Consider the following 54,350-nt stretch of genomic DNA (forward strand, 5'->3'; position numbering starts at 1 on the left):
CAAGGCAGAGACCATCGCCTTGCGCCGCCAGCCATCCGGAGCGTCTTGCCGGTCAAACCGGCGGACTAGCAGCACGTCCTTGCCCGAAGCCCGCTCAAGCCGGACAGGCGCGACCTCCAGGCCAGCCAACGCGGCCAGGCGCATGGCGATGTACTCGCCCTTGACTACGCTGAAGGTGTCGACGCTGCTCGAGAACTTGGCGATGTAGCGCGCGTGTTCGTCAGCGATCAACGCCTTGGGGCGAGCGCCGCCGATCGAGCTACCGTGATGCAGCGCCTGATCCAGCTCCGGGGTCAGGGGAATGTTCCGCTCGACGCGTTCGGCCGACGCCAGAAGCTCCTCCAGCGACGCCTGTCCGCCGCCGCGGGGAGCGTAGATCTTGGCTGACGCCTGGAAGTCGAGCGCCCCGATGCGGTCCGACCCGGATTCCAGAAGATAGGTAAGCTCGTCCAGTTCTTGGCCGCTGATCGCATCGCCCTTCAACCCGAGCGTACGGTTCAAGATGACCCGTCGCCCCCAAGCATCGGGCGCGCCGTCTCGGATCGCGCTCGCCATCTGAAGGCCGAACGGCGGGGCGATCACCCCGCTCCCAAGCGGCAGTTCAGGCAAATAAAGCGCGATGGCGTCCGCCCGCTCGCGATAACTTTTGCCGTACACGAAGTCGATCCGACCGCCACGGTCGACCAGCTGCCCGGCCACAACGGGTTGGGTGTGCTCCGGCAGCCAGGTCCAAACATAGGCCGAGCGCGGCGCAGCTGGCTTACGATCGGGGGAGGCCTTAGAAGTCATCGTCGATCACGCTGGACTTGGCCCGGGCATATTTCGGCATGAGGACGAGACGCTTACCGGCCTCGTCCAGGCGCGCTGTCAGGGCAGGCAGGCCTTCCTCGAACAAGGGCAGGCCCAGCAGCGCGAAAGCCTCAAAGGCGATACCCAGCTCCACCTTCGGATCACCCGCCTCTAGGCGCTGCACCGTCCCGCGAGAAACCCCTAGGCGATCGGCCAACTCCTGCGCGGTCATCCGCCGCTCCTTGCGAGCAAGCTGGATCGTGCGCCCCATAAAGGTGGCGGCGGCAAGGGTATATCGGGCGTAGCTTTGCTTTTTTGAGGCAGGCATGATCGATACATAGCACATATTGTGCCGATATGATCGCTCCATCGATCAGACTTCAGTTTTTCACCGCAACTTTCGCGCCCGCTATGTGGTATATACGTAGAGGACCGGCGCCTGCGCGTCGCCATCGACACCGGCGAGATGGAAGCGAACTGGAACGCAGCCCAAGCCGCACCACCGATCGGCCCCTTCCCCGCCGAGAGCAAACGTAACGATTTCGTGGATTAGGCGCTCGCCTTGTGGTCGGACGAAGCGCCATCCGCCGGGTGATCCACGGCGTCGCGATTTGCCAGTTGCAGCCCCGCAACGGCTCCTGTATCGAACGCCCTCCCCCGCCGACGTGATTTGCGTCGACGCCCGGATGGCCCGGTGGCGGAGTGGTGACGCAGCGGATTGCAAATCCGTGCACCCCGGTTCGATTCCGGGACATGTCGCCGCGCAAGACATTTATAAGCTGGGGAAGCTCGTCAATGCTGGTCGTGCGGATGATCTTGCCGAGCGTCGTGATCCGATCGTCGTCGCGCTTGGCCTGGACGACCTTCGAACCGTTCTCCTGACACCGCATCGAGCGGAACTTGAAGATCGTAAAGGCCTGACCGTTCAGCCCGCCGCGGGATTGCCGGAACAACACCGGACCGGGCGACTCGAGCTTGATCAGAATAGCGACGAGAGCGAGGAGCGGCGCGAAGAACAGCAAAGCGCCGCCCGCGACCAGAATATCCATCGCTCGTTTTAGCGGATCCTTGGCGACCGGCGACGCTTTCACGGCGCAGGTTCGCTGATCCGCTGACGGATTAGTTGCAATCAGCACGTGGTCCCCACCAGTGTTATGTATCCGGGTCTTTGCCCGATGATTTAACAAGCCTTTACTAAATCAGCGTTCTGCAAACAACCGCCCTCAGTGGTTGTTAACCAACCTTTCTTCGCGGCGCGGCGATTCCTGCGCGTTCAAGTGACATTCTCAGCCCTAATGACGGGCGCCCGGGTGAATAATGACGACTTCAGCACGCTAAATCAGCGAGCACCGGCGCGTCCGACTGTGACGGAATGCACACGGTAAACGCTGCCGCGCCTCACTGAACCGTCATATGCGTCGCAAGAATATGCGACAGGGTCTTTGCGCCCCCGCTCTTGAATGTCCCCAATACTCGGTAAACGGGAGCTGGCCGATAAGGACTGCGCGCATTGGCGAGCGGCCGATCCAGTAATGGCCGGGAACTGGTCGGCTCTGTCGGCGCCCCACAGAGGACTTAGGGCCAGCCCCCAGCGCGCTGCGAAGCGGCTTCCGCCCAGCTTCGGCCGATGTCGCTCGCGCGCCAGCGGACCTGCAGCCGGTTCCCCGCGAAGCCGCTCCTCCGCTTGCACCCCCGGTCTCGCCGACGGGCGTCGGGTTTCAGACGCGCCTTTTGCGTCCGCAACCCAACGACCGAAGGAGATCACAATGTCCAACGCAGCGGACCGGCTATCGCCCAGGATCTTTGTCGCTTGCCTGGCGGCCTACAATGCCGGCCGCCTTCACGGGGCGTGGATCGACGTCGAGGACGAAGAGACGGTCAAAGACGCCATCACGGCCATGCTGAGCGTGTCTCCAATCGCTGGCGCGGAAGAGTTCGCCATCCATGATCATGACGGCTTTGGCGGCGTGACCATCGGCGAGTACGAGGACATCGGGCGGGTCGTCGAAATCGCATCGTTTCTTCGCGAGCGCGGCCAGCTTGGCGCACTGGTGCTCGATCATCTCGGCGGGAACATCGACGAGGCGAGCGAGGCGCTCGACGACGGGTACCGAGGCGCGTTCGAATGTCTCGCTGACTACTTTCAGGAACTGACTGAGGAAACGGTCATGATCCCGGAGCCCCTCCGCCTCTATATCGACTACGAAGCCATGGCGCGGGACGCGGAGCTGAGCGGCGAGGTGTTCACGCTCCGGACGGCTCACGACAAGGTCCACGTTTTTTGGGCGCGATGAGGCGAAGGCGCTCAGAACAGGCCTTTGAATTCAGGATTACTGTAGTAGCGGACCTTGCGCGCCAGCGCCGGGTTCGCGCCCGGTCGAAGTAGGATCAGCGACCCGCTATCGATCCGCATGACCTCGTCGGGCGTGACCAGATCCCGCCGCGCGAGATTGACGTTGGTTGAGCTGCCATGCGTGGAGAAGAGCTTGTTGACGGCCTGCGTCGTTGACTGGCCGCTCGTGCTGTAGGTTTCGGTCGCGACACCCATCAACCGCGAGACCCAGGTCGCCGTGTCGATGTCGGCGACATTGAACACCTGAATGACCCGAGCATTGGCCAGGAAGGTCCCGGCGTGATCGCCATAGGCGCTCTTGAGCTGGTGAAGATCCTGCAGGATCGCCCAGATCTGCACGCCGTATCCGGCCATCAGCCCGAACGCCCGCTCGACCGGCTCCAGGTGTCCGAGCGCGGCGAACTCATCGAGCATGAGCAGTACGTCAGGACCGTCGCGCTCCGCGCCCACTGGTCCGCGCGCCAAGGCCCCGATCGTCTGCACCACCATCAGCCGCAGCCAGCGCGCATGGGTTCGAAGACGCTCAGGCGGCAAGACCAGGAACACACTCACGAGCCCGGCCCGTAGCTCGCTCAACGAAAAGCCCGACCGCTCCAAGACCCGCGCCATGCGCGGACTATCGAGGAAGTGCGTGTGCCGCTGCGCCGCGGACAACACGCCCGCGGCCTCGCGATCGCTCTTGCCGCGATGACGGTTTGCCGCGCGCGCGACCAGACCGCCGGCCGCGCCGCTGTCCTGCATTGCCTTCAGCATCTTGGCGAAGGCGTCTGGCGCGGCGGTGAGAAGATCCCGCACCGTGGTCAGGCTACGAAGGTAGTCGGGCGCCGTCGTCACGACATGAAGGATGACGCCGGAAATCAGCGCCTTGGCCTCCTCGTTCCAATGGGCCTCGCCAACTTGGTTCGGCGGGTCATAAACCAGCGCCTCTGCGATCGCGGCGACGTCGTCGACCAGGTCGAGACTATCGGGGTCCAGCGCCGACAGCGGATTGAACGCCGCGCACGGCTGACCCGACACGTCGAATGGGTCGAGCACGAAGACCGGCCCCATCCGCGCGCGCGCCGCCGCCGTGATGCGCGTGTTCTCTCCCTTAGGATCCACACAGAGAACCGAACGCCTCAGAGTGAGGAGATTGGGAATGATCGTCCCGACGCCTTTACCCGCTTGCGACGGCGCGATGGTCAGCAAGTGCGCCGGGCCGTCGTAGCGAAGCAGCTTGCCGCGCATCGAACGGCCGACGATCAGGCCCTCGTCGCCGCCAAGCGTCCGGGAGATCTCGTCCTCGCGACTGAACCGCGCCGACCCATGCGCATCGGAGACAGCGCCATCGGGCCACCAGCGCCGCCACCGTAGAAAACCGACCAGGCCGCCGAGCAGGCTCGTGACGACCAGAACCAGAATGCTCACACCAGACCCAACCGGCCCGACCGCGACGATGACGGTGAGCACGAAGCCGCCGATCAGCCGCCCCACGAAAAGACCGATCAAGATCGCGCCAATCATGGTGGCCGTGCGGATCATCTCGCCGCCCCGCGCATTAGCCGATCGCGCTCCGCATCGGCCTCAAAGACATGCCGTCCGCGATGCCGCCACCGCGCGAGCACGTCGGCGCGGCCGGCGTCTTGAAGCTGATCGGCAAGTTCGAGCAGCCCGCCCAGCAGAGCCGCGCGGTCGTCGTCGGTAAGATCGACGAGGCCGGCCTTGGTGACGAGGCCGCCAAGTTCGATCAGGTGATGTGTGCGCTCACGGCGCTGCACGACCCAGGCTCTCGTATCGAGGCGCGCGGCGACGGCTTCAGCCCGTCGCGCCAGCGCCAGGGTCTTGGCCAGCGCCCGCAGCGTCGCTAGCAGGCGCCGACGCCAGCTTGCGGCCGGCGCCCTTGCGAAAGAAGGCCTCGCCCTCCGACTTCCAGGCCTCCCGCGACTTGGCGTCCTTGGAGGCCTTCGCCGTCAGAAGCGCGCCGGCCAAAACCTCCGGGTCGAGTTCGTCCGCGCCAGTGGCGATGACGAGTTCGCCGAGCTGTTTGATCTTCTGGCTTTTGAGGTGTTTCGCCTTCGCCGCCAGAGCCTCCAGCTCGGCGTCGATGTCGCGGGGTTTGCGCATAGCTCAAGGCCTCCTGCGATGGAGCCCACCCCGAGCACATAAATACCAAAGGTTGTGATGATCGCGCAAGACGTTTAAAGTGCCCGCGTGCAGCAAGTCAGGCCGATCTGCGATCGGAGTGCGCGCTTATACGTCGTGCCGACGTCCCCGACGGGTCGGTGCGCGAAGGAGTGAAGCTGAAGGAACGCCCCGATGGCGATCTATCACTTCTCAGCCAAGGTCATCAGCCGCGCCAACGGCTCCAGCGCGGTGGCCGCCGCCGCGTACCGCTCCGCCTCCCGCCTGCATGACGAGCGCCTGGACCGAGCGCACGACTTCACGAACAAGACCGGCGTCGTCCATTCGGAGATCCTGGCGCCCAACGCGGCGGCCCGAGAGGCCTGGCCCGACCAGGCGCGTTTGTGGAACGCGGTCGAGGCCGGCGAGAAGCGCAAGGACGCCCAGCTGGCGCGTGAGGTGGAGTTCTCGATCCCGCGCGAGATGGATCAGGCCCAGGGCGTCGCGTTGGCTCGCGACTTCGTGCAGCGCGAGTTTGTCGATCGCGGCATGGTCGCCGACCTCAATGTGCATTGGGACATGGCCGAGGACGGCAGTCCCAAACCGCACGCCCACGTCATGCTGACCATGCGCGAGGTGGCGCAGGACAAGGATGGCGCGACGCGGTTCGGCGGCAAGGTCCGCGACTGGAACAGCACCGAGCTTTTGACCCATTGGCGCGGCGCCTGGAGCGAGCACGTCAACGAGCACTTGGCCCAACTGGGCATCGAGGCGCGGATCGATCACCGCTCGTTCAAAGATCAGGGCATCGACCTGGAGCCACAGGACAAGATCGGCCCGGCCGGCTCGCGGCGCGACGATCGCGGGGAGAGCGCGCAGCGCGCCCAGGACCATCGCGAGATCGCCCGGCGCAACGGCGAGCGGATCATCGCCGAGCCAAGGATCGCCCTCTCGGCGATCACCCACCAGCAGGCGACGTTCACCGACCACGACCTAGCCCGGTTCGCCCATCGCCACAGCGACGGCAAGGACCAGTTCGACCAAGTCAGAAGCGCGATAAAGACCTCGCCCGAACTCGTCGCCTTGGGACGTGACGGCCAGGGCCGCGAGCGGTTCACCAGCCGCGAGATGCTCGACGTCGAGCGGCGGCTGGAGCGGTCGGCGGAAGGCATGGCCCAGCGGCGCGACCATGGCGTCAGCGCTGGTCGGCAGGACGCCGCCTTGGCCAAGAGCGCGGCGGCGGGCCTGACGCTGTCCGAGGAGCAGCGCGACGCCTTCGCCCATGTCACAGGCCGCGAGCGATTGAGCTTGGTCGTCGGCTACGCCGGCAGCGGCAAGAGCGCCATGCTCGGCGTCGCAAAGGAGGCTTGGGAAGCGCAGGGCTATCGGGTCCAGGGCGCGGCGCTATCGGGCATCGCCGCCGAGAACCTGGAGGGCGGATCAGCCATCCCTTCGCGCACGCTAGCCAGTTTGGAATATGGCTGGGCACGCGGTCGCGATCAGCTGTCGTCCAGCGACGTGCTGGTGATCGACGAGGCGGGCCTCGTCGGCTCACGGCAGATGCAGCGGGTGCTGGATCACGCCGAGCAGGCCGGGGCCAAGGTGGTGATGGTCGGCGACGCCGAACAGCTCCAGGCCATCGAAGCCGGCGCTGCGTTCCGCGCTCTGACCGAACGACATGGCGCGGCCGAGATCAGCCAGATCCGCCGCCAGCGCGAGGACTGGCAACGGCAGGCCACGCGGCATCTGGCGACCGGACGCACGGACCAAGCCCTAGCTGCCTATGAGGCGGCCGGCATGGTCCACGGCCATGACAGCAAGGACGCGGCGCGCGGCGCCGTGATCGACGGCTGGGCCAGCGAACGCCAAGCCGATCCGCAGGCGTCGCGGATGATGCTGGCCTACACCCGCGAGGATGTCGGCGCGCTCAATACGCTGGCCCGAGAGCGCATGAAGGCCGACGGCGAGCTTGGACCAGATCAGGCCGTGAAGACCACACGCGGCATGCGTGACTTCGCCGCCCAGGACCGGGTGATGTTCCTGCGCAACGAGCGCTCGCTTGGCGTGAAGAACGGCACGCTGGGAACGGTGGAAACCTTCGGCCAGGGCGCCATGGGCGTGCGGCTCGACGATGGGCGGCGCATCAGCGTCGATCTGAAGACCTACAACGACTTGGATCACGGCTACGCGGCGACCATCCATAAGTCCCAGGGCGTCACCGTCGATCGCACCCATGTGCTGGCCAGCGGCCACATGGACCGGCATGCGGCCTATGTGGCGCTCAGCCGGCACCGCGACGGGGTCGCGCTGCACTACAGCCGCCAGGACTTCCCCGAACGGCGCGACCTCGTGAGGACCTTGGGTCGCGATCGGCCCAAGGAGATGGCGCTCGATTATCCCAAGACATTCGCGGCGCGGCGGTCGATCGACGGCCCGGCCGATGGCGCCGGACGCGGCCGGTTCGCCGGGTTCAATCCGAAGCCGGCGCAGACCAAGACCCCCGACATCGCCAAAGACGACCGGGCCGCCCATCGCGCCATTCGCGGCTACGCGGCGGCGGTGATGGATGTGCAGCGCATGCGGCAGGCCGGCTTGCCGATGCTGGAGCACCAGAAGCAGGGCCTGGAGCGCGGCGCCCAGGCGGTGGCGGGTCTGTGGCCCGGCGCGGCCAAGCACCTGGCCAGCGTGGTCGAGAACAACCCCGCGCTGCTGACGGCGGCGGCCCAAGGCCGTACCGGGCCGGCTCTCGCGGCGATGAAGATGGAACGGCTGGCGCCCGACAAGGCGCGCGGCGCGCCAGCCCAGGATTTGAAGAAGGGCATGGACCATGATCGTGGGCGCGGCCCTGGAGACGAGCCCAGCAAGAACCGTGATCGCGGTTGGGAAAGGTAAAGTGGCGTGACGGACGAGGCGTATGGCGATCCGGCCGAGGAAGCGTTTGGCCAACTGAGGACCGAGGTTGCCCTGTTGCGGCGGGCGGTCGAGGGCTTGGCGGCGGCGGAAGAGCGCCATGAGCCGGTCGATTATGGTCCGACCTTAGGCAAGATGGCCAGCCAGCTCGCGGCGGTGGACAAGCGCATCGAGGCCTTGGCGCAGTCGCCATTGCTCAGCCTGACGCCGGCTCGTGTGGCGGGAGAGGTTCAGGCCGCCGCGACACGCGCCCGGCAGGAGGCCCAGGGTGACTGGTCACGGGCCCAGCGCGGTTTGGACGACGCCGTGAGAGCGCTAGGCGAAGTCGTGCCGCGTCCGCGCGCGACACGCGATCAACGAAGGTGGCTCATCGCTGCCGGCGCCGGTGGCGTGATGGCGGGCATCGTCCTTTGGGTCGGGCTGTCGGGGCCAATCGCGCGCGCCTTGCCCGATCGCTGGCAGGTCGCCGAGCGGATGGCGGCGGCCACGCTGAAGCAGGATCGTTGGACGGCGGGCGGACAGATGATGCACGGCGTCAGCCAGCAGGATTGGGCTCGGATCGTTGAGATGTCGCAGTTCGAGCGGGACAATCGAGAAGCGCTGGAGGCCTGCCGGCGAACGGCGGCCAAGGCCGGGAAGGACCAGAGCTGCAAGCTGGTTATTCGGCCTCACTGATCCGAGCATAGTCAGCCCTTCAGGCGGACACCGAATCCAAGCACGGCCGCTTCGTCTGGATCAATGAAGACGACGCCCGCGTCTTCCAGCGCCCGCCGCACGGCCTTGACGTTGACGGCTGAGCTACGGCCAGGGCCGACATCGCTTTTTTCCATACGCCATATCGTTTGGAGGGAGACGCCCGACGCGTTCGCAAGCTGCTCACCGCTCCAGTCGATCAAAGACCGCGCAGCTCGGATTTGAGCAGCCGAGATGGAAGAAGTAGAATTTTCTGCCATATGGTAGTTTTTCTTTGACTTCTAACTGGTCGCGTGGTACAAAATCTCTAACATGCAGCCAGAGTTATCGCCATGGGCTCACGTCGAAAGACGGGAGGCGCGGTCGCGCGCCTGCCCGAACTGTCGAGACGCGCCGTGTTGGTCGGCGCTTCCGCCACGCCGGCGCTTGCCGGACGGGCTCCCGCCCCCGGCATCGATCCGACTATCGCCGCGTGTGACAGGTGGTTCGCCGTTGAAGCAGAGCGGGAGCGCTTGAGTGCCGAGTGGGGCCATCATGAGAGTTTTCTGGCTCGCGAATTCAACTGGTTTCGTCTTTCCGAGGACCAACGCCGCGCGTTGCCGCAGGCGCGTAAGCTCGACGACATAGCGGTTGAACTCGAAGCGTTGGACAGGAAGAGCGATGCGCTGCTGAAAGCGTTGCCTTCAACGCCTGCGGCGAGCGTGGCGGCTGTGGTGGCAAACCTGACCATCGCGACGCGACTCCTCTATCCCGACGGGTACGAAGAGGTCCACGGCCTCATGGTCCGGGCAGTGCGAGACCTCAAGACGCTGAGCCGTCCAACATGAGGAATGACGCGCTCCATCGACGGCACGGCCGCAACGACCGCCGCCTAGCCGAACGGTTCCTCCGCAACGCCAGGAGCTTCTGGAATGGTACGGAAGAGTTGGTCCCAAGATTCCCAGACGGCGCGCGACACTTCCTGGCCATCGCGATCGAGCTTGCGCTGAAGGCCTATCTTCTTCACCGGGGGATCAGCGACGACTGGAACCGCATCCACGTCCGCCATGACCTGCTCAAAGCGCTGAAAAGCGCAAAGCGGGCCGGGTTCGAGGGCGCGCCGCCCGGATTGGCCAAGATCGCGGCGGCGCTCAATCCCTACTACAAAACCCACACCATTCCCCACATGCCGGCGGAGACCATCGCATCGGTGTGCTGGCTCGACGCCTGCCAGACGGTGGACGACCTAATCGCCGCCGTTGGGATCGCCATCGGGGCTCAGGTTCCAGGCGGCCCCACCAATGCGATCCCCCGTGAGCGCGGATGATGCGCCGCGCTTGGAAATATTGGCAGCTTGATCCGATCCAATGGTGGCGTTGGCGCCACCCGCGTCTATGGGCCGGCGGAGGCTTTGATCCTCACAACAGCCAGGAGGTGATCCATTATGCCGTCATGCGCCTGCGCGGTGACACGCGAGACGTCTTCATGCTGAAACGCTTCCGTGCGCTCGACTACGCGCAGATCGGCCGTCACCTGACCCTGACGGTCCAAGAGGTAGAATCGCACATGGCGATTGCGATCTGTCAGATCGACACCATCGTCTGTCTCATTGAGCGAACTCGCCCCCGGCTTGACGTCGGATGAACTCGCCCGTCAGTCTCTCAGCAGTTCGATGGAGGTCCCCACCATGTCCGTTCTGAGAACCAGCACCTTTGAGCACGCCGGCCGGGCCTTCGAGATCCGGGCCGAGACCTACGCAGATCCGACCTATGTCGAAGCCGTCGTGTTCGAGAACGGATCGCCCGCGACCGTGACCTATCCTGGCGGCCTTTCGGCCATGCCCACCTACGGCGCCAACTTCCATCGGGAGCTAGGGCCGGAGGACGCGGCAACGATCGATGCGCTGATCGCCGGCGCCGAGAGCGAATTTCGGAGGCTGACGCCCCTCGGCGTCAGCTAGTATGAGGTGAAGGGTGTTCGCCGGGCCAGCCGCCCTGTTCGCGGCCTTCTATTTCTCGCCAACACGCGAGAAGCGGTTGATCAAAGACCTGCGCATCCCGCCCCCCCTCCACCTACCGGCACAATGTCCATGATCGATTGGAATGGCTTATACAGATCACATTCCAATGGATTTTGATCGATATATCGGATAGATATCGATCATGGTTTGGAATTGGCAGCAGGAAGGCTGGCCCGAGTTTACTTGGGATCAGCGCACATTGGTGCGCGCCGAAGCGCTCTTCATCGAGAACGCGGGCGTGCTCATCGGTGCATCCAAACATCTGGACGCCGACGACCAATATGCCTTGCGCATCGAATTGATGAGCCATGAGGCCGTCGATACTTCCGCCATTGAGGGCGAACCGCTCGACCGAGATAGCGTCCAGTCGTCCATCCGCAGGCGCCTAGGCCTAGCCAGCGATCGTCGCCGCGCGTCGCCCGCCGAGGCCGGCATCGCGGAAATGATGGTCGATCTCTATGAGCGGGCAACTACGCCACTGACCGAAGAGGCCCTGTTCCGTTGGCATCGCTGGATCACCAACGGGCGCACCGATCTGGTCGATATCGGGCGCTATCGCACCCACACAGATCCGATGCAGATCGTCTCGGGCTCGGTGCACGCCCCGAAAGTGCATTTCGAGGCTCCGCCTTCATCCGCCCTTACCGCGGAAATGCAGCGCTTCTGGGATTGGCTGGAGCGCACCGCGCCGGGCGGCGACACACCTCTCCCCGCCATCACCCGCGCCGGCATCGCCCACCTCTGGTTTGAGAGCATCCACCCGTTCGAGGACGGCAACGGCCGTGTCGGTCGCGCGATCAGTGAGAAGATCCTGGCGCAAGGATTGGTCAACCCGGTCGTCACCGGCATGGCCAGCACCTTGCTGCAGCATCGCAAGGCCTACTACGCCGAGCTTGAGCGAGCACATCGCGAACTCGAAATCACCGACTGGCTATTGTGGTTTGCCGCCAAGACCCTCGAGGCGCAGCAAAGTACGCTCCGCCAGGTCGAATTCGTGCTGGATAAGGCCCGCCTCATGGGCCGATTGCGCGGCGCACTAAACGAGCGCCAGGAAAAGGCGCTCATCCGGCTATTCGCCGCCGGGCCGGAAGGCTTCAAGGGCGGGCTCAGCGCCGCCAACTACATGACCATCACTGGCGCGCCGTCGGCGACCACCACCCGCGATCTCGCCTCACTGGTTGAGATCGGCGCGCTGACCCGCACCGGCGCGAACAAGGCGACGCGCTATCACTTAAACATCGCCGTCCCCGCCATAGCATCAATGAGCGGGAAGGACATCATCTAGCCGCACGACAAATGGGTAAGCACCATGAAGGGACGTTGGCCTACCACCGGGAACGTGACGTTCAGCGGGGTACGCGCTACCCTTTTGGCTAGGAGACTACAATGAATCAACGCGATCCGAACATCATCCGATCGGGACTTTCCGGCCCGGTGTCTGCGGATGGAATAAGCGCGACTGTGGAAATCTATCGGCTTGAAAATCAACCGGGCTGGGCGCTTGAGGTCGTGGACGAGGAAGGTACATCCACTGTCTGGGATGATCAATTTCCGACAGATGACTTAGCCATGGAAGCCTTTCGGTCCGTTCTACAAGACGAAGGGATGGCGGCGTTGCTGGGTCGATCGAACGTGGTGCCCTTTCGGCGCTGATCGGTAGCGATGTGCCAGAGCGCCTCATTCAGATCATCCGACGGGTACGAGCATCTGGCCGCAGAATCCACGACCCGCCGGAAGCCGTGATTGATCCGTCAGGTCCTATGCCTTCCTTTTCGAAGGCTAGGTCGTCCTCGCCGGATCTACAGACCGTAGGCCGCCACAAGACGGGCTATGGCCTCGTCCGGCGTCATCTTGAGCTTGAAGTCGGCCGGCTTGAAGGTCTTGTCGCTGGCCACGGCGTCGACGAAGGCAGTCATGTCGGCCCGGATCGCTTCGGGTAGGGGTTGAACCTCGCCTTCTGGCAAGAGCTGCAACAGACGGAAGACGTCGCTGCGGTGCTTCTTGATGTTCCCGCCATCAACGGCTTCGCCGGCGGCCTTACGCTTCGCCAGATCGAGGTGGGCGCGAGCTTTGAAGGGGATGATCGCCGCTTCGTTCAGCAAGGGCAGGCCGTCGACCACACGGGCGTTCTCGCGCAAGAAATCGTAGTAGCCGCCGTCGAGAAGGATCGCCGACAGGCTGGCGGCCGCGTCGTCGATCGGCAGTGGGACTAGCTGGCTTCCCGGCGCCAAATCGATGCCGTCAGGCGCGCGGGAGAACAGCTCGATCATCTGCGGATAGTCGGATTCCGAGGGGCGCTGGAACCTATAGAGCTTGCCGCCATCGGCCTTCTCGCGCCGCTCGTAGCCGCCCGCCTCGATGAAGGCCCAGAAGACGTCGGCGAAGGCCGCGTCGAGCAACTCGACGAGCAGCACCACATCGAAGTCCTTGGTCAGCCGAAAGGTAAGACCGACCTCCTCCATCACCTGCTCGCACGCCACGCCGCCGACCAATACGTAGCGGTCGGCATAGTCGGCGAAGTGCTCGCGCCAACGCTTCAGGCCTACGACCACGACATGTCCTCTAGGAGCTGCTCGGCGGCTTGGGCGACACGTTCGTCGGGGTGGTCGCGCGTGCTCAGGTATAAGGAGAGGCGGTCGACTACATTGCGGTCGGTGCGATCGGCCAGCGCCGCCGGGTCGTAGCTCCAGGTCTCGACCTCGTCGCCGGCCGGGTCTCCCGGCTCGCGCGCGATCAGGCCGTGGTCGCGGACCAGCTGGGGCCAGTTGGCGGCGGCGACGGCAAGTCGTTGGACGCGTGGCGACGCCAGCGGGGTATAAAGCGACAGGGCGCTCTCGCCCGCTACCCGGCCAGGGAAGTGCTGGGGAAAGGGGATACCGACGGTCCGAACCTTGCGCACGGGCGATTGCAGACGCGGCGCGGCGACCTCCCAAAGATCGAGGCCATGGCTGACGAACCTGAGAACCCTCTGCTTGCCGGTGCGCGAGGTGTCGGCCAGGCCGGCGGCCTGCAGTTCGTCGAAGGCCCGGCTCACGCTCATGGTGGCCACGCCATAGCGGGTGGCCAGGGCCGTTGCGCTGGGCGCTTCGGTCTCGCGCCGCAGGAGGGCGCCGATGACGATCATCTGGCTGGTAGGCGAAAACGTCTCGACGTCATGCACCGGCGCCCTGGGCGCCCGCTCGCGCAGGTCCATCAAGGCTTCGGGGATGTAGAGCTGCGCCCCCGGCACCAGGAACGCCAACCGCTGCTTCAGCAAGCTCAGGCGCCGCGATGGCGACAAGGTCTCAAACACCAACACCACTGTCGGGGTGTTGCTGCGCTCCCGGACGACATGAACGTGGCGGGCCAGCTCGTCGGCCGTCGCGCCCGTGGCCGCCCGGACGGCCATCAGCACGCAGGACCGCTCGAAGATCTCGGCGCGCCAGAGGGCGTATTGATCGGTTATGAAGAAGGGCATGCCAGTGGGCTCGGCACGAACCAACCAAACGCTCGCGCCGAAGCTCTCCCGCAGATAGGCCTCAGCCTTCTCCGCGAGCTGCTGCTCCCACTTGTCTTTCCACGTCCGTAACATCACGTGCGAAATTAACATCACTGATGTTATCTTCAAGTGCACTGTTAGCGAACGAGCGACCCACGATACTCTGTCGCAGGCTCAGATTGGCGACCGAAGCCTCGGCCGGAAAGAGTCGGGGCGACTCATCGATACGAGTCCGACGACAATCAGCGTCGTCGAGTGCGGCCTTGACGAGTCTGACGACGCTTACCGCTACCTTCTCTGGACAGTCCGCGCCGAACGCGCGATTATGATTGGCAAAAGCCGCGCTTAGCACACCCTTCTAGCACAATCGGCTTTTTCCCTTTAAAATCAACGATGTAACCGGACTTAAAATCCGTTGGAGCAATCCGTGTGGGTTCGAGTCCCACCGTCCCTACCAAGTTTGGCTGCGACTCGCGTAGCGTGCCGACATGGCCGATGTCGCCTTATCGTCGACCGAGCGGATCGCCCGCCTGACGCCGCGCGAGCGGGCGTGCCTGGCGTTGGTCGCGCGCGGCTTTTCCTCCAAGGAGATCGCCCTTCAGCTGGGCATATCGCCGGCCAGCGTCGACGTGCGCATCGGCAAGGCCTGCGAGCGGCTGGGCGTGGCCACCCGGCGCGAAGCCGCGCGGCTGTTCTCCGGGCATAGCGATTTTCACGCCTACGAAACGTCCCCACTGACGCCATCACCCCCGCTCCCCTCTCCTGAAGGCGGCACGGGGGAGATGCATGGACCAGCCGCAAACGAACAGCGATCGGACAAAGACGGCGAGCCAGATGGCCTCGCGCAAGATCTTCGAGAGCCGACGCTTCCGGACGCGGTTTCCAGGCGCACCGGAGCCGCGACCAGACCTGCCGGGGACGACGTGGGACCATCTGCAACGACAGCTGACCGCCCTTTCATCCTGCGCCCCGGAAGAGGTGGAGGCGATGCTGCGCCCCATCCGGGACGCCCAGTCCGGCAAGCCGCCGGAAATGGTTTTGCGCGAGCTTCTGATCGCGGCGTCGATCCTTCTCGACGAAGCCCCCCGCCAAGCTGGCGAGGGAGGCTGGACCATGACCTAGACCCCTTCGCCAACCTGGCGGTGATGGCCCTGCTGGCCATCGTCGTCGCCCTCCTCTTCAGTGGACTTCTGATGGCCGCGCACAGCTTCCTGATCGCGATTCAGGACTGGCTCTGGCGCATCTTCGCCCGCTGACCTCCCCGACATTTCGAGACCAGCGCCGCGCCGGCGACCGTTTGGCGCGACGGGAGACCTTTGCATGCAACGCAAGATCATCGGGGCGCGCGTCGCCCAGGAACTGTTCGCCGTCGAGACCGCGGTCGAAACCACCTACGGCGCCATGGCCCAATTCGCCGGCCTGCTGGCCAACGCCCGCACCGAGGCCAATCTCTCGGTCGTCTATGGTCAGGACGTGATGGAAGACGTCAACGCCGCCATGGCTCATCTGCTTCAGGCGCGCCGCGCCCTGGTCAAGGCGCATGGCGGTTTGGCCGAGGTTCGCGACCAGGTCGGCCTGCGCCAAGTCGCCTTCGGCGTTCAGGACAAACCCGAGGTGGAGCAGCCCCGCGGACGCCTACGCGCGGTTGGTGAATAAGGCCCGATAGGCGATTAAGCGTTTCACCGGAGGTCGACTCCGGTCAGGATCACGGCGGCACTACGTAAGACGGAGGCCGCCGTGTTCCATCAGCTGATCGGCCAGGCCTCCCTGGTCCTGATGCTCATCGTCTGCGGCTGGGCCCTGTGGCGCGGCGGCAAACCCGAGCGCCTGGCCGCAGCGGCCATGGTCGCCGCCTGGATCGGCACGTCCTTCGTCCTCGACCGCCGCTTCATCGACATCCAATGGGCGACCCTGGTCGTCGACCTCGCCCTGCTGGCCGTGCTGGTGGGGCTGTCGCTCGTCTACCGCCGGCGCTGGCTGCTGGCCGCCAGCGGCTTCCACCTGCTGGGCGTGGCCACCCATGGAGCGATGGTCATCGACGACAAGATCCAGGCCGCCCCCTACATCGTCGCCCTCGGGATCTGGAGTTGCGCGGTCGTCGCCAGCCTGGCCTATGGCATGGCGGTCCTGACCCGTTCTTCCCCCGCGGCCACTGCGCGATGAGCCGCCCGTCCTCCCCTCTCCCCTTCCTGTCGCGTTCGAGTGAGTAAGCATGGCTGAAGACAAGACCCCCGATCCCGTCGACATTCACGTCGGCCGCCGCCTGCGCATGCGCCGCAAGGACCTGGGCTACTCGCAGCAGGCTCTCGCCGACGCCCTGGGCCTGACCTTCCAGCAGGTGCAGAAGTACGAAGGCGGCGCCAACCGCATCAGCGCCAGCAAGCTGCACGCCACGGCCATGTTCCTGAAGACGCCGATCGGCTTCTTCTTCGAAGGCCTGGATGACCCGGAAGGCGCCGACACCAGCGCCGCGGACCTGGCCAACGAGATGGCCGGCTTCTGGTCGCTGTCGGGCGGTCCGGAACTGGCGCGCGCCTATGTGTCGATCCCGTCGACCGGCATGCGCAAGCACCTGGTCGACCTGGCCAAGGCCATCGCCGGCGAAGACTAGAGATCTCTGGAGCTTTAGGCCGGGTCCGCCAGCAGCTCGATGTTGTTGGCCCCGGCCTCGGCCAGGGCGCTGATCAGTTCGCTCACGGCCGCGTCCAGTTCGTCGGCGTCACGCCCGCGCAATACCAGATTGGCGCCGTAGACGTCCGGCAGGGCGAAGAACGGATAGCTGCCCAGCGACATGTCCGGATGCGCCTTGGCCACAGCCTCCAGCGGCGCAGCGATCGCCCCCTCGCCCGTGCCCGTGACACGGACGGTCTTGGACAGCACCACCGCTCCGCTGCGCAGGCGAGGCCCCACGTCCTCCAGCATGCCGCGCATGATCGCCGGGACGCCGGCGAGCACGAACACGTTCTCCTTCTGGAAACCGGGCGGCCCCTGCACGGGGTTCTTCACCAGCATGCCGCCCTCGGGCACATGCGCCATGCCACGACGCGCGGCGTTAGGCTCGCCCCAGCGCTCGCGCAGCATGGCCATGATCTCGGGATGCTCGGGCGCCGTGACCCCGAAAGCCTTGGCGATCGAGTCGGCGGTGATGTCGTCGTGGGTCGGGCCGATGCCGCCGGTGGTGATGACGTAGTCGTAGCGGGCGCGCAGGGCGTTGACCGCGTCGACGATGTCCTGCTCGACGTCCGACACCACCCGGGCTTCGCACAGGTCCACGCCATAGGTGGCCAGGTACTTGGCGATAGCCGACAGGTTCACGTCCTGGGTCCGGCCCGACAGGATCTCGTCGCCGATGATCATCACCGCCGCCGTCACGCGTTCGCTGGTCGCCATCGCTTCGATCCCTTATGTCGCCTTGTTCCGATTATCGACTTAGGCCCCGCATGCTGCTCCCGCAACCGCTCGTTCATGGCCGCCTGGTCAGCCGCTACAAGCGCTTCTTCGCCGACCTCGTGCTGGACGACGGACGGGAGATCACCGCCCACTGCCCCAACCCCGGCGCCATGCTGGGCGTGCGCGAGCCAGGCCAGGGCGCCTGGGTGTCATGGTCGGACGATCCCAAGCGCAAGCTGCCCTGGACCCTGCAGTTGGTCGAGCAGGCCATGGCTTCTGAAAAGAGCGCGCTGGTGGGCGTCAACACCCTGCTGCCCAACCGGCTGGTCGCCGAGGCCCTGGCCAACGACTGGATCCCCGAACTTTCCGGCTATGCGACCGTCAAGCCGGAGGTGAAGTACGCCGAAGCCAGCCGCGTCGACTTCCTGCTGACCCATCCGGACTGGCCGCCCTGCTGGCTGGAGGTGAAGAACTGCCACTTCAGCCGCGCGCCGGGCCTGGCCGAGTTTCCAGACTGCAAGGCCGAGCGCTCGACCCGACATCTGACCGACCTGGCCGCCCAGGTGCGCGAGGGCCACCGCGCCGTGGCCCTGTTCATCGTCCAGCGCGAGGACTGCGAGACCTTCAGCGCCTGCGCCGATCTCGACCCGGCGTTCGCCCGGGGATTGGACGCTGCGGCCAAAGCCGGGGTCGAGGTGTTGGTCTATGCCTGCGCCATGAGCACGCAGACGATCCAAGTGGCCCGCCGCATCCTGTGGACCAACGCTCACCTAACAGGGATTTAAGCTGCAATCGCCAGCGTGTCGGTTACCCATGCGTCCGTTACGCGAAGTGGGGATCGCATGAAGAGGACCGTACTGGCCATCTGCGCACTGGCGCTCGCCGTCTCAGCCTGTGGCCGGACCGAGCCGGGCAAGCCCGAGAGCGGCATGATGACGGGCTTGCGGGCGATCTTCGCGTTCAAGGCCTGCACTGGCAAGCTGGAGGACCGCTTCGGCCTCAAGACGCTGGACGGCGTCAACTCCAACGACATGGATCCCGTCCCTACCGGCAAGCCGGGCGAGTGGGACGTCAAGTTCACCGCCGACGTCACCGAGAAGGAAAGCGGCCGGGTCACGCGCTACAAGGGCGTCTGCCATGTGCGCCGCGACAAGCCCACGACCCTGGACGCCGAGTTCGTCAAGGAGGTCCGCCCGGCCCACGACACCGTGCGACGGATCAATCCTTAGAAGGCTTGGGGCCGTTGAGGGAGGTCCGGGGTTGAAATCCGTGCTAGGATTGCGAGATACGCCCTGAACATTTCCGATCGCCGCGCCTCGCGGCGGCGACGCCCGAGTAGAGCATGACCTTGGACAACACCCTCGAAATCGAAGCCGAAACCCGCACGGGGCAGATCAAGCTGCACAAGCCGGAAGACTTCGAGGGCATGCGCAAGGCCGGCAAGCTGGCTGCCGAGTGCCTGGACATGCTGATCCCGCACGTGCAGCCGGGCGTCTCTTCGGATCACCTGGATACGCTGGCCCGAGAGTTCATCCTCGACAACGGCGCCCTGCCCGCCTGCCTCTATTATCGCGGCTACCCCAAGACGGTCTGCATCTCGCGCAACCACGTGGTCTGCCACGGCATCCCGGGCGAGTGGACGCTGAAGGAAGGCGACATCGTCAATATCGACGTCACCGCCATCGTCGACGGCTGGCATGGCGACACCTCGCGCATGTATGGCGTGGGCGAAGTGGGCCCGCGCGCCCGTCGCCTGGTCGAGATCACCTACGAAGGCATGAAGCGCGGCCTGGAGGCCGTGAAGCCGGGCGCCACGCTGGGCGACATCGGCCACGCCATCCAGAGCTACGTCGAGGCCCAGCGCTGCTCGGTGGTCCGCGACTTCTGCGGCCACGGCCTGGGCAAGGTGTTCCACGACGCCCCCAACATCCTGCACTTCGGCCGCCCCGGCCAGGGCGCGGTGCTGAAGCCGGGCATGTTCTTCACCGTCGAGCCGATGGTGAATCTGGGCAAGCCGGCCGTGAAGGTGCTGAACGACGGCTGGACCGCCGTGACCCGCGACAAGTCGCTTTCGGCCCAGTGCGAGCACTCGATCGGCGTGACCGAAGACGGCTACGAGATCTTCACCGCCTCGCCCGCCGGCCTGTTCCAGCCGGCGATCCTGGGCGGCTGATCCTGGACTAGACCCTCCCCCGCACGCGGGGGAGGGCCTACAGAACCCCTGGACAACCCTGACGCGATCACCTCACTATCCCTCGCCAGAGTTCGGGGGACGGCATGGTCAGCGTCAAAGCCTTGGGCGTGTCCGATGCGACGCCGGTCGAGCCGGTCGTCGTCGCCCAACCCGCATCCGGCAAGCCCGTCCGCAAGTCCGCCCACGCCCATCACGCCGGCCATCGCGAACGCTTGCGCCAGCGGGCCAAGGCCGGCGGGTTCGTGGCCCTGCCCGACTATGAGCTGCTGGAGCTCTATCTCTTCCGCACCTACCCGCGCGGCGACGTCAAACCGCTGGCCAAGAGCCTGCTGACCCGGTTCGGCTCCCTGGGCGGCGTGCTGGGCGCGACGATCGAGGAGCTGGCCACCGTGCCCGGCGTCGGCGAGGGCGCGGCGATGGACATCAAGCTGCTGCACGAAGCCACGCTGCGGGCCGGCCGCGACAAGATCGTCAAAAGGCCGGTGATCAGCTCGTGGAGCGCCCTGCTCGGCTATGTCCGCGTGGCCCTGGCCAACGAGTCGCGCGAGCAGTTTCGCGTACTTTTCCTGGACAAGAAAAACCAGCTGATCGCCGACGAGGTGATGAACCGCGGCACTGTCGACCACGCCCCGGTCTACCCGCGTGAGATCATGCGTCGGGCGCTGGAGCTGTCGTCCAGCAACCTGATCATCCTGCACAACCATCCTTCGGGCGATCCGACCCCGTCACGCCCCGACATCGACATGACCAAGCAGATCGTCGAGGCCGGAAAAGCCCTGAAGATCGCCGTCCATGACCATCTGGTGGTCGGCCGCGAGGGCGTGGCCAGCTTCAAGGCCCTGGGCCTGATGTGAACGCTTGACGCCCCCCTCGCCAACGCTGAGCTTGGCGCCTCAAATCTGTTGGGGAGTCTCCATGCGTCGCCTGCTCACCGTCCTGCTCGGCTCGGCCGCCTTGCTCGCGTCCGTCTCCGTGGCCCACGCCGCCGACAAGAAGGCCCCGGCCAAGCCTCCGGTGGTCTCCAAGACGATCAAGGCCCTGCATGACAGCTTCCTGATCCTGGACACCCACCTGGACACCCCGACCCACTTCGGCCGTCCGGGCTGGGCCATCACCGACCACCACGAGGTCGAGCACGACTTCAGCCAGGTCGACCTGCCCCGCATGAACGAGGGCGGCCTGGATGGCGGCTTCTTCGTCATCTACACCGGCCAAGGCGACCTGACGGCCAAGGGCTATGAGTACGCCCGCGACTACGCCCTGCACCGCGCCGTCGAGATCCGCGAGATGCTGGCGGCCAATCCCGGCCAGTTCGAAATCGCCCTGACCGCCGACGACGCCCGCCGCATCAACAAGGCCGGCAAGAAGTTCGCCTTTATCAGCATGGAAAACAGCTGGCCGCTGGGCGAAGACCTGACCCTGCTGGAGACCTTCTACAAGGAAGGCCTGCGGATGGCCGGCCCGGTCCACTTCCGCAACAACCAACTGGCCGACAGCTCGACTGATCCCAAGGGCAAGCTGTGGAACGGCTATTCGCAGCTAGGCGTGCGCTGGGTGGCCGAGGCCAACCGCCTGGGCATCGTCATCGACGTCAGCCACGCGTCGGACGATATCGTCGACCAGTCGCTGGCGCTGTCGAAGGCCCCGATCATCGCCTCGCACTCGGGCCCGAAGGCGATCTACAACCACCCCCGCAACCTCGACGACGCGCGTATCAAGAAGATCGCCGACGCTGGCGGCGCGATCTGCATCAACTCAATCTACCTGACCGACAACACCCCCAGCCCCGAGCGCAAGGCGGCCTATGAAAAGCTGGGTCGGGGTCCGGACCTGAAGACGGCCTCCCCCGCCGAGGTCAAGGCCTATGCCGACAAGCGCGCGGCCGTGGACAAGGCCTATCCGGCTCCGCGCGGCGACTTCGACCTGTTCATGAAGAGCATGCTGCACGTGTTGAACGTGGCGGGTCCCAAGGGCGTCTGCGTCGGCGCCGACTGGGACGGCGGCGGCGGCATGGACGGCTTCGAGGACATCACCGACCTGCCCAAGATCACCGCGGCGCTGAAGACCGCCGGCTATAGCGACGCCGACATCGAGGGGATCTGGAGCGGGAACGTGCTGCGGATCGTGGCGGCCGCGCAGGCGGCGGCGGAGAAGAAGTAGGGCGGGACACTCGCCCCCTCCGGGCCTGCGGCCCTCCGCCCCCGGAGGGGAAGACGAAGCGCCGTCTGCCCCCTCCGGGGGCGGACGACCTCGCGCAGCGAGGTCAGGCGGGGGTCTGCTGAGCCCGCTTTCTAAGCTCCCAAACCCGCCAGCCCATCAGCGCCAAAAACACCGCGCCATAGACCAGCGGCGGCCGGTGGTCGGCCTTCACCAGCAGGTAGTAGTGGGCCACGCCCAGCGGCACGATCAGATAGATTAGCCAGTGCAGCCGCTGCCATGCCGCCCGCCCCATCCTGATCACCCAGCCGTTGGTCGAGGTCACCGCCAGCGGGATCAGCAGCACGAAGGCCAGCATCCCCAGGGTAATGAACGGCCGCTTGAGGATGTCCTTCCACAGCTGGCCGAAGTCGAAGAACAGATCGATGCCGATGTAGCTGAAGAGATGCAGCGTGACATAGGCGAAGGCGAACAGCCCGATCGTCCGCCGGAAGCGCACCAGCCGGGGCTTGCGCAGGATCCGCGCCGCCGGGGTGATCACCAGGCCCACCAGCAGCAGCCGCAGGCCCCACACGCCCAGCTGGCGGATCAGGGTCTCGATCGGATTGGCCCCGAGATCGCCCGAAAAGCCCCGCCAGGCCAGCCAGGCCAGGGGCGCGAAACAGGCCAGCCAGACGCCGGCGTAGACGGCGTTGTCCTGAGTCTTGGACAGACGTTTGCTCACGACGCCGCCTCCTCCCGATCCGTCTCCCCGGCGAACGCCGGGGCCCAGATCTCAAGGCGTTTGGGATGACGGGGGACACGCCGAGCCCCTAGAGCCCACCCCAGCATTCTTCCAGCTGGGTCCCGGCTTTCGCCGGGAAGGTCGGTTTCCAGGATGGCCATCAGTAGAACCGCTTCAGGTCCATCCCGCGGTACAGGTCCGCCACCCACTCGCCGTAGCCGTTGAACGGCAGGGTCTCGCGGCGGCGGAATTCGCCCAAGCGGCGTTCGGTGGCCTGCGACCAGCGCGGGTGATCCACGGCCGGATTGACGTTGGCGTAGAAGCCATACTCGCGCGGCGCCAGCTTGTTCCAGGCCGTGGCTGGCGGCTTTTCAGTCAGGGTGATGCGCACGATCGACTTGCCGCCCTTGAAGCCATACTTCCACGGCACGACCAGCCGCAGCGGCGCGCCGTTCTGGTTGGGCAGAACATCCCCGTAAAGTCCGACCGCCATCAGGGTCAGCGGGTGCATGGCCTCGTCGATGCGCAGGCCCTCGACATAGGGCCAGTCCAGGGTGTTCCAGCCCTGGCCCGGCATTTCCGATGGCCGCCGCACGGTCTCGAACGCCACGTACTTGGCCTTGGACGTCGGTTTCACCGAGGCCAGCAGGTCCTTCAGCGGAAATCCGACCCAGGGGATGACCATCGACCAGCCCTCGACGCAGCGCATGCGGTAGATGCGCTCCTCCAGCTTGTTTCCGGCGATGAGGTCCTCAATGCCGACCGTGCGGGGGGCCTCGCAGGCGCCGTCGATGCGCACCGTCCAGGGACGCGGCTTGAACCGATCGGACTTCTCGGCCGGATCGCCCTTGTCGACGCCGAACTCATAGAAGTTGTTGTAGGTCGTGACGTCCTTGCGCGGTGTCGGCTTCTCCGTGGTCGAAAAGCCCTTCGTATAGGTCAGCGCCGCATTCGCCTGTCCCGCGAAACCCGCCAGGCCCAGGCCGGCCAACCCCGCCATCAAGGTCCGTCGCTGCAGATAGACGCCCGGATCGGTGACGTCGTTGTCGGTCAGATCGGGCGCGTGGCGGATGAGCATGACTCAATCCTTCTCCTGCTGTTCGGCAAGATTGCGGCGCGGCGCATAAACCTTGGCCATGCCCTGGGCCAGCACCGCCCGCTCCTCCGGCGACAAGGTCGCGGCATAGGCGGCCAGAGCGGTCTCGACATTGGCCCGCGCCTGGCCGTCCAGCGCACGGGCGTTGGCCAGGCGACGGCTGACCTCGGTCGGGTCGAAGCCCGGGGCGCGCATGGCGGCCAAGGCGGCCTGACGCTCGGCGCGAGCCTGACGGGTGATCGGCTGGTTCTTCTGATTTGCGCCGCGCAGGGCCTGACGCAGGGCCTTGCGGCTCTCGGGCGACAGCGCGTCGCCGGCCCGCCACAGCGGCGCGCGGGGCGCGCGTTCCGGCTGAACCGCCGGCGGCTGGCGAACAACGACGGCCGGACGCTCGATCGGCGCCGAGGGCGAAGCAGCCGGCGGCGAAACATAGACCGTCGCCGGCTGAGCGGGCGGAGCTGGCGGCGCGACGGGCTTCTCGGCCAGGCGGACATAGGCCATGCCCGCCACCCCGCCGATCAGGAACACGTTGAGAGCCGCCGAGACGATCAGGCCGACCAGCAGCGGGCGAGACAGGCTCATAGGGCGGCGGGCTCCTCGAGAGCGTCCTGCAGGTCGGCGGTGAAGTCGACGGCGGTTACGGTTTCGGCCTGAGCCACGGCGGCCGGCGCGGGCTGAGCCTGACCGCCAACCATCACCCCGACGCTGACCCCGGCGAAGGCTGCTGCCGACAGCCCCAGGGCCGCGCCCAGGCCGGCAATCCACCGGCGGGCGGTGTTGGCTGGCTGAGGCGCAGCGGCGATCAGACGGCCCAGCAGGGCGGCGTCGGGACGCTGGGCGGGGGCGAGGTCCAGCAGGCGGTCCAGACCAGCGGCTTCCGTCAACACCGGCGACAGCCTTGCGGGCTCAGCGGCCAGCAAGGCGCGGGCGGCCTCGCGCTCGCCTTCCGGCCAGCGGGCGATCTCACCGCCATAGGCGGCGGCCAGGTCCTCGAAGCGTTCGAATGTCATCATCGTCTCAGTCCTCCCCCCGCAAGTCGGCCAGCGAAGCCTTCAAGGCCCGCCGTCCGCGCCCCAGCAATCCCTCCAGCGCCTCGACGCTGATCGCCATCACGGCCGCAGCCTCGATATTGCCCAGCCCCTGATGGTGACACAGCACGATGGCTTCGCGCTGCCGGTCGGGCAAAGCCGCAAGCGCCGCCTCGACCCGCTGGCTCAGATCTGAAGCCAGCAGGCCCGCGTCGGGCGCCGGCCCCGGATCGACCTGCTCGGGCGGCTGGTCGGTCGGCGTCTCGCGCCGTCTTCGCAGCCGGTCGTAGCAGAGGTTCAGAGCCACCCGGTGCAGCCAGGTGTCGAACCGCGCCGCGCCCGGCTTCCAGGCCCGCGCCTGCTTCCAGGCCCGCAGGAACGTCTCCTGCGCCACGTCCTCGGCCTCGCCGGGGTCGTTCAGCAGCCGCCGGGACAAGGCGAGAATGCGCGGCAGACGTCGGTCCAGCAGGGTGCGAACAGCCGAGGCCTCGCCTCGTCCCACCCCCGCCAGCAAGGCTTCGTCGGGATCGTTCCCGTCCGTGGCCAATCGTCAACCCGCCGCGCTCGCTCGTGTCAGATCCCGACCTTGGCCTTGCCGGACTTCGCCTGCAATTCCTCAAGCGTCAGGATGCCGTCATTGTTGGCGTCCATCCGCTTGTAGCGCCAGGCCAGCACGGCGTCGGCCTCGGTGCGCGACAGGAAGCCGTCCTTGTCGGTGTCGAAGCGCGCGAACATCCGCTCGCCCCGCTTGCCGGCCTTGGTCGCGGCGGCGTCCACCTTGGCGTTCTTCTGGCGGAAGGCCTCGAACTCCTCGCGCGAGATCTTGCCGTCCTTGTTGGTGTCCAGGCGAGCGAACATCTTGTCGCCGTTCGAGGCCTGGAACTGTTGCAGGGTCATGCCCTGGGGTTTTGCGCCGGCAGGCGCTTCGGTCTGCGCCAGGGCCGGGGCGGCCATGGCCAGGAGAGCGCCGGCGGCGATCAGGGTGCGTACGAACATCAGTCAAAGGTCTCCAGAGAGATCGTCCCTGTGACCTTGAACGCGCGGAGCCCCCGATTCCGTCGCGCCTTTTCTAAGCTTTCACGATCGCCGCATAGGCCGCCCGCGCCTCGACCTTGGCCTTGGCCAGTTTCGGCTTCAACGACTTGAACTGGGCGACGCCGCCGGCGCGGGCCAGCAGGGTCTTGAAGGCCTTGGGCTCGGCCTCGACGTCGAGGCCGTCTTCCAGGGCGACCTTGATCAGCTGGGAGAGGTCCTGCTCCAGCCGCCAGGCCGATTCCAGTCGCGCCAAGGCGGCGTCGTCGGCCAGGCCTGCTGCGCGGAAGGCGGCCAGGGCCTCGCCGGTGTTCTGGGCCAGAGGACCGCCGTCCGCCGCGTGGGCCAGCTGCAGGAACTGGGCGGCGAACTCGATGTCGACCAAGCCGCCGGGATCCAGCTTCAGGTCCCAGTCGCCCTTCCCAGGCCGCTCGTCTTCCATCAACTGGCGCATTTCCACGACGTCCTTGGCGGTGACGGCGCGGTCGCGCGGCCGGCGCAGGGCCGCCTGGATCGCGCCCTCGGCCTGGACCTTGAAGTCCGGCGAGCTGGCCCAGATCACCCGGGCGCGGGTCAGGGCCAGGAACTCCCAGGTCTCGGCTTCTCGCGCGTAGTACTCGCCGAAGGCTCCGAAGCTGACCGCCACCGGCCCCTTGGCCCCGGACGGGCGCAGCTTCATGTCGACCTCGTAGAGCGTGCCCTCCGCCGTCGGCGCCGACAGGGCCGAGATCAGCCGCTGGGTGAAACGGGCATAGAACACCTCGGCGCTCCACCCCTTGCCATCGGACATCGCGGCGGGATCGTCGGCGACATAGACGGTCATCAGGTCGAGGTCAGACTTGGCGGTCATCTCGCGCGAGCCGGCCTTGCCCAAGGCGACCACCGCCACCTGGCCAGGGAAGGCTCCGCCCAGGCGCTCCGTCTCCAGCAGGGCCGCCGGGGCCAGGCCGCCGACGACCAGGTCGCCCAGCTCGGCGAAGGCCCGGCCGATGTCGCGGGCGTCGGCGCTGCCGCTCATCACCCGCACGCCGATGCGGAAGCTCTGGTCGCGGAACAGGCGCCGGGCAGCGTCCATGGCCCCCTCGAAGTCGGCGGGATCCCACGGCGCGACGGCCGGGGTCTCGATCGGGCCGAAGAAGCTGGGGTCCAGCAGGGCGTCCAGGGCGGTCGGCCGCTTGGCCATGGTCTGGGCCAGGCGCGGGGCGAAGGCCATGACCTCGACGATCAGCTCGAACAGCCGCGGCTGGGCCAGGAACAGCGACTGGATCTGCACGCCCGAACTCAAGGTCGCGAAGAAGTCGGCAAAGCGGTTGAAGGCCTGGTCGGGCGCGCCCGTCGCATTGGCCGCGTCCAGCAGGCGCGGCGCCAGGCGGGTGAAGAGCTCGCGGCCACGCTCGGTGCGGGTGGCGGCGATGTGGCCATGGTGCCAGCCGCGGATGGTGGCGGCCACGCGCTCGGGACTGGAAAAGCCCATGCGCTTGAGGGTGGCCAGGGTCTCGGGGTCGTCCTCGACGCCAGTGAACACCAGGCTGCCGAAGCGGGAGGACAGCTCTTCCTCGCCGGCGAACAGCCGGCCATAGCGCTGATTGACGCCCTTCAGGATCTTGCCGACGGCGGCGTCGAAGCTGCGCAGATTGTCTTGCCCCCACAGGGCGGCAACCTTCTTGCGGTCGTTGTCCGACTCCGGAAGCTTGTGAGTCTGGTCATCGGCGATCATCTGGGCGCGATGCTCCAGCGCCCGCAGGTCCTGGTAGGCCTGCGTCAGCCAGGCGGCGTCCTCCGGCGTGACATGTCCGGCGGCGGCCAGGGCCTTCAGGGCGTCCAGGGTGCGCGGGCTGCGCAGGTCCGGCTGGCGGCCGCCCAGGATCAACTGCTGGGTCTGGACGAAGAACTCGATCTCGCGGATGCCGCCCCGGCCCAGCTTGAGGTCCGCGCCCTTGGCGGTCAGGCGGTCGTCGACCTTGTAGGTATGGATCTGGCGCTTGATCGAATGGATGTCGGCGATGGCCGCGAAGTCCAGGTTCTTGCGCCAGATGAATGGCTGCAGCTCATCCAGAAACGCCTGGCCCTGAGCCATATCGCCGGCCGCGATCCGGGCCTTGATGTGAGCGGCGCGCTCCCAGTTCTGGCCGACGCTCTCATAGTAGTCCATGGCCGCGTCGACCGGCATGGCGGGCGGGGTCGAGGACGGGTCGGGGCGCAGGCGCAGGTCGATGCGGAAGACATAGCCGTCGCCGGTGCGCTCCTGCAGCACCCGGCCCAGATGGTTGGCGATCCGCACCGCAACGGCTTGCGGCTCGTGGCCCTCCGCGACTGGCAGCTTCTCGGGCGCGTAGAAGATCGAGAAGTCGATGTCGCTGGAATAGTTCAGCTCGAACGCGCCATGCTTGCCCATGGCGATGCAGAACAGGCCCGGCGCGGGACCGCCCTCCCCCTCCGCCACATGGGTCAGCGCCCCGCGATCGACCTCCTGGCGCACGGCCTGGGCCAGCGCGGCCTGCAATGTGGCGTCGGCGAAGCGGGTCAAGGCCCCAGTCACCTGGTCCAGGTCCCAGACGCCCGACAGGTCGCACAGGGCGGTGACCAGATGCAGGTCGGCCTTCAGCTCGCGCAGCGTCCGGCGGGCGGTCTCAAAGTCGGGCTCGGCGGCGACGGCCTCGGCGGCGGCCAGGATGGCGTTCAGGGTCTGGTCCGGATCGCCGTCCAGCAGCCGAGGCAGGCGCTGGCCGTCCCGACGCGCCAGGCTGGCCAGGTAGGACGACGCGGCGAACACCGGCGCCAGGGCCGGCCAGACCGGATCGACGCCCGCCATCGCTTCGCCGACCCTCTTGGCGATCGCCTCATACGCCCGGTCGGCGGCCTTGGTGTCGATGATGGGGCCGCAAGGCGCCAAGCGTTCAGCGAGACGAGTCATGGCGGCACCGTGGCCCGCCCGGCGTCCAGCGACAAGAGTCCGGCTTGACTACGTAATTTACAGTTGTAACCATACTATCCGAGGAAACGGCCGGAACGGCATTCGCAATGATCGAGCTCTTCGCCCTCGCTTTGATCCGCGCCCAGCTGGCCGCCGCCGCGGCCGTGCTGCTGATCGTGATCCTGCGGCCGTCGGCCCGCCGCCTGTTCGGCCCGCGCCGCGCCTACGGTCTGTGGGGGATCGTGCCCGCCGCCGCGGCCGCCGCCTTCTTCCCCAGCCTGGCCGAGACCATGGGCATCGGCGCGCCGTCCCGGCCGCTGGGGGCTTCGGCGCCGATGCTGGTCGACCTGTGGCTGGCCGGCTGCGTGGTCGCAATCGCCATCCTGGTCCTGCGCGAGCGCCTGTTCCGCCGCCGGGTCAAGCAAGGCGTGGCCGGTCCCGCGGTCATGGGCGCCCTGTGGCCGCGCATCGTGCTGCCGGCCGACTTCGCCCAGCGCTTCGACGCTCGCGAGCGCGAGATGATCCAGCTGCACGAGCGCACCCACATCAATCGCGGCGACCCCATCGCCAACCTGGGCTTCGCCGCCGCTGGGGTTCTAGGCTGGTGCAATCCGATGATCGCGCTGGGCCTGCGCCTCGTGCGCATCGACCAGGAGCTGGCCTGCGACGCCACCGTCGTGGCCCTGCGCCCCGGCATCCGCGCCGACTACGCCAAGGCGCTGATGAAGGCCCAGCTGACCGTCGCCACCTCGCCGCTGGCCTGCGGTTGGGCCACCCATCCGCTGATCCTGCGCGTGTCGCTACTGAACAAGCGCGAGCCCAGCCTGACGCGCGACGTGGCCGGCTTCCTGACCACCACCTTCCTGGCGGTGGCGGCGATGGGCACGGTCTGGAGCATCGCTCCGCGTGGCCCCGATGCGCGCGACCTGACCCAGAGCTTTGCGGCGACCACGCCCAGCTACATGGCGCTGATTACCTGGGCCGGGCGCTAAGGCCCGCCCTCGTCAGCCCCAATCAGCCGAGAAACAGCTTCACGTAGTCGTCGACTGGACGGCGGGTCAGCGTGTCGTTGATCCACACCTCGGTGGTCCCGTCCTTCTGCGGCTTCAGCAGCCGCACCCCGGCCACGCGCATACGGTCGAAGGCGCCTTCGGCCAGCTTCGGGTTCAGCACGATGTGGCGGATGTTCGAGGCGTTGGGCGCCGGCTTCAGCCTGGCGGCCCCCGCCTTCTCCAGCCCCGCAAACAGCTGGTCGGCGGCGGCGAAGGCGGCCTTGTGGCGGGCCTGGAAATCGTCCAGCGCCGCGAGCGCCAGCACCGCGGCCGGCCAGGCCTGATAGATCGTGCCGCCGAACTGATGGCGCAGGGCGCGGGCCTTGGCGATGTCGGCCTTGCTTCCCGCCAGCACCGCCCCGAACGGCGCGTCCAGATACTTATAAAGCGAGACATAGACCGTATCGAACAGGGCCGCGGTCCCGGCGATATCGTAAGCGGGCGGAGCCAGGAGCAGGCGCGCGCCGTCCAGGTGCAGGCGTATGGACTTGCCCCTGGCGTAGGCGGCGATCTCGGCCAGCAGCGCCGGCGACAGCATCTCACCACCGGCCCGTCGCACGGGGCTCTCGAGTGAGATCGCGCCGATCTTCAGCGGATAGGGCCCGTTCTCCGCCTCGTCGACGGCGGCCTTGATCTCGTCCAGCGACGGTCCGGCGCGGCCGGGGGCGAGGTCGACGAGGTTCAGGCCCGATAGCAGCTGGGTCGCATCGCTCTCGTCGCGATAGAGATGGCTCTCGTGCTGGACGATGACCCGCGTGGCGTCGCCCGCGAGAATGCGCACGGCGACGTGGTTGGCCAGGGTGCCGGTGGGCAGGAAGGCGCAGTCCTCCTTGCCCAGCATCGCGGCGAACCGCTTCTCCAGCTCGGCCACCGCGCCGCCGGCCAGATAGCTGTCGCGCGGCTTGCCCTGCTGAACCAGATCGGCCAGGCGGGCGGCGGTCTTGACCGCATCCGGCGGGGCGCTGTCGCCGACCAGCCAGACGCTCCTGGCGTCGACGGGCGGGAACGGCGACGGCGGAGCGGCCTGGGCCAGGACGACGCCGGGCGTCAGCGCCAGCAGGGAAGCGGTCAGGAACTGGCGGCGGTCCATACGTATCCCCCTCGATGAAATGGCCTATTCGACCCGCGGCAACACCAGCGCCACCCGAAGACCCGGGCCGCTGCCATTGTATTCGCCCGGCCCCTCGGCCAACTCCAGGCGGCCGCCGTGCGAGACGGCCACGGCGCTGACCAGCGACAACCCCAAGCCCGCTCCCGGCTCGCTGCGGCTGTTCTCCAGGCGCACGAAGCGCTGGACCACGCGGGGACGGTCGGCCTCGGGCACGCCCGGGCCAGTGTCGGTGACCGAGAACTCCAGCTCGCCCGACGAGGTGCGGCGGGCGCGCAGCATGATCGCCCCGCCCTCGGGCGTGTACTTGATGGCGTTGTCGAGGATGTTGGCCAGGGCCTGGGCCAGGAATTCGCGGTTGCCCTTGATGTTCAGGGCCGGGACGATCTCGGCCTTGAAGTCCAGACCTTTGTCCTCGCACGAGAATTCGTAGAGCTCGGCCATGTCGCCGGCCAGCTCGGAGGCGTCGAAGATGCTCTGGTCCGGGGCCGAGCCGGCGGCCTGCAGACGGGCGATGGCCAGAACGGCGTTGAAGGTCTTCAGCACCCCGTCAGCGTCCATCAGCGCCGTCTCGAGCGCCGCGACCGGATCGCCCTTGCCGTTTTCGGCGTCGATCAGGGCCACCTCCATGCGGGCGCGCAGGCGGGTCAGGGGCGAGCGCAGGTCGTGGGCGATGGCGTCGCCGGCGTGACGCAGGCCACCCATCAGGCGCTCGATCCGGTCGAGCATGTCGTTCAGGCCCTCGGCCAGCTCGTCATACTCGTCGCGCGTGCCGCGCACCCGGGCGCGAGCGTGCAGGTCGCCGGCCCGCACGTCGTTGACCACGTCGACCAGCCCTTGCATCGAGCGACTGACGTTGCGGCTGATCAGGACCCCGCCCGCCAGGCCCAGCAGAATCACCAGCGCCCCTGCGCCCCACAGGGCCCGGACGATCTTGCGGACATACGCCTCGGAGGCGTCGACATCGGCCCCGACGAACAGGATCTCGCCCTTTTCCAGCCGCTGCTGAACGCCCCGTGCAGCGGCCTGGACCTCGGCGCCGTCCAGGTCGGTCTCGGTGACCTTGAAGCTGGCCCACTGCGGCCCGTCGCCATTGAAGTCGCCCACCGGCGACTCCTCGATCGAGCCGGAGATGCGCTTGCCGGTCTTGTCTGCCAGGAAATACAGGAACGGCCGCTCGCCGATGGCGCGCTCGACGATGGTCTGGTTCAGCGCGTCGACGCCGCCCTGGCGATAGGTCGCCTCCAGGCTCTCGAACTCGCGGCTGATCTCGGCCTGGGCGCGGCGGTTCACCTCGCCCGCCGTGGCGACATAGATATAGCCCAGGAACGCGCTGGCGGCCGCCGCGAATAGGGCCAGGAACAGCAGGGTCAGCCGGAACGGCGTGGTGCGGAGAAGGCGCGGCAGACGCATGGGACTCTAGGATTTCTTGCCGAGCAGCGCGGCGATGTTCTGGCGAGTGTCGAGAATGCGAAGGACGTGAATGCCGTCTCCGTCCGGCAGCGGCTCGTAGACGGTCTTCCACGGATAGACGGTGAAGACGCTAGGATCGCCCCTGAAGATCTGCTCCACACGCCCTAGCCTCGGACGACGCGCCAAGCGAGCGATGCTGGCATTTATGCGATCGATCACGGCCTGAGCCCGCTCCTCCCCGGCGTCGAGCGCGATCCAAAGCGCCAGACGGGCGACATCCGTTCGCGCTTTGACGCTGAACTCGACTCTCGCCCCCATCATTTGGACGCTATCGGCCCTCTTTGCGGAGTTGTTCGCGGACTTCGTCCATGACCGCCTCGGGATCCCAAGGCACGCTCTTACCCTCGGCGAATTCCTGGCGCGCTCGGTCCAGAGACTCATTGATCTCGTCGAGATTGCGAACGATCCAGGCGTCCCATTCCGCCTTGGTCGGCATGGGACCATAGATACCCGACAGGTCGTCGGCGTCGTCAGCCTCGGGTTTGGCGGGCTTGTTCATGGTCTGATCCTACCACGCCCCTGCCCCGTCGCCTACGGATCCAGCCGATAGCCCGCGCCACGCACGGTCTGCAGCATGGCGCGGTCGAAGCCCTTGTCGATCTTCGAGCGCAGGCGCGAGATGTGCACGTCGATGACGTTGGTCTGCGGGTCGAAGTGGTATTCCCAGACCTTCTCCAGCAGCATGGTGCGGGTCACCGACTGGCCGGCGTGGCGCATCATGAACTCCAGCAGTTGGAATTCGCGCGGCTGCAGGTCGATCTCCTTGCCTTGCCGATGGACCGTCCGGTTGATCAGGTTCATCTCCAGCTCGCCGACCTTCAGAGTGGTCGCGACGGCGCCCGTCTCACGGCGGCGTGACAGGGCCTCGACCCGGGCCATCAGCTCGGGGAAGGCGTAGGGCTTGACCAGATAGTCGTCGGCGCCGGCGCGCAGGCCGGTGACGCGGTCGCTCACCTCGCCCAGAGCCGAGAGGAACAGAACCGGCGTCTGGTCGCCCTCGCGGCGCAGGGTCTCGACCACCTGAACGCCATCCATCTTCGGCATCATGCGGTCGACGATCAGCACGTCGAAGCCGCCCTTCTGAGCGACGCCCAGGCCGGCCTCGCCGTCGGGCGCATGCTCGACCTCGTAACCGGCTTCCTTCAGGCCGTGCGCCATGGCGGCGGCGGCTTCCAGGTCGTCCTCGATAATCAGTATACGCATCAGCGAGCCCCTCATGCGCTGGGACAGAAACGACGGAACGGTCGACGTTCTCTCGATTCTGGCCGCCGCGCGACTGTCGGAACGGTTGATAGCCGTTTCGACGACCGCCGTAACTTAAACCTTGGACAGATACGAAAAAGCCCCGCTCCGGCGAACCGGAACGGGGCTTTCGTCGTCTGAACCTTGAGACCGCCTTACGGGGCGATCTTCAGCGGCACGAAGACCGGACGGTTCTGGCGGATCACCTTGACCAGCACGCTGGTGCGGCCCGCCTTCTTGGCGGACGCCACCGAGGCGTTCACCTCGGCGACGGTGTTGACCGCCGAACCGTTGATGCTGGACAGGACGTCGCCCTTGGCCAGGCCCTTCTCGCCGGCGTCGCTGTCGCCCTTCACGGCGGTGATCAGCAGGCCCTTGACCTCGCTGTCGATCTTGTAGGTCTGACGCGAGGCCGCATCGATTGGACCCAGGCTCATGCCCAGGGCGGCGATGCTCTGGCTGGTCGGCTTGTCCGGGGTCGGAGTCGCGCCGCCGTCCTTGTCCTGATCCTCGTCCGACAGGCCCAGCGTGCCCTCGGCCGGACGAGTGCCCGACTTGACGTCCACGGTGCGCGGCTTGCCGTCGCGCAGGACCGACATGCGGATGTTCTCACCCGGACGGGCCTTGGCCACTTCGCGGGTCAGTTCCGAGCGGTTGGTCACGGCCTGGCCGTTGACGGCGGTGAGGATGTCGTCCGGCAGCAGGCCGGCCTTGGCGCCAGGACCGCCGGCGACCAGCTCGGCGACGATCGCGCCCTTCACGTTCGGGATGCCCTGGGCTTCGGCCATCTCGGCGCTGAAGTCCTGGATGGTCACGCCGATATAGCCGCGCACCACCTTGCCGCCCGAGATCAGCTGCTTGACGGTCGCTTCGGCGATGTCGGCGGGAATGGCGAAGCCGATGCCGACCGAGCCGCCCGACGGCGAGTAGATGGCGCTGTTGACGCCGATCACCCGGCCATAGATGTCGAAGCTGGGGCCGCCCGAATTGCCGCGGTTAATAGGCGCGTCGATCTGGATGTAGTTGACGAACGACGAGGTGTTGTCGCCCAGATCGCGGTTATAGGCCGAGATGATGCCGGCCGTGGCCGTGCCGCCCAGGCCGAACGGGTTGCCGATGGTGATGACCCAGTCGCCGACGCGCGGCTTGGCCTGGTTCTCGAAGTTCACATAGGGGAAGTCCGAGCCCTTGGCCTTAGGGTCCACCACCTTGACGACGGCCAGGTCGGTGCCTTCGTCACGGCCGACCAGGGTGGCCTTCAGCTCACGGCCGTCCTTCAGCACAACCTGGATGTCATCGGCTTCGGCCACAACGTGGTTGTTGGTGACGATGTAGCCGTCAGCCGAGATCAGGAAGCCCGAACCGGCGGACTGCTGCTTGGGCCCGGTCGGCGTCTCACCCTCGCCGTCTTCCTGGCCCTGCCCCGGCTTGCGGCCGCGCGGCACGATGTCGAAGCCTTCCAGGCCTGGAATGCGCAGGGTCGGCTGGCTGGCCTTGGACGTCACATTGATCTGGACGACTGCGGGCGAGACCTTCTCGAAGATGTCGGCGAAGGACATCGGCGCGCCGGGCGGCGGTGCGAAGGCCGGCGCGCCGGCCATGGCGACACGAACGGGTTGCGCCTCGGCGGCGCCCGCCGTGCCCATGCGCATGCCCACCCCGGCCAGAGCCGCAGCCGCGACGCCTGCGCCCGCGACGGCGCCCACAATGAAACCCGACTTCCTAGCGGTCATTCTCGTCTTTCCTCACCCGCACGCTCGGCGCGCGGTCCCATGTCATCTGAGAACCTAGTCGTAGCAACGAAAGGCGCAATGGTCCTCGACCTAACTTTACGTCATCCGCCGAAGCTTCTTGGGGCCGCTTTTCGGCGCAATCGTGTCAATCCTCTTCGAGGAGACGCTTCAGGCGGGCTTCCTCGTCCTGCGAAAGCTCGCTCTCTGCTGTCTCTCGACGCCGCAGCAGGCCGAACATCAGGCCGCCCCCGACCAGCAGGACGCCGATCGGCGCCAGCCAGAGCGCCGCGTTACCGGCCGAGAACGGCGGCTTCAGCAGCACGAACTCACCGTAGCGCTCGACAAGGAACGCACGGATCTCGCGATCGCTGCGCCCGGACTTGACCTGTTCGCGCACGACCTTGCGCAGGTCGCCGGCCAGTTGGGCCTCGGAATCGTCGATCGACTCGTTCTGGCAGACCAGGCAACGCACTTCCTTGAAGAGCTCGCGGGCCCGGGCTTCCTGGGCCGGATCGGCCAGGCGCTCGGACGGTTCGGAAGCGCCGGCGACCAGGGCCAGGGCGGCGAGCGCGATGGCGGCGGCCTTCAGACGGTTCACGACACCACCTCCTGCGCGCGCTTGCCCACGCCCAGGCGCACGCGGCGGTCCGACAGCGAGATCGCGCCGCCGATGGCCATCAGCAACGGGCCAAAGAAGATCAGCCGCACCCAGGGGTTCACATAGGCGCGGACCAGCCAGGCGGGCTTGCCGCCCGCACCGGCGCGGCGCTCGCCGATGACCACATAGATGTCGTCCAACAGGCGCGGACAGATGTGCACTTCCGAGGTCGTCTGGCCGCCGGTCGGATAGAAGCGGCGCTCGGGCTGCGCCCGGCAGACCACGACGCCGGCCTTGTTGACCACCTTCACGATGCCGCGCTCGGCCAGGTAGTTCGGCCCCTCGACCGTGCCGACATCGGTCAGGGTCAGCGCATAGGCGCCCAGCTTCTGGGTGTCGTTCAGGCTCATGGCCTGGGCCGTCTCGACCCGCCAGGCGGTCTCGAACGACGCGCCCAGCACGAACAGGCCGAGACCCGCGTGAGCCAGGGTCGTGCCCCAGGCGCCGCGCGGCAGGCCCTTGGCCCGACGAACGCTCTCGGCGGCGGGGGCGCGGAAGAGCTTCAGGCGATCGGCGATCTCGACCAGCGCGCCGCCCACCAGCCAGAAGCCGACGACCAGCCCGCCGCTGGCCAGCAGCTTGCGCGGCTCGACGATGGCATAGGCCAAGAGGCCCAGCACGACGGCGGCGGCCAGGGCGATCCACAGCTTGCGGGCGACACCCTTGGCGTCGCCGCGCTTCCAGGCCAGCAGCGGCCCGGCCGGCAGCACCGCGAAGGCCAGGATCATCAGCGGCACGAAGGTCATGTTGAAGAACGGCGCGCCGACCGAGACGGCCTCACCGTCCATGGCCTCGCGGATCAGCGGATAGAGCGTGCCCAAGAGCACCACCGCCGTCGCCGTCGACAGCAGGATGTTGTTGAGCACGATGGCGCTCTCGCGGCTGATCGGGCGGAACTGGCCGCCCCGGTTCAGGCTGGGCGCGCGCAGGCCGAACAGCAGGAAGCCCGCCCCGGCCGCCACGCCCATCATGATCAGCAGCAAGACGCCGCGCGTCGGGTCGACGGCGAAGGCGTGGACGCTGGTCAGCACGCCCGAGCGCACCAGGAAGGCGCCCAGCATCGAGAAGGTGAAGGCCGCGAGCGCCAGGAACGCCGTCCAGCCCGGCAGGGCGCCGCGCTTCTCGGTGACGATGGCCGAATGCAGCAGGGCCGCCCCAATCAGCCACGGCATGAAGCTGGCGTTCTCGACCGGGTCCCAGAACCACCAGCCGCCCCAGCCCAGCTCGTAATAGGCCCAGAAGGCGCCCAGCGTGATGCCGATGGTCAGCAGGCTCCAGGCCGCCAAGGTCCAGGGCCGCACCCAGCGGGCCCAGGCCGCGTCGATCCGGCCCTCGATCAGGGCCGCCAGCGACAGCGAATAGACCACCGAGAAGCCGACATAGCCCGCATAGAGGAACGGCGGATGGAAGGCCAAGGCCCAGTCCTGCAGCAGCGGATTGAGCGAGCGCCCCTCGACCGGCGGGTCCAGCAGGCGGTCCAGCGGGTTCGAGGCGAAGACGGTGTAGGCCAGGAACATCACGCCCAGCGCGCCCTGAACGGCGATGGCGTAGGCCCGCAGACGGGGCGGAAGGCTGTCGCCGAACACCGCCATGGCCGCGCCGTAGCCGGTCAGCACCAGGCACCACAGCAGCATCGAGCCTTCGTGGCTGCCCCAGGCGCCGGCCACCTTGTAGAGCAGCGGCTTGGCGGTGTGCGAGTTGGCCGCCACGTTGGCGACCGAGAAGTCCGAGCCGACGAAGGCGTGGATCAGGCAGCCGAAGGCGACCAGCACGGCCAGGAAGGTCGCGATCGCTGCGCCTCGGCCGGCGCCCGCCAGCACCACCGATCGCCGCGCGCCGCCCACGGCCGACAGCCCGGTCTGCGCAATCGAAAGCATCAACGACAGGACGAGGGCGAACGCGCCCAGTTCGACGATCATGGCGCGGGCTTCCCAGCAGCAGGTTGGCCGTAAGAAGGCTTCTCGCCTTCACCACGCCACTCGCCCTGCTCCTTCAACGCCTTGGACACTTCGCGCGGCATGTAGCGTTCGTCGTGCTTGGCCAGCACCTGCTTGGCGACAAAGACGCCGTTCTCGTCGAACGTCCCCTCAGCGACGATCCCCTGCCCTTCGCGGAACAGGTCGGGCAGGTCGCCGTGATAGGTCACTTTCGCGGTGGCCTTCTGATCGGCGACCACGAACTCGACGTCGCCGTTCGGGTGCTTGACCACGCTGCCGGTCTGGACGAGGCCGCCCAGCTGGACCTTGCGGCCCGGCTTGACGTGGGCCTCGGCGGCCTGGGCCGGAGTGTAGAACAGCGAGATGCTGTCGCGCATGCCGTACATGGCCAGGCCTACGGCCAGGGCCAGCACCGGCGCGACGGCCAGGATGACGGTCAGGCGCGCGCGCGCCTTGCGTGATTTCGGCCAGAAACTCATGGCGCTTTCAGATTCGATTGAGCGGGGGTGTCGGCGGCCTGGCGCAGGGCGGCGATCACCTTGGGCTGGTCCTTGAAGCGGTTCGACGCTTCGGCCAGGGCCGCGTCGCGCTTGGCGACGTCGCCCAGCACGGCGTAGGCGCGAACCAACCGCACCCAGCCGTCGGCGTCGTCAGGGGCCTGGGCCAAGCGCGCGGCCAGGCCTTGGACCATGCCGGCGACCATATTCTGGACTTCGGGATTTTCCTCGGCGACGGGCGCGCCCGGCAAGCCGCCGGCGGTCTGGGCCTGGTCGATCTCGCGGGCCAGGGCCAGTCGGGAGGGATCGGCCTCGGGCACGCTGTCGCGCAAGCTGCGCCAGTCGGCCAGGCCGCCGGCCAGATCGCCCTCGGCGATGCGACCGCGCGCCAGGTAGTAGCGCGAGCGCAGTTCGTTGGGCTCGATCTTCAACGCCTCGCGGAAGGCCAGCTTGGCGTCGGCGCCGACCTCACCCTTGGCTTCCATAACGAAGGTTTCGCCCAGCAGACTCCAGATGTCGGCGCGCTTGGGGGAGACCTTGACGGCGCGGCGCAGCGCGGCCTCCGCGCCCGGCAGGTCGCCGGCAGCGGCGCGAGCCTTGGCCAGGAACACCAGCGGCTCGACATCCTTGGGACGCTCGGCGACCACGCTCTCCAGCACGGCGGCGATGCGGGCCGGATCCAGCGTCGAGGGATCGCTGGCCTTCCATTCGGCCACGCGCTGCAGATAGGGCTGATCGTCCAGGCCCGGCTTGCCGACATAGATGTAGAGGCCAAGCGCGCTGGCGCAGACCGCGCCGATCGCGGCCACCACGCCGATGCGCGCGGCCTTGCCGCTGCGGCCCCAGGTCTCGGACTGATCGGCGGCGGCCAGCAGGCCCCGGCCGGCCTCGGCGCGGGCGGCCTTCAGCTCGTCCTGCGCGAGCAGGCCGTCGATGGCCAGGCGCTCGACCTCGGCCAGGCGGCGGCGATGCGGTTCCAGGCGGGTCTGGGCGTCGTCGACGGGCCGGGCGCGGGCCGCGCCGCGCAGCACCAGCCCCGCCGTCGCGGCCGACAGTCCCGCCGCAGCGATCCAGAAAGCGATCATGGCCGCGTGTTAGCCCGTAACCGCGCGCGAAGTTAGCGAAAAAAGCGCTTAAGGACGACGGTATGACAAGAGCGCGCTCGCCGCGCCGCCACCGCCTCAGAAACCATCCAGGGAAACCGCCATGACGCCGATCCTGCTGATCCCAGGCCTGCTCAGCTCGGCCGAGATCTTCGCACCGCAGTTGCCAGCGCTGTGGCGCTACGGTCCGCTGACCGTCGCCAGTACCCTGGAGGGCGACACCGTGCCGCAGATCGCCGCCGCGATCCTGGCCAGCGCCCCGCCCCGCTTCGCCCTCGTCGGGGTGTCGATGGGCGGCTATCTGGCGCTGGAGATTCTGCGCCAGGCGCCCGAGCGCGTCGAACGTCTGGCCCTCGTCTGCACCTCCGCGCGACCGGACACGCCCGAGCAGTCCGCCAATCGCCGCGACATGGTCGAGCGCGCCCGCAAGGTCGGCTTCGATCGCTTCTGCGCCCTGGGCGCCGACAGCCTGACCCACCCCAGCCGCAAGGGCGATCCGGAGCTCAACGCCATCAGCGGCCGCATGGGCGCGGCGGTCGGTCTCGAGGGCTATGCGCGCCAGACCGAGGCGGTCATCGGCCGCGCCGACAGCCGGCCGCTGCTGCCCACGATCAAGGTTCCGACCGCGATCATCGTCGGCGACGCCGATCCCCTGACCCCGGCCTTCCTCTCCGAAGAAATGGCCGCCGCCATCCCCGGCGCCGTCCTCACCCTCGCGCCGGACTGCGGCCACGTGATCACGCTGGAAAGGCCGGAGGTCGTGAACGCCGCGCTGATCGCGTGGCTGGAGCGCTGATCAGGCCGCGATCGCGGCCGCCGCCCGCCGCCGCACGATCTCGGCGGTCTTGTCGTCGCGGGTGAAGGCGATGAAGCCGGCGGCGACGTCCAGATACTTCACGGCTAGGCCGGAGTCGCCGCCTTCGCCCGTGCGGGCCACGTGCAGGACGTCCTCGATATAGGGGTCCAGGCGGGCGTTGAGCTTTTCCAGGACCTTGTTGCGCGAGCTGCCATAGCCGGCCTTGTCGGCGCAGGCGCGCAACTCGGCGACGAAGGTCAGGGCGCCCTTGGCCCGACGGATCATAGCCTCGTCCGGCTCGTCGGTCAGCTTGGCCACGCCGCGCGAACCCTTCTTGGCCAGCATCGAGATCGGACGGGTCGGCAGGGCCTTGTCCAGTTCCTTGTCGGCCTGGTCCATGCGGGCTTCGCAGATCTTGGCCATCTGCTGCTTGAAACGGAACAGGCGCTTGCCCCAGGGGCCGTCCTTGGCCACCTCGATCGACTGCTGGAACTCCAGGATCTGCATCTGCACGCGCTGGGCGTCGAGCCCCGCCGCGCGGCCGGCCTTCTCGCCGCCGGCGAAGTCGAAGGTCTCGATGCGGGTCAGCGACGCGCCGATGTCGGCCAGCACGCGCTCGCCGAAGCGGCTGACCTCCGACGAGGCCAGGTAGCGGTCGCTGGGACGGTCCATGACCGCCGAGATCACGCGCAGGATGCGCCACTCGTCGGGCAGGTGGGCCGACAGGATGTCCAGCAGCAGCGGACCGGCGTCCTCGCTGATCCGGCAGGCGTCGCGATAGGCCAGGCGGGCCGCGGCGGCGCGCTCGTCCGACATGCGGCTGACCCATTCCGACAGGCGCGGCAGGCAGGTGCGCGTGATCGACGACAGCTGCAGACACATGGCCAGCTGCTCGGGATCACAGATCGAGCGGATGCTGTCGAAGGCCTCGTTGCCGCCATCGCGCAGGCCCGCGGCGGCGACCTTGCACAGCTCGTCGAACACCGGCGGGGTCCCGTTTTCCAGGTCCCACGGATTGCACTTGGCGGCGGCGTCCTGCACCTGCTGCGGCGCCACGGCCTTCAGGGCGCGCCAGAGACGCGACAGCGTCACCGGCGGGAAGGACACGCAGTTGTCGCCGCGGTTGGCGCACAGCGGCACGACCGGGCCCAGGATGTTGTTGCGGATATAGCGGTTGGCGGCCTCGTCCTCGACCAGGCCGCGGACGGTCGCCAGCGAGCCTTGCGCGCCCGCGCCGGCCAGGGCCAGTTCCAGGCTGCGCAGGGCGGCGTCCGGCGCGGTTTCCACCAGCGTCCGGATAAGCTGCAGTTTTTGCGCGGCGATGGCGGCCATAGATCCTCGTGTCGGACTCCCACGGCCGACAGCGTCAACCATGTTCGCTACGAGTTAAGGATTTCCGAAACGCGTCAAAAATCCAGCGCCTCCGCGACGCTCTGGACCACATAAAAAGCTGTTGCCTACCAGAAGTTTAGCCGAAGACGGCGCCGAGCGCAGCCAGACCGTTCCGCGACGTCATGACGCAACCTGAAGTTACCCTTCGGCGCGCGGCAGGTCGAGGGTGACTCGCAGACCGCCGAGGGGTGATTCACCCAGTTGCACCGAGCCGCGATAGGCCCTGGCCAGTTCGTCGACGATCGACAGGCCAAGGCCTGAGCCGGGCGCCTTCTCGTCCAGGCGCTGGCCACGCTTCAGGGCCTGGCTGCGCTCCTCGGGCGTCAGACCCGGGCCGTCGTCGTCGACGGTCAGCAGCATGCGGGCTTCCCCCTGCGGGGCGGCCTCGACGCGGATCTTGCCGCGGCACCACTTGCCGGCGTTCTCCATGAGATTGCCGGCCAGCTCCATGAAGTCCTGCTTCTCGCCCTGGAAGGCCAGGTCCTCGGGACAGCGCCAGTCGATCTCGATCCCCTGCCCGTCCGACTTGTCCTGGAAGATCCGCTCCAGGGTCACGGCCAGTTCGTCGAGGATCGGCTCGACCGGCGTGCGCTCGCCAGAGGTCTGCGAACGGGCGGCGGCGCGGGCGCGGCGCAGGTGGTGGTCGACCTGCTCACGCATGGTCTGGGCCTGGCGCTCGACCACCTCGGCCAGCTGGCCGGGCTGCTGGCTGGCCTCGGTCAACATCACCGACAGGGGGGTCTTGAGGGCGTGCGCCAGGTTGCCGACGTGGGTGCGCTGGCGCTCGACGACTTCCTGGTTGTGGGCCAGCAGGGCGTTCAGCTCCACGGCCAGCGGCTCCAGCTCGACGGGATAGATCCCATCCAGCCGTTCGGCCTTGCCGCGACGGACGGCGGCCACCTCGCGGCGCAGGCGAAACAGCGGCTGCAGGCCAAAACGCACCTGGACCACCACCGCCAGGATCAGGCCTACGCCCAGGATCGACAGGGCGAAGATGGTGATGCGGCCGAACTGGCTGGCGTCGGCGTCGATCGGCGAGCGGTCCTCGGCGGCCACGAACACCAGCGGGTCGGCGTAGCCCGGCAGCCGCGCCAGGATGGCGGCGGCGCGCAGCGGCTTGTCCTGCGGCCCGCGCAGGTCGAAATACTGGGTCTTGCCCGGGGCGGCGTCCAGCTGATCGATCTGGCTGGAGGCCAGCATCAGGTCGCTGTCGAACAGCGAGCGCGAGCGCACCAACGGCCGGATGGCCCCGTCCTCCGACTTGTCCAGGATGGCCCAGTAGCGCCCCGAATAGGCGCGGGTCGCGCGGATGTCGGTCAGCACCGGCGCGCGCAGCTGGCCGTCCTCGATGGTCGAGCCGGCATAGAGGTCGTCGGTCAGCACCGCCAGCGACGAGTCGAACCGGCGGATGGCCGCGGCCTTGAACTGCGCGGTCAGAAAGACACCGGCCGCCAGCATGACCACCAGGGTCCAGGCCCCGGCGATCAGGACCAGGCGACGGACCAGCGATCGACGGCGCAGGTCCAGCAAGGGACTAGTCAGTCGCTTCGCCCGCCAGCGGCGTCAGGCGATAGCCCAGGCCGCGGACGGTCTCGATGCGGTCGGCGCCCAGCTTCTTGCGCAGACGGCCGATGAACACCTCGATGGTGTTTGAGTCGCGGTCGAAGTCCTGGTCGTACAGGTGCTCGACCAGCTCGGTGCGGCCGATCACCCGGCCCTGGTGCATCATCATGTAGTGCAGCAGGCGGTATTCCAGCGAGGTCAGGCGCAGCGGCTCGCCATTGACGCTGGCGCGTGCGGCGCGCGGGTCCAGGCGTAGCGCGCCGCACGACAGCGACGGCGCGGCGTGGCCGGCCGAACGGCGCAGCAGGGCGCGCAGGCGGGCCAGCAGCTCTTCGGTGTGGAACGGCTTGGCTAGGTAGTCGTCGGCCCCCGCATCGAAACCGGCGACCTTGTCGCTCCAGGCCGCGCGGGCGGTCAGGATCAGCACCGGCGTGGTGACATTGCCCCGGCGCCAGCGCTCCAGGACCGAGACGCCATCCACCTTGGGCAGGCCCAGGTCGAGAACCACCGCGTCATAGGGTTCGGTCTCGCCCAGGAACTGGGCTTCCTCTCCGTCCGGGGCGTGGTCGACGGCATAGCCGGCGTCGGCCAGGGCCAGCTTCAGCTGGCGCGACAGGTCGGGATCGTCCTCGACGAGCAGAATGCGCATGGAAAACTCCTGAAAACGATCAGCCGCCGCTGAGGATCTGGCCGGTCTCGGCGTCGACGATGAAGTCGATGCGGCGACCGTCGGCAGTCGCCCAGCGGACCCGGTAGTTGCGGCCTTCCAGGCCGGCGTCCAGCACGCGGCCGGGCACGCGGGCGGCGATCATCGAGATCACCCGCGACAGCGGCACGAGACGACCCGACTGCACGCCGCCGCGCGCCTGGTCCTGCTGGGCGCGCCAGTCGGCGCCGAGCGAGTCAGGACCACGACGTTGCGCCGACGCGGCGCCCGGAAGGGCGGCGACGAGCGCGGTGGCGACAAGAAGGGCGCGGATCGTTTTCATGCTCTCCGGTCTAAAGGATCGCGGCTGAATGGAGACTGAACGTCGGGGTTATGAACGCGCTGCGACGTTCTGTCACGCTAGCTCACCCCTTAGCCGAGTCTGTGCCGGATCAGATTTCAATCCAGAAGCCAAAGACCAGACACAGATTAAAGCGCGATCAGGCTCTTGCGGACCGTCAAACGCACCGTGCGGCCCAAGGGATCCAGGTAGTCGGCCTGGTAGGCCTGGGGCGTGCGGCCCAGGGCGTCCTTCACCACGGGGCGACTGTAGAGCACGTTGTCGGCGGCCACCGTGACGCGGGCGCCGGCCACCCATTTGGACACCGGCCCCAGGTTCAGGTCCTTGGGCGCCTCGTAGAAGGCCGACAGGTTGATGGTGGTCTGGTCGTCGAAGCGCAGGGCCCCCGTCGACGGGCCGGCGTCGATGACGCTGCCGCCGCGCCAGTTGCCGTTCACATTGACGCCCAGCCCCTGCTTGAAGGCGTTGAGGCGGAAGGAAAGCTCGCGGCGCGGCTGGCCGCGGCGGCTGGTGCTGGCGCCGTTCAACAGGTCCAGGGGCGGCAGGCCGCCGCGCAGAGTGGTCTCGTCGCGCAGCCGCCAGACATAGTTGACCGACATCTGCACCTGGCCGGCCTTGCTGCGGTCGGGCTTGGCCTTGCTGCCCTTGGGCGGCTGGCCCAGGAAGCGCGTCAGGTTGAAGCCGCCGCGCACCTCCTCGCGGTCGATGGCGTCGAAGTTGAGCGGCCGGCTGTCGATGGCCGTCAGCACGCCGTCGGCGTTGCGGGTGAAGCGCTCGGGGAACGCCGCCTCCAGCGCCGCCGTGCCCAGCGGGAAGTTGGAGATCGGATCTTCGATGTGGGTGGCGACGTAGTTGGCGTTGACGGTCAGACGCGTGGGCCCGCCGTCGCGCCCCATCGGCCGGAAGTTCAGGCCGGCCCGCAGGCTCCGCCGACGGTCGTTGGCCAGCTTGGTGTTGCCGCCCTCCAGTCGCTGCACGGCCACGCTGTTGCCGGTGGCGAAATCGAACACCGTGACGCTGGGGGTCAGCACCGTCGGGTCGACCAACTGGTTGGCGTTGGGCGCGGTCTCTTCCTGCGAGATGTTCAGGTTCACAGACACCAGCTTGTCGGGCGTCCAGTTCAGGCCGCCGCCGAACGCCAGTCGGTCGCGGCGGCTGTCGATGTCGTAGCCGGCGTTGAGGCTGGCGGTCAGGTCGCCCACGACCGGCAGCACCTCGCGGCCGCGGCTGGTCAGCGGCACGTCAATGTCGCCCTGCAGCGAGACCGCGCGGCGCTCGAACACGCTGTGCATCGTCCCGCTGGACCGCACGGTGTCGGAGACCTGCTGGATGCGTTGACCGCCCAGCTTCAGGGTCGAGGTGATCCGTCCGGCGGGAGCCTCGGCGACATCACCGTTCAAGACGAGTTCGGCCTTGGCGGTCTTGGACGTCGACTTGGCGGTGTCGGGCTTGTTGATCTTCAGCAGGGCCGGCGAGACCGAGCCGAACGGATTGACGCCGGGATCGCCCGCCGCGATAGCCGCCTTCCAGTCGGCGGAGTCGACGCCCCGGCCGGTGACCGTATCGCTGTCGTTCTGCTCGTAGCCGCCGGTCACCGTCCAGCGCCAGTCGCGGACATAACCGTTGGCGGCCAGGCCCAGCTGCCCCTTGAAGGTCTGGGCCTCGCGGACCAGCGAGCCGGGCGCGTCCAGGTAGCGATAGACGGTGACGTCCTGGCCGAACGGCGAGAACGGGTTGCCGGCCGGCAGCTTCACCGAGGTCGCGGGCAGTCCCAGACGACTAGTGCGCAGCGCGTCCTCCAGGTTCAGGCTGACCGTGACGCTGACCCGTTGCGCCAGGTCGCGGGTGACCGCGGTCTTGAAGCCCTTTTGCTGCAGCGCCGCCAGCAGGCTGCGATGGGCGATCAGGCCGTCCAGCTCCGGCGAACCGGCTCCGGGAACGAAGGCGGCCAGGTCCTGAGCGCCATTGGCCGCCGCGTCGGGCGCGCGGACCACGGTGACGACGCCGCCAGCCAGGTCCGACAGGGCCGGATCGATCTCGGCGCCGAACGGCGAGGCCGCCACGTTGCCGATCAAGCCATAAGGCGAGGTCGCCGACGGGATGCGGTAGATGTCGCGATCCGCTTCCAGCAGCACGCCCTCGCCGCGGACGTCCAGGCCCGCCGTGGTGCGCTCGTCGCCGGCCAGGCGGAAGGCGTCGGCGGTAAGGCGGCCGGTCAGCCGTGGGGCCGCGATGCTGCCCTCGCTCTCGGCCGCGGCCGAGGCGAAGCGCTTGCGCAGCACGAAGTTGACGACCTTCTGGTTGGGTCGGAAGCCGTACGACAGCGCGGTTGCCGGCGGCAGTACGTCCATGCGCTCGATGGCCTGGGTCGGCAGGTTGCTGATCTCGGAGAAGCCCGAGATCCGCCGACCATTGGCGAGATAGATCGGCTGCGGCGCGTCCGGATCGCCGGTGGTGATCTCGCCCTGCAGCAGATTGACCAGGTCCGCCACGGTGCTGGCGCCTGTGCCCAGGATTTCCGAGGCGTCCAGGCTCAGTTCGGGCAGGGCCGGCCCCTGGGCCTTCCCGCGCGGCCCGGCCTGCACGACCAGCCCCTCGATCAGGGCCGTCTGCTCGCTCTCGGTCGGCGCGGTGGACACCGGTGTCTCTTGCAAGGGCGCACTGGCCTGCAGGAGCGTCAAGACGCTGACCAACATCATGGGAGCCTCCCCGGATCCTCAATGGAATATGGGGAATCCCTAAGATGGGTAGGCGCTGGAGGCAAGGGGGCCAGCGCCCTCTACGGCCTACTTCCGCTTAGGCGAGTACGGCTTCTGGTCACGCCAGGCCTGGGCGAACTTCTCCAGGTCCTCGTCGACCGTCTCGGGCAGGGTCACCACCAGGCGCGCCAGCAGGTCGCCGCGCTTGCCCTTGGCGTCGGCGAAGCCGCGGCCTTTCAGGCGTAAGGTCTGGCCGCTGTTGCTGCCCTTGGGCACGCCCAGCATGACATTGCCGTCGGGTGTCGGAGCCTCGACCTTGCCGCCCAGCACCGCATCGGGAACCGAGATCGGCAGGTCCATCACAAGAGCTTCGCCCTCTCGGCGATAGATCGGGTGAGGCTTGATGGCCAGCTCGATCAGGGCGTCGCCCTGACCGCCGCGACCGGGGCTGCCCTGGCCCTTCAGGCGCAAGGTCTGGCCTTCCTGGGCGCCGGCAGGGATGGTGACGTCGATCGTGCGGCCGTCCGAGAAGGCCACGCGCTTCTTGCCGCCCTTGATCGCCTCTTCCAGGTCGATGTCCAGGCGCGCCTTGATGTCCGCGCCCTTGGCGGCGAAACCCGGACCGCCACCGCCGCCGAACGGGCCACGCCCCGCGCCGCCGCCCTGATTGAACATGCCGCCGAACAGGTCCGACAGGTCGATCTCCGGCCCGTCGTCGCGCTGGAAGCCGCCACGGCCAAAGCCCCCGGCGTTGAACGGGCCGTTGCCCGGCTGGCCGCCGAAGCCGCGCATGGTCTCGCGACCATCGGCGTCGATCTGGCCCAGGTCGAACTTCTTGCGCTTTTCCGCATCGCCGACGATGTCGAAGGCGGCGCTGACCTGCTTGAACTTCTCCTCGGCCTTCTTGTCCCCCGGATTGGTGTCCGGGTGATGCTGCTTGGCGAGCTTGCGGAACGCCTTGCGGATCTCGTCCGCGGTCGCGGTGCGGGAAACGCCAAGTTCCAGATAGGGGTCGCGCGCCAAGGAAGGTCCTTCGAAGAATTGAGCTGTGGTGGGTATCGCCCTCCATCTAGAACGTCCAGAGCGGGACGCAAGGGCCGATGTGGCCGATTTACCACAACCCTATGGTCGCAGAGGCGCCCCAGCCGTATAGCGCATCGGCCTGGGCGACCTCGATCACCGCCGCCGACGAGGGCGCGTCCGCCGTCCGCATGGCGGCTGTGTAGACGAAGGCCGGGCTCGAAACCTCGACCTCCCGCAGCGCCGCGCCACCGTCCAGCACGCGGAGCCGATAGCGTTCGCCCCCCTCGGCCAGCGGAACCTCGCCGTCCCAGACGTCGCCGCCGACGCGGGCGCGGCGGATCCAGGACAGGCGCAGGTCGCCGCCGACCATCCGGCCGCGCAGATGCGCCGGCGCAAGCGGTCGCAAGGCGCGGCCGGTCCAGGTCGCCGTCACCTCGGTCATGGCTGCGCCCGAAGGCGGACCGCCGGCCGGGGCGGCGCGGATCAGCAGCGGCGCGCCGCGCTCGAAGGCCGCCACGCTCATCGGCGCCACCGCCTCGTCCAGCAGCACTAAGGCGGCGCCGGTCGGGATGATCGCCTCGCTCGCCGCGCCGTCGCGCTGGCCGCGCAACAGGCCCGAAAGCCGCCAGACGTCCGGCGCGATCAACTGGGCGGCCTGGAAGGCGATAATCTCCCAGTCGCCGGCGGCGGCGCGAATGGCCAGGACGTTCTCCCCCGCCAGCACGGCGGCCAATGGGGCGGAGGAGAGACTGCGCCCTTCCATGCGGACCGTCAGGCTGCCGGCGCGATCCAGTCGATGCGGCAAGGCCGGCGGCAGATCGCTCAGCGTCTCGCCGACCGTAGCCGGCGCGGGAATACGGGCGCGGACGGTCAGGGTCGCCGCATCGGCCCCGGCATGGACCTCCAACGGCCGCCAGGGCTCGCTCGCCGCCGCGACCAGAGGCCGGGCGTCATCGGTCAGCGCGCCATCGGACGGCAGGTCCAGCACGTGCAGCACCGGCGGCGCGGCCGGGTCGCGCGGCGGGGACGGCGTCCAGTCGATGGCCTCGCCCACGCCTTGCACCGCCAGCACCGGGACCAGGGTGGCGCGCGGCTGCTCGTCCAGATCCAGGCGCGCCACCCGCCAGGCGCCGCCGTCGAACGCCAGCCGGTCGCCGGCCTCCAGCCGCAGGGCGGCCGACGGCGCCAGGCAGATGATCCGCGCCCGTCGCGTCGCTTCGTCGGCGGCCAGCATCCGGCGGGCGACGGCTTCGGCCTCGGCGGCCGCCAGCACGATCGGCGCGTCGGCGTCGCGGGTCCCCTGCCCCGTCTCGCGCCGCACGATCAGCGCCCCGACCTGATAGTCGCGAGCCGCATCCAGGAAGCGCAGGCGCAAGGCCTCGACGGCGGGATCCAGCGTGCGGGTCTCGGTCTGGCCCGGGCCGTCCTCGGGCAGGACCAGATCGTCGTCGGTCAGCGCGCCGGACGTCCGTCCCGACCGCGACGCCATCCGCACATGATCGCCGCGCTCGACCGGATCCAGGGCGAAGGCTTCGGTCAGGGGGCTGAGCGCGTCGCGCAGACGCATCGGCCGGTCGACGACATAGCCGCCCACGCTGCCGCCCGCCTCGCCGGGGTCGATCCGCACCCCGGCCCGCGCGCCCAGGGCCTGGATCAGCTCGGGCAGCGGCGCGACGCCCGCCCGTCCCGTCAGCCAATGGCCCAGCAGCCAGTTGTCGCCGTCGGCCCAGACATCGGACCGGGCCGGAAAGTCGGGAAACGGCCGGGCGTCCCAGCACCAGGCGCTGGCCGCCTCGATCATCGGCCCGCCATACAGCGGCGAGACCGGATTGGCGTCCGGCTCCTCAAGCCAGGCCAGCACGGTCTCCAGATAGCGCCGCTGGCCGAAGTCGTCGCGCTCGCCGGTCGAATAGGGCGGCAAGAAGCTCTCGGAGCTCTTGGGATCGACGAACAGGTTGGGCGCATTGGCGCCCTTGTCGACGGCCGGGCAGCCGAACTCGGTCAGGCGGATGGGCTTGGACTTCGGGACCCAGACCGTGGGCGTCGCCGCGCGCACGCCGGCGGGCCGGTCGTGGTGGGGATTGCTCCACCACGCCTTGAGGTCCTTGGGGCGCCAGATCCACGGCTCGCCATGCGCGCCGTCGGTGATTGGGGTGCGCGCCTGGGCGTCGCGCGCCGCCGCGTCGGTATAGAACCAGTCGTAATTGTCGCCGCCGGTCAGGCCGGCGCGCAGATAGGCCGCGTCGCTGGGACCGAACCAGCCTGCCTGGGCGTCTAGGTGCGTCTCGCCCTCGCGCCAGTCGGTGACCGGCGGATACCAGTCGACGCCGACGAAATCGATGTTCGGATCGGCCCACAGCGGGTCGAGGTGGAAGACCGCGTGGCCGCCGCCGGGCTGGTGACCGAAGTACTCGCTCGAAAACTACGGCGTTAAATACCAGCACGATCCGCTGCGGAAAGCCGTTGCAGTCGCGCACGAGTTATTGAGTTGGGGCCTGCCTCGACCGGCGCTTGATCGCCTTCACAGTGTTGCCGATGCTCTCGTGAAAACGGTCGTCAGCCTCATCGGCCTTTTCCACGTCGGGCAGCCTACGCTCGTACTGGGCATGCAGATCAAACCTACCACCATGTTCGCGCCTCCCGAGCTTGAAGCGCGCCCTAACCTCGCCAGCGACGGTCAGCAGCTTGTACCCCACCCGGACACATTCGATCCGTGTATCGTCAGCGGTATGGCTCGCGTCAGTAACAGCGAGGATGCCATCGAGCTTCGTTTGGGCCGCAGTCACCGCGCCTTGGCCACTCAGTACCTTCATGGAGAGCTTGGCGCCGATAGCCCGCCAATCCGTCGTCGGAGGGAAATCTGGAAAGGCTGGCACGCCGACGTAGGGTTCGCCCATCGTGCCCGCCGACCCGTTGAACAGTTCGATTTGCTCTGCACGGTACAATGCGACGGCCGCGAAATTTTCCAGCGCCAACGTGACGAACATCGCCGACGTCCGCCCCTGCTCGCTCTTGGTAAGGTAATCCCGCAAAAAGGTGGCCAGTTGGGTCAGGGCCGCCGCCAATAGTCCAGACAGGAAAATTGGCAGGATTTTATCGGCGGTCCACATCAAGTGGCCAACTTTTCGGCCGCACGCGGGCCGCGCGTCATCCAGTAACTTAGGCCGAACGTTGCGACCAACGCGAGGATCAGCAGCAGCTTCAGCGGAATCGTGAACAAAGGCTCGTCATGGCCGATTGGGTCACAGGGGACAAACACCATCCCGCTGGTGTCGCACGGGACGTCGATGATGTGCTTCATCGGGCCGAGGATCGCCCCAGCTTCTATCGCGGCGAACATCCCGATGTTGTTGGCGATGATGAAGAAGTTTGACATCAAGACCGCGACTACGAACGCCAGCCAGACAGCGCCGATCATCCAGTTCACACGTGCTTTCACGGCATCCCCTTAATGCAGTGTACGCTCTGGCCAATGATCGTCGGCGTAAGCTTGGATCATGTCTCGCACGAACCGTTCGCGGGCGCTGGCGTCATCCGAATCCTTGGCCGCGTCCATCACAATGGTGACGACCTCGGCCAGTTGTTCCCACTGCTCGACCGTCAGCGGCGCGGCCTGTCCGCCTTCAATCATGGCGGAGATCGTGAGCAAGCGTGCGTAGAGCGGGTCGGACGCGGTGGACATGAGCGTCACCATACGGACAGCTTGAGGTTGGCGGCAAGACGCCATTGAACTTGGCCGTGAGGCTTGCGAGCTTGGCGCCCGTACCTTGGGGGATTCATGAAATACATTTGCCTTGCCGTTGTCGCCGCGACCCTCGCTGCGTGCGACGCCGCTCCCCCTCCTGAACCTCCGAAGGCGCCGCCAGCGCCACAGCCGATCACGTTCGAGAGAATACGGCTGGAGGGCGGCCCGGACGTGGCCAAGGCTGCTGGGTTCACCCGGTGCGAAACGAACGAGGGGACCGGCTTCACCTGCTACCGCGACGACACGACCGTACTTGGGATCAAGGCTGAAAGCGCGAGCGTCAGGCTCGATCACCCCACGATCAACAACGGGCTCGACAAGGACACTCAGCGGCTCGCTTACGACACCATCGTCTTCAAATTCCCCGACAAGAAGCGCCGCGAAAACTGCGAGTACGACGGCGACCACCCGTTCGCCTGCGATGTCGGAGAGGGTGGCCTGAGCAGCCTTGACAAGGCGCTTCGCGAACAAGGCTACGTCTTGGAAAATCGCCGTTACGGTTACGTCTTCACGTCCATCCGCCAGCCAGTTCAGGTGACGGTCGGCACGAACAACTGGGACCGGGACGAGGTCAGGGTGTCAGGCTTGGGGGACGCGGACTGGAAAGAGCAGATCGCGCGGTATCAGGCCCGACAGTCAGCCGCCAAGGCCGAGAGCGATCAGAAGCAAGACTTCGTGAGGTCGATGGCCGCGCCGTAGGGGACGCCGTCGCGTCGCGCTCATTGCACAAGGCGTAGAGCCGCCGGGGGAAGTTAGATGATTCAAAGCATGGACGGCCAATGGATTGGCCGAGTCGAGGGGGACGCGCCGGGCATAGGCGTTTTCGAGCTTGATGATTTTGGGACCGACCTGAAGGGGATCGCCTATCACTTCCCAGATGATCCGCAATTGCCGGGGGTCACCGTCCGCTTCACCCTTCCCAATCGAGGACCGAAGCACAGCATCAAGGGCGCGCCCCTCACCCCTATCAATCCCGCCAACGGCTTCGTCCTTCAAGCTGGCGAAGTGCAGCACCAGTTCCCGGATTCCGTTGTTGGGGCCACCGCCGATCTTGAAATCGAGTTTCGCGATAACGGTCATGTGCAAATCGCCTATTTGACGCCGATCTCCAAAGGCGAAGGAACCCTAATAGGCAGCTTGGCTGGAACGGGATCAAAGCTGGTCCCCCATCCCGATGTCACGTCGTGGTCCACCTTCAAAGAATGGGCGTTCGAAGTAGAGCCGCACCGCTATTTCTATCGTGGTCAAAGCGTCCCTAAGCGCCTCAGAACTTCCTTCCACCGCACGAACCGGAAGAATTTGGCATGGTATCGGGATTGGGACATCAATGAGATGCGACGAGTGCTGAGCGCCCAGCTCAAGCACTTCTTTGATCCACGTGATCCGGACCAAAACGGGGCATTCTACAACTTACTGCAGCACCACGGGTATCCGACTCCCCTGCTGGATTGGTCGCTCTCGCCATTTGTCGCGGCTTACTTCGCCTTCTGTGCGAAACCGGGCGACCGGAAACCCGAAGATGTAGTTCGCATCTACATTTTTGACGCCAAGCACTGGCGCGAGGACGTCACGCCGCAAGTTTCCATCGCGTACGTGGCGCCGCACTTCTCGATCATCGATCTGCACGCCATCGAAAATCATCGAATGATACCGCAGCAGGCGAAGGCTACGCTGACGAACATCGACGACATAGAGACCTTTGTCGTTGGCGTTGGGGACGTGAAGAAAAAGGAATACCTGATGGCGGTAGACCTTCCCCTATCAGAGCGCGGACAAGCCTTGTCAGACCTGAACCTGATGGGGATCAATGCAGGCTCTCTGTTCCCCGGGATCGACGGCACGTGCGAGGCAATGCGCTACCGAAACTTCGAGCCGTAGGGGTCGCGACGGTCGCGATCCCCGCGACCACCATGTCGGACGTAGAGTTGGGTTGAAGGTGGCTGGACCGAACCGAAAGCAACGGAGAGCGGCGGCGAAGAACTCTCACAAGGGTTCGACACAGTCGTCATTCCGCCATTTGCCGCCTTCTCTACTTCGCGACCAAATGGAAGAGCTGGCGGTCCTCGGTGGCTTTGCCAACCACGTATCGATGGCACAGACCGGCCTACCGACGACAACGGCTGGTGAGTTGGCGTCGATGGTGTTTGCAAAGTGCTGTGCCCATGCCCGGTCCATCGGCGCTATCGTTAGTCAGTCGTCGATGTTTGACCATCACGCCGTGATGGCACTTGCCCGGATGATCATGGAAGCATCGACCATGATCTCGTATCTGAACGACCCCGTCGGCACCGACGAGTGGGAGCTACGACACACCGTGCTCCGCCTCCACGACACCGCGACCCGGATCAAGTTGCTTAGAGGCTTTGGCGGGTCAGCCGACGACCTGCGCGCCGGACGTGAGGAACTGAAGGCAAAGCTGCTTAGCTTGCCATTGTTCGCAGCCCTGCCGGAGCAACGACGTGCAA

The 54,350-nt window shown here is 67.3% G+C and carries 58 protein-coding genes, 1 tRNA gene and 2 pseudogenes (2 of these 61 cut by a window edge); 24 read left to right on the forward strand and 37 right to left on the reverse strand.

The genetic code is table 11. The annotated features are described in order from the left end of the window. A protein-coding gene (locus tag E1H18_RS20830; protein ID WP_172272133.1) for a type II toxin-antitoxin system HipA family toxin crosses the window boundary here: on the reverse strand, positions 1 to 789 show its 5' portion. It extends 543 nt beyond the left edge of the window; only the first 789 of its 1,332 coding nucleotides appear in the window; its start codon is at positions 787 to 789; its stop codon lies beyond the left edge, outside the window. Further along, positions 779 to 1,117, reverse strand: a complete 339-nt coding sequence (locus tag E1H18_RS20835; protein ID WP_206679108.1) for a helix-turn-helix transcriptional regulator — start codon at positions 1,115 to 1,117, stop codon at positions 779 to 781. The genes E1H18_RS20830 and E1H18_RS20835 overlap by 11 nt, the downstream gene beginning before the upstream one ends. 360 nt (positions 1,118 to 1,477) lie before the next feature. Here E1H18_RS20835 and E1H18_RS20840 point away from each other — a divergent pair. Then, positions 1,478 to 1,551 (forward strand) — tRNA-Cys (locus E1H18_RS20840). Here E1H18_RS20840 and E1H18_RS20845 read toward each other — a convergent pair. Continuing rightward, positions 1,539 to 1,925 (reverse strand): annotated as a pseudogene (locus E1H18_RS20845) (sugar transferase); the annotation flags it as partial. The gene E1H18_RS20840 and the pseudogene E1H18_RS20845 overlap by 13 nt on opposite strands. Before the next feature lie 630 nt (positions 1,926 to 2,555). Between E1H18_RS20845 and E1H18_RS20850 the strand changes: the two are divergent. After that, the gene (locus tag E1H18_RS20850; RefSeq protein WP_172272139.1) at positions 2,556 to 3,083 is read left to right on the forward strand and encodes an antirestriction protein ArdA; all 528 of its coding nucleotides are present in this window, start codon (positions 2,556 to 2,558) and stop codon (positions 3,081 to 3,083) included. An 11-nt stretch (positions 3,084 to 3,094) separates the two neighbouring features. Here the strand turns inward: E1H18_RS20850 and E1H18_RS20855 are convergent, their stop codons facing one another. From E1H18_RS20855 to E1H18_RS20865, 3 genes are read right to left on the reverse strand one after another with little or no spacing between them, the layout of a single operon-like run. Then, positions 3,095 to 4,663 carry a type IV secretory system conjugative DNA transfer family protein gene (locus tag E1H18_RS20855; protein WP_172272142.1) on the reverse strand — a complete coding sequence of 523 codons (1,569 nt, stop codon included), beginning with the start codon at positions 4,661 to 4,663 and terminating at the stop codon, positions 3,095 to 3,097. After that, entirely contained in the window at positions 4,660 to 4,899 is a 240-nt protein-coding gene (locus E1H18_RS26920; protein ID WP_172272145.1) for a conjugal transfer protein TraD, read from the reverse strand. The genes E1H18_RS20855 and E1H18_RS26920 overlap by 4 nt, the downstream gene beginning before the upstream one ends. Before the next feature lie 37 nt (positions 4,900 to 4,936). Then, positions 4,937 to 5,245: a conjugal transfer protein TraD gene (locus E1H18_RS20865; RefSeq protein WP_172272148.1), complete on the reverse strand. Its 309-nt coding sequence runs from the start codon at positions 5,243 to 5,245 to the stop codon at positions 4,937 to 4,939. A 192-nt stretch (positions 5,246 to 5,437) separates the two neighbouring features. On the opposite strand from E1H18_RS20865, the gene traA reads away from it, so the two are divergent. Beyond that, positions 5,438 to 8,134: a Ti-type conjugative transfer relaxase TraA gene (gene traA / locus E1H18_RS20870; RefSeq protein WP_172272151.1), complete on the forward strand. Its 2,697-nt coding sequence runs from the start codon at positions 5,438 to 5,440 to the stop codon at positions 8,132 to 8,134. Between the two features lie 6 nt (positions 8,135 to 8,140). Beyond that, on the forward strand, positions 8,141 to 8,827 hold the full coding sequence (locus E1H18_RS20875; protein WP_172272154.1) for a DUF6118 family protein: 687 nt from the start codon (positions 8,141 to 8,143) through the stop codon (positions 8,825 to 8,827). An 11-nt stretch (positions 8,828 to 8,838) separates the two neighbouring features. Here the strand turns inward: E1H18_RS20875 and E1H18_RS20880 are convergent, their stop codons facing one another. Then, positions 8,839 to 9,048 carry a transcriptional regulator gene (locus E1H18_RS20880; RefSeq protein ID WP_241736128.1) on the reverse strand — a complete coding sequence of 70 codons (210 nt, stop codon included), beginning with the start codon at positions 9,046 to 9,048 and terminating at the stop codon, positions 8,839 to 8,841. Between the two features lie 129 nt (positions 9,049 to 9,177). On the opposite strand from E1H18_RS20880, the gene E1H18_RS20885 reads away from it, so the two are divergent. From E1H18_RS20885 to E1H18_RS20910, 6 genes are all read left to right on the forward strand, one after another. Further along, on the forward strand, positions 9,178 to 9,672 hold the full coding sequence (locus E1H18_RS20885) for a hypothetical protein (protein WP_172272160.1): 495 nt from the start codon (positions 9,178 to 9,180) through the stop codon (positions 9,670 to 9,672). After that, positions 9,669 to 10,151 (forward strand): hypothetical protein, encoded by a 483-nt coding sequence (locus E1H18_RS20890; protein ID WP_194248126.1) that lies wholly within the window; start codon positions 9,669 to 9,671, stop codon positions 10,149 to 10,151. Before E1H18_RS20885 ends, E1H18_RS20890 begins: the two co-directional genes overlap by 4 nt. Next, the gene (locus tag E1H18_RS20895; protein ID WP_241736129.1) at positions 10,148 to 10,468 is read left to right on the forward strand and encodes a sigma-70 region 4 domain-containing protein; all 321 of its coding nucleotides are present in this window, start codon (positions 10,148 to 10,150) and stop codon (positions 10,466 to 10,468) included. The genes E1H18_RS20890 and E1H18_RS20895 overlap by 4 nt, the downstream gene beginning before the upstream one ends. 43 nt (positions 10,469 to 10,511) lie before the next feature. After that, positions 10,512 to 10,784, forward strand: coding sequence for a hypothetical protein (locus E1H18_RS20900; RefSeq protein WP_172272163.1), 273 nt, complete (start codon positions 10,512 to 10,514; stop codon positions 10,782 to 10,784). A gap of 202 nt (positions 10,785 to 10,986) precedes the next feature. Continuing rightward, positions 10,987 to 12,129: a Fic family protein gene (locus E1H18_RS20905; RefSeq protein ID WP_172272166.1), complete on the forward strand. Its 1,143-nt coding sequence runs from the start codon at positions 10,987 to 10,989 to the stop codon at positions 12,127 to 12,129. Between the two features lie 101 nt (positions 12,130 to 12,230). After that, positions 12,231 to 12,497, forward strand: coding sequence for a hypothetical protein (locus E1H18_RS20910; RefSeq protein ID WP_172272169.1), 267 nt, complete (start codon positions 12,231 to 12,233; stop codon positions 12,495 to 12,497). A 146-nt stretch (positions 12,498 to 12,643) separates the two neighbouring features. Here E1H18_RS20910 and E1H18_RS20915 read toward each other — a convergent pair whose 3' ends face one another. Together E1H18_RS20915 and E1H18_RS20920 are read right to left on the reverse strand one after the other, a co-directional pair. Then, positions 12,644 to 13,396: a hypothetical protein gene (locus E1H18_RS20915; protein ID WP_172272172.1), complete on the reverse strand. Its 753-nt coding sequence runs from the start codon at positions 13,394 to 13,396 to the stop codon at positions 12,644 to 12,646. After that, entirely contained in the window at positions 13,387 to 14,433 is a 1,047-nt protein-coding gene (locus E1H18_RS20920) for a hypothetical protein (protein ID WP_172272175.1), read from the reverse strand. Before E1H18_RS20920 ends, E1H18_RS20915 begins: the two co-directional genes overlap by 10 nt. Before the next feature lie 377 nt (positions 14,434 to 14,810). On the opposite strand from E1H18_RS20920, the gene E1H18_RS20925 reads away from it, so the two are divergent. From E1H18_RS20925 to E1H18_RS20940, 4 genes are all read left to right on the forward strand, one after another. Further along, complete coding sequence (locus tag E1H18_RS20925; RefSeq protein ID WP_172272178.1) at positions 14,811 to 15,578, forward strand: helix-turn-helix transcriptional regulator; 768 nt, start codon at positions 14,811 to 14,813, stop codon at positions 15,576 to 15,578. Between the two features lie 64 nt (positions 15,579 to 15,642). Beyond that, a complete protein-coding gene (locus E1H18_RS20930) occupies positions 15,643 to 15,978 on the forward strand; it encodes a hypothetical protein (protein WP_172272182.1) in 336 nt (111 codons plus the stop codon). 81 nt (positions 15,979 to 16,059) lie between these two features. Continuing rightward, positions 16,060 to 16,485 carry a hypothetical protein gene (locus E1H18_RS20935; protein WP_172272185.1) on the forward strand — a complete coding sequence of 142 codons (426 nt, stop codon included), beginning with the start codon at positions 16,060 to 16,062 and terminating at the stop codon, positions 16,483 to 16,485. Positions 16,486 to 16,534: 49 nt separating this feature from the next. Next, complete coding sequence (locus E1H18_RS20940) at positions 16,535 to 16,933, forward strand: helix-turn-helix domain-containing protein (protein WP_172272188.1); 399 nt, start codon at positions 16,535 to 16,537, stop codon at positions 16,931 to 16,933. A 14-nt stretch (positions 16,934 to 16,947) separates the two neighbouring features. Here the strand turns inward: E1H18_RS20940 and E1H18_RS20945 are convergent, their stop codons facing one another. Next, complete coding sequence (locus tag E1H18_RS20945; protein ID WP_172272191.1) at positions 16,948 to 17,712, reverse strand: competence/damage-inducible protein A; 765 nt, start codon at positions 17,710 to 17,712, stop codon at positions 16,948 to 16,950. Positions 17,713 to 17,762: 50 nt separating this feature from the next. On the opposite strand from E1H18_RS20945, the gene sfsA reads away from it, so the two are divergent. The 5 genes from sfsA (at position 17,763) to E1H18_RS20970 (ending at position 22,066) form a co-directional block, all read left to right on the forward strand. Further along, positions 17,763 to 18,497 carry a DNA/RNA nuclease SfsA gene (gene sfsA / locus E1H18_RS20950; protein WP_172272194.1) on the forward strand — a complete coding sequence of 245 codons (735 nt, stop codon included), beginning with the start codon at positions 17,763 to 17,765 and terminating at the stop codon, positions 18,495 to 18,497. Positions 18,498 to 18,554: 57 nt separating this feature from the next. Beyond that, positions 18,555 to 18,941, forward strand: coding sequence for a hypothetical protein (locus E1H18_RS20955; RefSeq protein WP_172272197.1), 387 nt, complete (start codon positions 18,555 to 18,557; stop codon positions 18,939 to 18,941). 113 nt (positions 18,942 to 19,054) lie between these two features. Continuing rightward, the gene (map, locus tag E1H18_RS20960) at positions 19,055 to 19,885 is read left to right on the forward strand and encodes a type I methionyl aminopeptidase (protein WP_172272200.1); all 831 of its coding nucleotides are present in this window, start codon (positions 19,055 to 19,057) and stop codon (positions 19,883 to 19,885) included. A gap of 104 nt (positions 19,886 to 19,989) precedes the next feature. Continuing rightward, positions 19,990 to 20,760: a DNA repair protein RadC gene (gene radC, locus E1H18_RS20965; RefSeq protein ID WP_194248127.1), complete on the forward strand. Its 771-nt coding sequence runs from the start codon at positions 19,990 to 19,992 to the stop codon at positions 20,758 to 20,760. Between the two features lie 61 nt (positions 20,761 to 20,821). Further along, on the forward strand, positions 20,822 to 22,066 hold the full coding sequence (locus E1H18_RS20970; RefSeq protein ID WP_172272203.1) for a dipeptidase: 1,245 nt from the start codon (positions 20,822 to 20,824) through the stop codon (positions 22,064 to 22,066). Positions 22,067 to 22,169: 103 nt separating this feature from the next. Here E1H18_RS20970 and msrQ read toward each other — a convergent pair. The 7 genes and pseudogenes from msrQ to E1H18_RS21005 all read right to left on the reverse strand — a co-directional run bounded on the left by msrQ (position 22,170) and on the right by E1H18_RS21005 (position 28,857). Beyond that, positions 22,170 to 22,866: pseudogene (gene msrQ / locus E1H18_RS20975) on the reverse strand (protein-methionine-sulfoxide reductase heme-binding subunit MsrQ). An 81-nt stretch (positions 22,867 to 22,947) separates the two neighbouring features. After that, entirely contained in the window at positions 22,948 to 23,865 is a 918-nt protein-coding gene (msrP, locus tag E1H18_RS20980) for a protein-methionine-sulfoxide reductase catalytic subunit MsrP (RefSeq protein ID WP_172272209.1), read from the reverse strand. Between the two features lie 3 nt (positions 23,866 to 23,868). Further along, complete coding sequence (locus tag E1H18_RS20985) at positions 23,869 to 24,465, reverse strand: periplasmic heavy metal sensor (protein WP_172272212.1); 597 nt, start codon at positions 24,463 to 24,465, stop codon at positions 23,869 to 23,871. After that, positions 24,462 to 24,896 (reverse strand): hypothetical protein, encoded by a 435-nt coding sequence (locus E1H18_RS20990; protein WP_172272215.1) that lies wholly within the window; start codon positions 24,894 to 24,896, stop codon positions 24,462 to 24,464. The genes E1H18_RS20985 and E1H18_RS20990 overlap by 4 nt, the downstream gene beginning before the upstream one ends. Positions 24,897 to 24,900: 4 nt before the next feature. After that, positions 24,901 to 25,458, reverse strand: coding sequence for an RNA polymerase sigma factor (locus E1H18_RS20995; RefSeq protein WP_172272218.1), 558 nt, complete (start codon positions 25,456 to 25,458; stop codon positions 24,901 to 24,903). Between the two features lie 26 nt (positions 25,459 to 25,484). Beyond that, the gene (locus E1H18_RS21000) at positions 25,485 to 25,907 is read right to left on the reverse strand and encodes an EF-hand domain-containing protein (protein WP_172272221.1); all 423 of its coding nucleotides are present in this window, start codon (positions 25,905 to 25,907) and stop codon (positions 25,485 to 25,487) included. A gap of 73 nt (positions 25,908 to 25,980) precedes the next feature. Then, positions 25,981 to 28,857 carry a bifunctional [glutamine synthetase] adenylyltransferase/[glutamine synthetase]-adenylyl-L-tyrosine phosphorylase gene (locus tag E1H18_RS21005; RefSeq protein ID WP_172272224.1) on the reverse strand — a complete coding sequence of 959 codons (2,877 nt, stop codon included), beginning with the start codon at positions 28,855 to 28,857 and terminating at the stop codon, positions 25,981 to 25,983. Positions 28,858 to 28,964: 107 nt separating this feature from the next. On the opposite strand from E1H18_RS21005, the gene E1H18_RS21010 reads away from it, so the two are divergent. Continuing rightward, on the forward strand, positions 28,965 to 29,849 hold the full coding sequence (locus tag E1H18_RS21010) for a M56 family metallopeptidase (RefSeq protein ID WP_172272227.1): 885 nt from the start codon (positions 28,965 to 28,967) through the stop codon (positions 29,847 to 29,849). A 22-nt stretch (positions 29,850 to 29,871) separates the two neighbouring features. Here the strand turns inward: E1H18_RS21010 and E1H18_RS21015 are convergent, their stop codons facing one another. From E1H18_RS21015 to ccmI, 10 genes are all read right to left on the reverse strand, one after another. Beyond that, positions 29,872 to 30,999, reverse strand: a complete 1,128-nt coding sequence (locus tag E1H18_RS21015; RefSeq protein ID WP_172272230.1) for a low specificity L-threonine aldolase — start codon at positions 30,997 to 30,999, stop codon at positions 29,872 to 29,874. A 24-nt stretch (positions 31,000 to 31,023) separates the two neighbouring features. After that, positions 31,024 to 32,430 carry a two-component system sensor histidine kinase UczS gene (gene uczS / locus E1H18_RS21020; protein ID WP_172272233.1) on the reverse strand — a complete coding sequence of 469 codons (1,407 nt, stop codon included), beginning with the start codon at positions 32,428 to 32,430 and terminating at the stop codon, positions 31,024 to 31,026. A 6-nt stretch (positions 32,431 to 32,436) separates the two neighbouring features. Further along, the gene (locus E1H18_RS21025; RefSeq protein ID WP_172272236.1) at positions 32,437 to 32,748 is read right to left on the reverse strand and encodes a type II toxin-antitoxin system RelE/ParE family toxin; all 312 of its coding nucleotides are present in this window, start codon (positions 32,746 to 32,748) and stop codon (positions 32,437 to 32,439) included. A 10-nt stretch (positions 32,749 to 32,758) separates the two neighbouring features. Further along, on the reverse strand, positions 32,759 to 32,989 hold the full coding sequence (locus tag E1H18_RS21030; RefSeq protein ID WP_172272239.1) for a hypothetical protein: 231 nt from the start codon (positions 32,987 to 32,989) through the stop codon (positions 32,759 to 32,761). A 32-nt stretch (positions 32,990 to 33,021) separates the two neighbouring features. Then, positions 33,022 to 33,693 (reverse strand): two-component system response regulator UczR, encoded by a 672-nt coding sequence (gene uczR, locus E1H18_RS21035; protein WP_172272242.1) that lies wholly within the window; start codon positions 33,691 to 33,693, stop codon positions 33,022 to 33,024. 194 nt (positions 33,694 to 33,887) lie between these two features. After that, complete coding sequence (locus E1H18_RS21040) at positions 33,888 to 35,465, reverse strand: Do family serine endopeptidase (RefSeq protein WP_172272245.1); 1,578 nt, start codon at positions 35,463 to 35,465, stop codon at positions 33,888 to 33,890. 145 nt (positions 35,466 to 35,610) lie between these two features. Further along, positions 35,611 to 36,063, reverse strand: a complete 453-nt coding sequence (locus tag E1H18_RS21045; RefSeq protein ID WP_172272248.1) for a cytochrome c-type biogenesis protein CcmH — start codon at positions 36,061 to 36,063, stop codon at positions 35,611 to 35,613. Next, positions 36,060 to 38,042, reverse strand: a complete 1,983-nt coding sequence (locus E1H18_RS21050) for a heme lyase CcmF/NrfE family subunit (protein ID WP_172272251.1) — start codon at positions 38,040 to 38,042, stop codon at positions 36,060 to 36,062. The genes E1H18_RS21045 and E1H18_RS21050 overlap by 4 nt, the downstream gene beginning before the upstream one ends. Then, positions 38,039 to 38,539 (reverse strand): cytochrome c maturation protein CcmE, encoded by a 501-nt coding sequence (gene ccmE, locus E1H18_RS21055; protein ID WP_172272253.1) that lies wholly within the window; start codon positions 38,537 to 38,539, stop codon positions 38,039 to 38,041. The genes E1H18_RS21050 and ccmE overlap by 4 nt, the downstream gene beginning before the upstream one ends. After that, positions 38,536 to 39,642, reverse strand: a complete 1,107-nt coding sequence (gene ccmI / locus E1H18_RS21060; protein ID WP_172272255.1) for a c-type cytochrome biogenesis protein CcmI — start codon at positions 39,640 to 39,642, stop codon at positions 38,536 to 38,538. The genes ccmE and ccmI overlap by 4 nt, the downstream gene beginning before the upstream one ends. A 121-nt stretch (positions 39,643 to 39,763) precedes the next feature. Here ccmI and E1H18_RS21065 point away from each other — a divergent pair, with 121 nt between their 5' ends. Then, positions 39,764 to 40,456, forward strand: a complete 693-nt coding sequence (locus E1H18_RS21065) for an alpha/beta fold hydrolase (protein ID WP_172272257.1) — start codon at positions 39,764 to 39,766, stop codon at positions 40,454 to 40,456. On the opposite strand, the gene E1H18_RS21070 is transcribed toward E1H18_RS21065, so the two are convergent. The 10 genes from E1H18_RS21070 to E1H18_RS21115 form a co-directional block, all read right to left on the reverse strand. Then, positions 40,457 to 41,830, reverse strand: coding sequence for a hypothetical protein (locus E1H18_RS21070; protein WP_172272259.1), 1,374 nt, complete (start codon positions 41,828 to 41,830; stop codon positions 40,457 to 40,459). It lies immediately after the preceding gene. Between the two features lie 156 nt (positions 41,831 to 41,986). Continuing rightward, complete coding sequence (locus E1H18_RS21075; RefSeq protein ID WP_172272261.1) at positions 41,987 to 43,378, reverse strand: ATP-binding protein; 1,392 nt, start codon at positions 43,376 to 43,378, stop codon at positions 41,987 to 41,989. A gap of 4 nt (positions 43,379 to 43,382) precedes the next feature. Beyond that, positions 43,383 to 44,060, reverse strand: coding sequence for a response regulator transcription factor (locus tag E1H18_RS21080; protein ID WP_172272263.1), 678 nt, complete (start codon positions 44,058 to 44,060; stop codon positions 43,383 to 43,385). Positions 44,061 to 44,079: 19 nt separating this feature from the next. Beyond that, positions 44,080 to 44,400 carry a PepSY domain-containing protein gene (locus E1H18_RS21085; RefSeq protein ID WP_172272265.1) on the reverse strand — a complete coding sequence of 107 codons (321 nt, stop codon included), beginning with the start codon at positions 44,398 to 44,400 and terminating at the stop codon, positions 44,080 to 44,082. Between the two features lie 146 nt (positions 44,401 to 44,546). Beyond that, complete coding sequence (locus tag E1H18_RS21090) at positions 44,547 to 47,117, reverse strand: TonB-dependent receptor (RefSeq protein WP_172272267.1); 2,571 nt, start codon at positions 47,115 to 47,117, stop codon at positions 44,547 to 44,549. 87 nt (positions 47,118 to 47,204) lie between these two features. Beyond that, the gene (locus tag E1H18_RS21095; RefSeq protein WP_172272270.1) at positions 47,205 to 48,140 is read right to left on the reverse strand and encodes a DnaJ C-terminal domain-containing protein; all 936 of its coding nucleotides are present in this window, start codon (positions 48,138 to 48,140) and stop codon (positions 47,205 to 47,207) included. Between the two features lie 88 nt (positions 48,141 to 48,228). After that, positions 48,229 to 50,499 (reverse strand): glycoside hydrolase TIM-barrel-like domain-containing protein, encoded by a 2,271-nt coding sequence (locus tag E1H18_RS21100; protein WP_241736145.1) that lies wholly within the window; start codon positions 50,497 to 50,499, stop codon positions 48,229 to 48,231. A gap of 121 nt (positions 50,500 to 50,620) precedes the next feature. Then, positions 50,621 to 51,253 carry a hypothetical protein gene (locus E1H18_RS21105; protein WP_206679109.1) on the reverse strand — a complete coding sequence of 211 codons (633 nt, stop codon included), beginning with the start codon at positions 51,251 to 51,253 and terminating at the stop codon, positions 50,621 to 50,623. Continuing rightward, entirely contained in the window at positions 51,250 to 51,579 is a 330-nt protein-coding gene (locus E1H18_RS21110; RefSeq protein WP_172272276.1) for a hypothetical protein, read from the reverse strand. The genes E1H18_RS21105 and E1H18_RS21110 overlap by 4 nt, the downstream gene beginning before the upstream one ends. A 9-nt stretch (positions 51,580 to 51,588) precedes the next feature. Beyond that, positions 51,589 to 51,822, reverse strand: a complete 234-nt coding sequence (locus E1H18_RS21115; protein WP_172272279.1) for a hypothetical protein — start codon at positions 51,820 to 51,822, stop codon at positions 51,589 to 51,591. Between the two features lie 96 nt (positions 51,823 to 51,918). Between E1H18_RS21115 and E1H18_RS21120 the strand changes: the two genes are divergently transcribed. From E1H18_RS21120 to E1H18_RS21130, 3 genes are all read left to right on the forward strand, one after another. Then, a complete protein-coding gene (locus E1H18_RS21120; RefSeq protein ID WP_172271882.1) occupies positions 51,919 to 52,584 on the forward strand; it encodes a hypothetical protein in 666 nt (221 codons plus the stop codon). Positions 52,585 to 52,641: 57 nt separating this feature from the next. Next, complete coding sequence (locus tag E1H18_RS21125) at positions 52,642 to 53,763, forward strand: FRG domain-containing protein (RefSeq protein ID WP_172272282.1); 1,122 nt, start codon at positions 52,642 to 52,644, stop codon at positions 53,761 to 53,763. 166 nt (positions 53,764 to 53,929) lie between these two features. After that, positions 53,930 to 54,350, forward strand: the 5' portion of a protein-coding gene (locus E1H18_RS21130) for a hypothetical protein (protein ID WP_172272285.1). It continues 443 nt past the right edge of the window; the window shows 421 of its 864 coding nt (coding positions 1-421); it begins with the start codon at positions 53,930 to 53,932; the stop codon falls past the right edge of the window.

The sequence above is a fragment of the Caulobacter sp. RHG1 genome (assembly GCF_013181195.1).
Lineage (GTDB): Bacteria > Pseudomonadota > Alphaproteobacteria > Caulobacterales > Caulobacteraceae > Caulobacter.

Bases quoted from the DNA above. Each gene is read 5' to 3' on its own strand.
- E1H18_RS20835 (WP_206679108.1), bottom strand. From the start codon at position 1,117: ATGCCTGCCTCAAAAAAGCAAAGCTACGCCCGATATACCCTTGCCGCC.
- E1H18_RS20850 (WP_172272139.1), top strand. From the start codon at position 2,556: ATGTCCAACGCAGCGGACCGGCTATCGCCCAGGATCTTTGTCGCTTGC.
- E1H18_RS20855 (WP_172272142.1), bottom strand. From the start codon at position 4,663: ATGATCCGCACGGCCACCATGATTGGCGCGATCTTGATCGGTCTTTTC.
- E1H18_RS20865 (WP_172272148.1), bottom strand. From the start codon at position 5,245: ATGCGCAAACCCCGCGACATCGACGCCGAGCTGGAGGCTCTGGCGGCG.
- traA (WP_172272151.1), top strand. From the start codon at position 5,438: ATGGCGATCTATCACTTCTCAGCCAAGGTCATCAGCCGCGCCAACGGC.
- E1H18_RS20885 (WP_172272160.1), top strand. From the start codon at position 9,178: ATGGGCTCACGTCGAAAGACGGGAGGCGCGGTCGCGCGCCTGCCCGAA.
- E1H18_RS20890 (WP_194248126.1), top strand. From the start codon at position 9,669: ATGAGGAATGACGCGCTCCATCGACGGCACGGCCGCAACGACCGCCGC.
- E1H18_RS20895 (WP_241736129.1), top strand. From the start codon at position 10,148: ATGATGCGCCGCGCTTGGAAATATTGGCAGCTTGATCCGATCCAATGG.
- E1H18_RS20900 (WP_172272163.1), top strand. From the start codon at position 10,512: ATGTCCGTTCTGAGAACCAGCACCTTTGAGCACGCCGGCCGGGCCTTC.
- E1H18_RS20905 (WP_172272166.1), top strand. From the start codon at position 10,987: ATGGTTTGGAATTGGCAGCAGGAAGGCTGGCCCGAGTTTACTTGGGAT.
- E1H18_RS20910 (WP_172272169.1), top strand. From the start codon at position 12,231: ATGAATCAACGCGATCCGAACATCATCCGATCGGGACTTTCCGGCCCG.
- E1H18_RS20920 (WP_172272175.1), bottom strand. From the start codon at position 14,433: ATGTTAATTTCGCACGTGATGTTACGGACGTGGAAAGACAAGTGGGAG.
- E1H18_RS20925 (WP_172272178.1), top strand. From the start codon at position 14,811: ATGGCCGATGTCGCCTTATCGTCGACCGAGCGGATCGCCCGCCTGACG.
- E1H18_RS20930 (WP_172272182.1), top strand. From the start codon at position 15,643: ATGCAACGCAAGATCATCGGGGCGCGCGTCGCCCAGGAACTGTTCGCC.
- E1H18_RS20940 (WP_172272188.1), top strand. From the start codon at position 16,535: ATGGCTGAAGACAAGACCCCCGATCCCGTCGACATTCACGTCGGCCGC.
- E1H18_RS20945 (WP_172272191.1), bottom strand. From the start codon at position 17,712: ATGGCGACCAGCGAACGCGTGACGGCGGCGGTGATGATCATCGGCGAC.
- sfsA (WP_172272194.1), top strand. From the start codon at position 17,763: ATGCTGCTCCCGCAACCGCTCGTTCATGGCCGCCTGGTCAGCCGCTAC.
- E1H18_RS20955 (WP_172272197.1), top strand. From the start codon at position 18,555: ATGAAGAGGACCGTACTGGCCATCTGCGCACTGGCGCTCGCCGTCTCA.
- map (WP_172272200.1), top strand. From the start codon at position 19,055: ATGACCTTGGACAACACCCTCGAAATCGAAGCCGAAACCCGCACGGGG.
- radC (WP_194248127.1), top strand. From the start codon at position 19,990: ATGGTCAGCGTCAAAGCCTTGGGCGTGTCCGATGCGACGCCGGTCGAG.
- E1H18_RS20970 (WP_172272203.1), top strand. From the start codon at position 20,822: ATGCGTCGCCTGCTCACCGTCCTGCTCGGCTCGGCCGCCTTGCTCGCG.
- msrP (WP_172272209.1), bottom strand. From the start codon at position 23,865: ATGCTCATCCGCCACGCGCCCGATCTGACCGACAACGACGTCACCGAT.
- E1H18_RS20985 (WP_172272212.1), bottom strand. From the start codon at position 24,465: ATGAGCCTGTCTCGCCCGCTGCTGGTCGGCCTGATCGTCTCGGCGGCT.
- E1H18_RS20990 (WP_172272215.1), bottom strand. From the start codon at position 24,896: ATGATGACATTCGAACGCTTCGAGGACCTGGCCGCCGCCTATGGCGGT.
- E1H18_RS21000 (WP_172272221.1), bottom strand. From the start codon at position 25,907: ATGTTCGTACGCACCCTGATCGCCGCCGGCGCTCTCCTGGCCATGGCC.
- E1H18_RS21005 (WP_172272224.1), bottom strand. From the start codon at position 28,857: ATGACTCGTCTCGCTGAACGCTTGGCGCCTTGCGGCCCCATCATCGAC.
- E1H18_RS21010 (WP_172272227.1), top strand. From the start codon at position 28,965: ATGATCGAGCTCTTCGCCCTCGCTTTGATCCGCGCCCAGCTGGCCGCC.
- E1H18_RS21015 (WP_172272230.1), bottom strand. From the start codon at position 30,999: ATGGACCGCCGCCAGTTCCTGACCGCTTCCCTGCTGGCGCTGACGCCC.
- uczS (WP_172272233.1), bottom strand. From the start codon at position 32,430: ATGCGTCTGCCGCGCCTTCTCCGCACCACGCCGTTCCGGCTGACCCTG.
- E1H18_RS21025 (WP_172272236.1), bottom strand. From the start codon at position 32,748: ATGGGGGCGAGAGTCGAGTTCAGCGTCAAAGCGCGAACGGATGTCGCC.
- E1H18_RS21030 (WP_172272239.1), bottom strand. From the start codon at position 32,989: ATGAACAAGCCCGCCAAACCCGAGGCTGACGACGCCGACGACCTGTCG.
- uczR (WP_172272242.1), bottom strand. From the start codon at position 33,693: ATGCGTATACTGATTATCGAGGACGACCTGGAAGCCGCCGCCGCCATG.
- E1H18_RS21040 (WP_172272245.1), bottom strand. From the start codon at position 35,465: ATGACCGCTAGGAAGTCGGGTTTCATTGTGGGCGCCGTCGCGGGCGCA.
- E1H18_RS21050 (WP_172272251.1), bottom strand. From the start codon at position 38,042: ATGATCGTCGAACTGGGCGCGTTCGCCCTCGTCCTGTCGTTGATGCTT.
- ccmE (WP_172272253.1), bottom strand. From the start codon at position 38,539: ATGAGTTTCTGGCCGAAATCACGCAAGGCGCGCGCGCGCCTGACCGTC.
- ccmI (WP_172272255.1), bottom strand. From the start codon at position 39,642: ATGATCGCTTTCTGGATCGCTGCGGCGGGACTGTCGGCCGCGACGGCG.
- E1H18_RS21065 (WP_172272257.1), top strand. From the start codon at position 39,764: ATGACGCCGATCCTGCTGATCCCAGGCCTGCTCAGCTCGGCCGAGATC.
- E1H18_RS21070 (WP_172272259.1), bottom strand. From the start codon at position 41,830: ATGGTTGACGCTGTCGGCCGTGGGAGTCCGACACGAGGATCTATGGCC.
- E1H18_RS21080 (WP_172272263.1), bottom strand. From the start codon at position 44,060: ATGCGCATTCTGCTCGTCGAGGACGATCCCGACCTGTCGCGCCAGCTG.
- E1H18_RS21085 (WP_172272265.1), bottom strand. From the start codon at position 44,400: ATGAAAACGATCCGCGCCCTTCTTGTCGCCACCGCGCTCGTCGCCGCC.
- E1H18_RS21090 (WP_172272267.1), bottom strand. From the start codon at position 47,117: ATGATGTTGGTCAGCGTCTTGACGCTCCTGCAGGCCAGTGCGCCCTTG.
- E1H18_RS21115 (WP_172272279.1), bottom strand. From the start codon at position 51,822: ATGTCCACCGCGTCCGACCCGCTCTACGCACGCTTGCTCACGATCTCC.
- E1H18_RS21120 (WP_172271882.1), top strand. From the start codon at position 51,919: ATGAAATACATTTGCCTTGCCGTTGTCGCCGCGACCCTCGCTGCGTGC.
- E1H18_RS21125 (WP_172272282.1), top strand. From the start codon at position 52,642: ATGATTCAAAGCATGGACGGCCAATGGATTGGCCGAGTCGAGGGGGAC.